Origin of the sequence: Pseudofrankia coriaricola (genome assembly GCF_001854805.1) — a bacterium.
In the GTDB taxonomy this organism is placed as follows: domain Bacteria; phylum Actinomycetota; class Actinomycetes; order Frankiales; family Frankiaceae; genus Pseudofrankia.
In genome coordinates this window covers 1-57,671 of the sequence record NZ_MBLO01000229.1, presented here as the reverse complement: position 1 = coordinate 57,671, position 57,671 = coordinate 1, and the positions used below count along the sequence as shown (strand labels likewise).

Sequence of the window (57,671 nt, the reverse complement as noted above, 5' to 3'; positions counted from 1 at the left end):
CAAGGTGTCCGGCTATCATCACGCCCGGCCGCAGCCCACCGAGGTCCGGAAACTGGTGCCCAGCACCTACCGCGCCGACGGGATGATGCTGCTGTGCGATGCCGCCGACCGGTCGCTGATGTCGGTCGTGTTGGAGGTCCAGCGCGCCTGGGACCCGGGCAAGCGCTGGACCCTGAAGACCTACGTCGCGCACCTGGAGGCCGAGCTGGAGGTCAACGCTGCGCTGCTGGTCTACTGCCCGAGCGCGGCGGTTGCCCGCCGCTACCGGGAAATGTTCGAGTCGGAGGGCGTCAGCCTGCATCTGCGCCCGCTCGTCTTCACGCCGGGGGACGTGCCGCTGGTCGTCGACGTCGAGCGGGCGCGGGTCGAGCCGGCGTTGGCGATGTTCTCCGTGCTCTGCCACGGTGGGGACGCCGGCATCGAGGCGTCCTTTCCCGCGCTGACGGAGGCACTGCGAGCGCTCGGTCCGAGGAAGGGTCCCTTATATCATGAGATCGTGCTGGCTGGGTTGCCAGCGGCGCTCTGGGATCGTTGGGAGACGCATATGAATAGCGCCCTTGGTCGTCCATACCGCAGCAAGCTGCTCGGCGAGACCGCCGCCCGCGCCCACGCCGAGAGTGCGGCGCGAATGTTGCTGACCGCACTCGATGCCCGTGGGGTGCACGTCACTGAAGATGTCCGCGATCGGATCCGGTCCTGCACGGACCTGGACCAGTTCGACACCTGGTTGCGCCGCGCGGTCACCGCCACCACCATCGACGACGTCATCCACGAATAGCCCAGGTACGGCCGGCAAGAATGCACACGGCCGCATAAACCGCGTCGGCGGCCCGACCGGCCGAGGTCAACGTGACCGGGTTCCTTGATCCCTGCGGATTTTTTGCGAGCTCACCGAAGCCGGGGCGCGCAGGGACCGAAGCACAACGGGGCAGCGGGAGAGGGCAATGGATGAGTCGTGTTTCCGCGCCGCCGCGGACGGGAGCCGGCGGGGAGGACGACCGCCGGCCGCGCGGCAGCGCTGGACTCGCCGCGACCCGGACTGCCTCCTACCCCACGCAGCCCCCGCTCTCCGGGCTGACCTCCTCCACCGCAGGCGCCCCTCGCGTCGGGAACGCCGCCGGGCGCGCCCGCGTCACCAGCGGACGACGAGCCTTTCCGCCAGGTTCACCAGGCCGAGCAGGAACAGGGCCACGAAGGCCGAGACGAAGATGGCGCCCTACATCTGCACGAGGTTCATGTACGTGGTGGCCTGGACGACGACCGCGCCGAGGCCCTTGTTGGTGCCGGTGAACTCGGAGACGATCGCGCCGATCATGGCCATCATGACGGCGATCTTCGCGCCGGCGAACAGATGGCCGAGGCTGCCGGGGACGCGCAGGGTGAAACTGTCTGCAACGACGAGATGATCCGAGAGACGAGAGAGCGGCCCTCCGTCGATTACATGTAATCTGCCCCCGGATCAGAGGCCACCGCGTCCAGCCAGGCAGGAGCGCGCCGTCCGGCGGTCGGTCGCCGTCCGGGGATCGGTCGCCGTCCGCCTCGGCCCACCGCCACGGCCGCCTGCCTCATGACTCTCCGCCACCCGTGCGCCCCTCGCGTCGTACGTCCCTCGCGCGACGGTGGACACCATGGGGCCGTCACCTGGCGTTTTGTCCGTGGCGGACTGGGGACGGGCAGGGGTTGTCGGTCTCAAGCCGGTCCGGCCCGAGACCGCTCCGGGTCACGAGTGAGAGGGCAGCCGAGATGAAGCAGGACCAGCTTGTGTCCGCGATCCGCGTCACCGGCGGATTCGAGTCCGCGCGGCAGGCGGAGACGGCGATGCGCGCCACCCTTACCGTGCTCGGCGAACGGATCTCCGGCGGAGAGACGCGGAACCTCGCCTCCCAGCTGCCGGCGGCGTTCGCCGAGGCGCTGCCACCCAGGGGCGGCGGCGAGCGGTTCGACGTCCAGGAGTTCTATCGCCGGGTCGCCCAGCTCGAAGGCGACGCCTGCACGGAGCCCAAGGCCCGCCGCCATGCCCGCGCCGTCGTCGCGGCGCTCAAGGCCAGCGTCTCGCCGTCGGAGTTCGAGGATGTCGCCGGCCAACTGCCCGCCGACTACGCCGATCTCCTCAGCCGCGAGTCGGTCATCCACTATTAACGGCACCTTCGCACGGCAGATGCCTCGCGGTGGGACATCCCCCGTCGGGCCGAAAATTTCCCGAGATACCCTCCCGAGAGGGTCACTCGACCGCGACCTGCGGCGCAATAGCGGACGAAGCAGCCGTTCCCCGGTGGAAATCGGTTTCGACGTAACACCAGAGTGACCCAGGCCACATTGTCGACGGCGCCGTCGGCTACACTCCCCGCTGCAGGGCAGCTGACTGTGCTCGGCTGGTTGCCCACCGCGCGGGATGATGGCGGAGGCTCGGATGCCGTCGATACTTCTCGTCCGAATGGCGGGCGCCATTCCGGATGCGGCCCCTCGCTGGCTGCTTGCCGCGGCGAGCGCCATCTGCGACCCCGCCGACGGGGCGCGTGCCGACGAGGCCAGGCCGTTCAGCGTCGGCCCGCTGGTGCCCGACGCCGGACCCAACGCCACCGGGCTCGGCGGCACCGGGCTCGGCGGGCGCGGCGATGCCGGCCTGGCCGGCGCGTGGGAGCCGTCCACGTGCGGCACGCCGGGCCGCGGCGGCGCCGTGACGACCTGGCGGCTGGGCTGGCTCGCGGACGACGCGCCGCTGCCCGGGTGGCAGCCGGACACGGTCCGGTTCGGCTCCCAGGTACTCCCGGTCGTCGGCGCCGACCTGCACCGGTACTCCTACGCCGAGCTCGCGCAGGGCCGGCCGGCCCGCGGCGCCCGGCTGACGATGAACACTCCGACGTTCTTCTCCCGGGACGGGCGCGACCTGCCGCTGCCCGACCCGGCACTGGCCATCGGCGGGCTGCTCGCCCGCTGGAACACCTATGCGCCCGGGCCGCTGCGGATCGGCGCCGACGACGCGCGGGCCCTCGTCGAGGCGGTCTTCCTCGACGGCGTCTGGGGCGCGAGCTCCGAGGTCGAGCTCGGCCACGGGCTGCGCCAGGTGGGATTCGTCGGGCAGGCCGACCTGCGCCTGCTCGCGGCCACGTCCGACTACACCGCGACGATGTTCGCCGCGCTCGCCCGGTTCGCCGCGTTCGCCGGCGTAGGAGAGCGCACCGCCCACGGCTTCGGCGCGGTGGACGTCGACGTTGTCGATGTCGTCGACGTCGTGCGCGCGCCGCGGCAGATGGCGCCGGTCGCCGTCCCACCGAGCCGGCGCTCGGGCCGCGCCCCGGTCTCCTCCCCCGCCGCCAGGACCGTCAGGCGGTAACCGGCCACCCCGGTATCCGGGATGGTGAGGTGCCTGACGTCGGCCGCGAGGTACCGCAATGCACTCGCGGCAGCCGGCTGCCCTACGTGCCCAGGGGAGTTTAGGACGGGTTCTCGGAGTCCGCGGTGGCCGTCTGCGCGGCGGCCGGCGAGGCCATGGCCGTGGCCATCGGAGTCGAGCTCCCCTCTCTGGGCTCACCGGTCCCAGCCCGGTGATCAAACCGAAGGCGGTCGTCGCGCCCGCGAGCAACGCACAGCTCAGGCCGACCAGCGTCGTCGGAAGCACAACGACGCTCAGCCCGAGCCCGACCGCGGCGCCGGCGGCCAGCGCCGCCAGTGCCGGGATCTGGTTGCGGGCAGGCTGCGAGCCAATGACCAGCCGGCTCTCGAACGCCAGCGACGCCAGCAACGCGCAGGCAAAGCCGAGCAGGACCAGGGTCGTCGTGAGAGGACTAGCGGCGCGCGACGGGACGGTGGTCGGGGATGGCGGCATCAGCGACGTCGGTGTCGTCGAACAGCCGCAGGCGGTGGGCGACGGCGGCGGCCTCACCGCGGCTGGTGACACCCAGTTTGCCGAGGATGTTCGAGACGTGGGTGCTCGCGGTCTTGCGGCTGATGAACAGCGCCGCGGCGATCTGCGGGTTGGTGCTGCCGGCGGCGACGAGGCGCAGCACGTCCAGCTCCCGCGCGGTCAGGCCGAGCGGCGGGCCGTCCGCGGTGGCGGCCTCGCACTCGTCCTCGGCCGGTGCCTGCCCGCTTTCCGGGCCGGGCAGCGCCAGGCGGCCCTGCGCGGCGAGCAGGCGCAGGTCACGGCGCAGCAGGTGCGCGCCGAGCGCGGCCGCGGCGGCCGCGGCGGCGCGCAGCTCGTCGCCGGCCGCCGCCCGGTCGCCGACGGCGAGCAGCGTCTCCGCCCGCCGGTAGCGCGCCCGGGCCGCCTGATAGGGGACGCCGAGCGCGGACCAGGCCTTCGCCGCGCTCGCCCACGGCTCCGGGTCCGGCCGGCCCTCGGCCCTGGCCAGCTCCCCGGCGATCACCGCGCGGCAGGCCTCGCCGGACACGGCCCGCTCGAACGGCATCTCGGCCGCGAGCGCGGCGACCCTGCCGGCCGCCTCGAGGGCGTGGCGCAGGTCGTCCTGGGCGCGCAGGGCTCTGGCGACGCCCGCCGCCTCGGCGGTGGCACCCATGGCGGTCGCGAGCAACGGCGCGGCGTAGCGGACCACGTCGGTGAAGTCGAACGCCTCGACGGCGCGCACGGCCGCCAGGGCGTCGGCGACGCCGTCGGTCAGCGCGCCCGGCTCGCCGCGGCGCAGGTCCAGGTCGATGCGCAGCCGCAGCAGCGGCATCGTGTATTGACTGCCGAGATAACGGTAGGCGAGCGTGCCCTCGGCGGCGGCCAGTGCGGTCCCCGCCTCGTCGAGCTGGCCGCGGGCGAGCGCCAGGTCTCCCCGCAGCTGCTCCAGGAACAGCGCGTGGATCCCCATCGGGGCGAGCTCCGTCGTCTCGGCGAGCAGCTTCTCGGCCTCCTCCCAGCGGCCCGCGCCCAACAGTGCCTCGATCACATTGCCGGCGAGGAGCAGACCGTGGGTGCGTTCCTGGCCGAGCCGGCGGGCCAGCCGCAGGCCCTCATGCCCCGCGGCGATCGCCTCGTCGAACCGGCAGCCGCCGAGCCAGGTGTCGGACTCGTTGGTGTAGCTGGACAGCAGCAGGTCGTCGTCGCCCAGCTCGTGGGCGATCGCCCGGCCCAGGCGCGCGTCCTCCGGCAGGGTCCAGGCGCTGGCGAGGCAGGCGGTGCTCATCAGCGCCGTCCCCTCCACCCGGCGCGCGCCGGTGGCACGGGCGACCGCCAGCGCCTCCTCGATCGCCTGCAGCGCCGCGGCGCGCCGCGGGACCATCGACAGCGCCTTGCCCAGCGAGACGAGCACCTTCGCCCGCGTCGGCGTGGGCGGCTCGGCGGGCATCAGCCGGACGGCCTCCTGTGCCTCCTCGACCCCGTCCGAATGGCCGAGCATGCGCAGCAGGAAGCTCTGCTCCGTCAGTGCCAGAGCCAGGCGCACCGGGTCCCCGAGAAGGGCGGCCTCGGTGCGAGCCCGGTTCGCGAGGTCCAGCCCGCGGCGCAGCTCGCCGGCCATCTTCGCCGCCGTGATCGCGGCCTCCAGGACCCCCAGATGGTCGAGGCCCGCCCGGTCCGCCGCGTCGGGCACCTCGTCCCAGCTGGCGAGCGCCCGCTCGTAGTGCCGCAGCGCCTCGGCGAAGGCATAGGCGCAGGCCGCGGCGCGGGCGGCGGTCAGCAGGGCCGGCAGCGCCCTGGGATGCTCGCAGGCCGCGTACCAGTGGTAGGCGACCGCCGCCGCGGCCCGCGCGCCGCCGCCGACCAGGCCGGGGTCGGCCTCCAGCGCTTGCGCGTAGCGCCGGTGCAGGTGGGACAGCTCTCCGGGCAGCGCCTCGTGGCGCAGGGCGCCGCGGGTCAGCGCGTGGCGGAAGCAGTAGGCGTCGTCCGCCGGGGCGACCATCAGCACACCGGTGGCTACGGCCGCGCGCAGCGCATCCCACAGCTGCTCCTCGGGCAGGCCCAGGACGGCGGCGAGAAGCTGGTGCTCGACCCGCTGGCCGCCGGCGGCCGCGACCCGCAGCAGGTGGCGCGTCGCTGCCGGCAGCGCCTCGATCCGGGCGAGCAGCGCGTCGCGCAGCGTCGGGCTGATCGTGTCGACCCCGCCCGCGCCGGCGGCGCAGACCAGCTCCTCGACGAAGAACGCGTTGCCGTCCGAGCGGGCCATGACGGCGTCGACGAGGTCGTCCGGAGGCGCCTCGCCGAGGACGGCCGCGACCAACTCGGCCACCTCGGCCCTGCCGAACCGGGCGAGCTCGATCCGCTCGACCCAGCGCAGCCGCTCCGAGCCGGACATCCAGCGCAGTCGCTCGGACTCGGCCAGGAACGTCCGCAACGGGTGGCCCGGCCCGACGCCGTCGGCCCGGTAGGTCAGGACCAGCGTCGCCCGGCAGCCGCGCAGGTTGCGCAGCAGGAACGCGGCCAGCGCCCGGGTCGAATGGTCCGCCCAGTGCAGGTCCTCGATGACGAACAGCACCGGCTGCTCGGCCGACAGTGCCTCGACGACACCGAGCACAAGGTCGAACAGCCGGCCTATGCCGTTGCCTATGCCGTTCCCCTGGGCGTCGTCACCCGCGGCCGCGGGGATGGCCGCGGGGCCCGCGACCTCGGGCAGAAGGCGGGCCAGCTCGTCGCGGCGCCCGCCCGCGAGCCGCGCGAGCGCCTCCGGGCCGATCCGGCGGGCAAGCCCGCGTAACGCCTCGATGACCGGGGCCAGCGGCAGCCCGTCGCCCTCGAGCTCGACGCAGCCGCCGGCGAGCACGGTGTGCCCCGCCGCGGCCGCCCGGGCGGCAACCTCCTCGACCAGCCGCGTCTTGCCGACGCCGGCCTCGCCGCCGATGATGACGCCCGCGCCGTCGCCGTCGGCCGCGCGCCGCAGCGCGCCCTCAAGCCGGGCGAGCTCGGCCGCGCGGCCGACGAACACCGAGCTGGCGAGTTGCGTCATGACTCCTAGTCTGGCTGACAGCTGCGACAACTCCACCCGGTTTTCGGCCACCGGCCGGCAGTCCTCATCACTTTCAGCATTACTTTCAGCGCCGCCGGCCGCTCGACGCCCGCCGCCGGGCGCCGCGGCCTTCGGCCGGCTCGTCGGGGTAGACGTCCTCCGGGTCGAGCGCCAGCCGCCCGCTCGCCGGTGTCTCGTCGGCGCTCGCCCGCGCCGCCCGGGCTGACCGGGCCGCCGCCGCGTCCCGCCGTAGCTGGTCTCCGTGCTCGCCCGCCGCCGCCGCGGCTATCTGCCAGGACAACATCGTCTGTCACGTCCTCTCGCGCCCCTCGGCGCGTGTCCCCGTCTTCGTGTGCCGCTTTCTACGATCACCGTCGGACGGGGGTGAGGGCATCGGGCAGGTGCCCGATTCCCGCCCGGGCCGACCGCCCTACCCGTGGGCGCGGCTGTCGGATAGCGGACAGGGCCCAGGCCCACGGGACGCGCGCCGGCCGCGCCCGCGCCGACCGGCCGAGGGTGCCGCGCAACTGACCTGCGCGAATGGTGACGTCGAGCATCCAGGTGGCGCGGCCGTGTGTTCCCGGCCCGACGCGATGTCACCCGGCGTACATGTCAAGGCCGGCATGTCGCTACCTCCGGGGTCAGGAGGGCCCACGCGGTACCCCTAAGGTGGACGGGACGGACAGCCGACAGACCGCGAGGTGGGCGGATGATAGAGGCGCGCAGCCTGACAAAGCGGTATGGCAGCAAGACAGCTGTGGACGACCTCACGTTCAGCGTCCAGCCGGGTGTGGTCACCGGGTTCCTGGGCCCGAACGGCGCTGGGAAGTCCACTACGATGCGGGTGGCCATCGGGCTCGACCGGCCAACCAAGGGCAAGATCACCGTGAACGGCCGCGCCTACCGGGACTTCTCCGCCCCGCTGTGCGAGGTCGGCGTGCTGCTCGAGGCGAAGGCCGTGCACACCGGCCGGTCGGCCTACAAGCACCTGCTCGCGGTCGCGCAGACGCAGGGCATCCCCCGCCGGCGGGTCGACGAGGTGCTGGGCCTGGTGGGCCTGTCCGACGTGGCGGGCAAGCGGGTCGGCGGCTTCTCGCTCGGCATGGGGCAGCGCCTCGGGATCGCGTCGGCGATGCTCGGCGACCCGGGGGTGCTCATCCTCGACGAGCCGGTCAACGGGCTTGACCCCGAGGGCATCCGCTGGATCCGCACCCTGCTCCAGACGCTCGCCGCCGAGGGCCGGACCATCTTCGTCTCGTCGCACCTGATGAGCGAGATGGCGCTGACCGCCACCCACCTCATCGTCGTCGGGCGCGGCAAGCTGATCGCGAACATGTCGGTCGAGGACTTCATCCGGTCCGCCTCCGGCGACCTGGTGCACGTGCGCTCCCCCGAGGCCAACCGGCTCGCCGAGGTGCTCGACCGCGAGAACGCGAAGACCACGCCCACCGGGCTGGACACGCTGGCGGTCAACGGCCTGACCGCGCAGCGGATCGGTGACCTGGCGTTCGAGGCGGGCGTCCCGCTGCACGAGCTCACCCCGCGGCAGGTGTCGCTGGAAGACGCGTTCATGGACATCACCCGTGACGCCGTCGAGTACAACCACGGCCAGCCGCAGCAGGCACGCGTCCCGGCCTCCGCGACCGCTGCCGGCGGCTCCGTAGACGACGGCTCCGTCGGGGCCGGCGCGACCACCGCGAGGGGGCGGGCATGACCACCACACCACTCGGGTCCGGCGAGACCCTCCAACCGCGGATAGCGGCGCCGGCACCCGTTCGGCAGCCGGCCGCGTTCCACACGACCGCGAAGGTCACGATCTCCCGGGTCCTGCGCTCCGAGTGGACGAAGCTCACGTCGCTGCGCTCCACGATGTGGACGATGCTCGCGGCGCTCGTCGTCACGGTCGGCTTCGGTTGCCTCATTCCCGCGATCACCGTCAGCGAGTGGCACAACTCGACTCCGCAGGAGCGGGCCGAGAACTTCACCGAGCCGGTGATGACGAGCCTCGCCGGCGGATACTTCTCCCAGATCGCCATCGGCGTCCTCGGCGTGCTGCTGATCACCGGCGAGTACTCGACCGGGATGATCCGCACGTCGCTCGGCGCGGTCCCGCACCGGCTGCCGGTGCTGTTCGCGAAGGCCGCCGTGTTCGGCGTGGCCAGCTTCGCGCTGTCCCTGGTCTCGATCCTCACCGCGTTCTTCTGCGGGCAGGCGATCCTCCATCAGATCGGCCTCGGCGTCTCGATCGGCGACCCGCACGTCGTGCGGGTGCTGCTCGGCGGGGCGTTCTTCGTCACCACCATCGGCCTGCTCGGGCTCGCGCTCGGAACCCTGATCCGCAGCACCGGCGGCTCGATCGCCGCCCTGCTCGGCCTGATCTTCGTGGTGCCGATCATCACCGGCCTGCTGCCCGGCGACTGGGGCAGCATCCACAAGTTCGTGCCCGACGGCGGCGGTGAGGCGCTGGTGACCGTCGTCCGCGACTCGGACGTGATGACGCCGCTGGGCGGCCTGGTCGTCCTGCTCGCCTGGATCGTCGTCGGCCTCGGCGCGGCCGCCTACACGATGGTCCGCCGGGACGCCTGAGCCTGGGGCCGCCGTCCGGCGCCGCCCACCCGGCGGCGCCGGGCCGGCTCCTGGGTGGGCACCACAACCGGAGGGCCTGCCGGGCGCGGCGTCGGGAGCATCCGAGCGAGGCCGATGACGCCGACCACGACCAGCACGGCCGCGGCCGTGATCCCGACGACCTGGTGGGGCGCGGTCGGCGCCGGGACGCCGTAGACGAGCACGGCGAGCAGGTATGACACAACCGGGTTGGTGATGTTCATGCCGGTCACCGCGCCGGCGAACGGCCCGGAGGCGTAGGCCGTCTGGCTGAGCGTCATGCTCGTGATCATCGCCACGATCAGCGCGTAGACGTACCACGAGGTCGCCAGCGCGACGAAGCCGTGGTCGACGGCGAGCCCGACGGTGCGCTTGATGAGCACCGCGTTGAGCGCGTAGAAGAACCCACCGGCGATGCCGAACATCGGCGCCCGCAGCGACGGGGGCTGGCCGAGGGACACCATCGTGATCGTGACGGCGACCGCGACCGTGACCACGATGGCGGCGATGAGACGCGCGTCGTCCACATGCACGACCGCGGGCGGCTTGCCGCGCACCGTCAGCAGGACGGCGAGCCCCGCGGACACCGCACCGGCGGCCCACCAGGCCCCGTGCGGCAGCGGGCGGCCCGAGCCGACCCGGGACAGCGGCAGCGCGAACAGCAGCTGCGCCACGATGAGCGGCTGCACGACCGCCACCGAGCCCAGATAGAGCGCTCCCGCCTGGACGACGAAGCCTCCGAGGTTGGCCAGCCAGCCGGCGAACCACAGCGGGTCACGCATCAGGGCCAGCATCAGGCCGTGCCCGGGGACGACCCTGTCGAGCGCGGGCGAGCCACGGCGGCTCGCCCGCATCGCGGCCCGTTGCTGCAGGACAGCCGACCACGCCCACAGGAACGCGGCGAGGAGGCTGAGCGCGACGACGATCAGCACGGTGGGCGGGACGCCCCGGCGGCGGTGAACACGCCGTCAGCGCCTCGCATGGGCCTCACGATAGCGGCGGAACCGGTCGCCTGTTAGCCCGTCCGGACGTCGCGAACATGAAGGCCAGCGGGCGCATTGCGGAACGGGCATCTCCCCCACCGATTGCCCCTTCCCCACCGATCGGCGATGCAGGGGGTCGACGCCTGCCAGGACGTCCCGCCTTGTCAGGCTCGGCCGCCAATCGGCGGGACCCCGCGGAGGGGTCGGTGCAGAGGAGGCTGTCGGCGGCGAGGCGCGCGGGCGGTGGCGCCGGGTTGGGCACCGGGGTCACGGCGTCTGGTCGGGTGCCTGGTGGGTGCGGTGGGCGTGGTGGCCTGCGCTCGAGGATGGGGCGCAGGGCGACAGCGGCGACGACGGGCGCGGCGGCGACCAGCAGGAACGCGCGCGACCAGCCGGTCCCCGTGACGAGCAGGCCGACAAGCGGCGGGGTCGCGGCGGCGGCGACGAAGTTCAGCGTGTTCTCCGCGGCCATCGCGGTCGCCGCCCGGCCGGGTGGCGCGAGCTCGCCGGCCGCGGTGAACGCCAGCCCGTTCCAGCAGACGGTCAGGGCCGTGACGAGCACCAGCACCGCCACGAGCAGGCCCACGGGCGCCGTGGCGGTCGCCGCGGCGGCGGCCACCATCCCCGCCGCGGCGGCGACGGCGAGCACCCGCAGTGGGCGCAGCCTGGCCCCCACCCGGTCGCTCCAGGCGCCGACCAGGATGCGCGCGAGCGCGCCCGCCGCCTGCGCGACGGTCAGCACGACGGCCGCGCGCTGGGCGCTCATCCCCCGGCCGTCGTGCAGCACCTCCACCAGGAACGCGACCATGGTGAACTGCGGCACGACCAGCAGCCCCGCGGCCACGCTCAGCCGCCACAGCCGCCGGTCACGCAGTACGTCCCGGGTCGACGCCGCCCTTCCGCCTGTGAGGTCCGGCCCCACCGGCCCCGCGGACACCGCCGGCCCCGCGGCCGCGGGCCGGGGGGCGGCCGCGCGCACGGCCTCCGGTGGTTCCCGGATGAACGCGAGCACCGCGATGCCCGCGGCCAGGCAGCAGGCCGCGAGGGCGTAGAAGGCGGCGGCGACGCCGAACCGGCCGGTCACCGCCGGCAGCCCGGCGGCGGCGAGCCCCGAGCCGGCCGGTACGGCGCACTGGCGGATCCCCATCGCGACGCCCCGGCGCGCGCCGGGGAACCAGGTCAGCACGGCCCGGCCGCTCGCCGTCGTGACGCTGGCCCCGGCCGCCCCGGCCAGCGCCAGCAGCACCGCCCGGGTGGCAAGATCGTGGCCGAGCCCGGCGCCGAACAGGCACGCCGCCGCACCGGCGAGCCCGGCCGTCATCGCCGGGCACTCCCCGTACCGGTCGACCACCGGCCCCCAGGCGAGCAGCGTCAGCAGGATGCCGGCAGTCGGGCAGGCCAGCAGCAGTCCCAGCCCCCCGAGCGTCAGCCCGTGCTCGGCCCGCAGCGCCGGCCCGATCCCGGCGAGCCCCTGGAAGTACGCACTGGTGGTCGCCTGCGCCACGGTCCCGACCGCGAGCACCACCCATCGGTAGCCCGCACCCATGCTTCTCACACCCTGATACTACTATCTCATATTCTGAGATATGAGAGGGTCCGGCGGCCCGCGCCGGGCACGCGGGCTGGCGGGCCGCGGCCGCCGGCCGGCGCTCAGTCGTGGATCTGCTGAGCCAGGTAGTTCTCGGTTCCGATCTGCGCGATCAGGTCGTGCTGGGCGTCGAGCCAGTCGATGTGCTCCTCCTCGTCATGCAGGATCCGCTCGAGCAGCAGCGCGGAACCGATGTCGCCGCGCTCTCGGCACAGCGCGATGCCGGGGCGCAGCACGTCGACCGACCGCTCCTCGTGATTGCGGTCGAGGGTGAGCTGCTCGGGCACGTCCTCGCCGATGGCCAGCGTGTGCAGTCGCTGGAGGTTGGGGTGCCCACCGAGGTAGAGCACCCGCTCGATGAGCTCGTCGGCGTGCTTCATCTCGTCGATCGACTCGTGGTAGGAATGCTCGGAAAGCCGCTTGTACCCCCAGTTACGCTGCATACGCGAATGCAGGAAGTATTGGTTCACCGCCGTCAACTCGTCGGTGAGCACCGCGTTCAACAGCTCGATGATCTCCGTGTCCCCGCGCATGTTCATGCACCTTCCGCCATCACCCCGCCGTCGCGGGCGGGCAGGTTATCCGAGGGCGGAGCACTTGTCCGGCCACGATCCGTGACCAGCGAAGACGACGCGCGACCGCCGCCAGTTCCACCCAACAGACAGCAAACCACAGAAATGACACAGGTGGTATGGGCGGGCATTACAGCCACCAAGGCGGCATTATTCAGGCCCGCCTAACCTTCGCGGAGGTAAACCTCACTGAGGTAAACCTCACTTCTCGGTGAATTCGGCGTGCCCGAACGGCGCGGCCGAACGGGGCATGACCGTTCACCGCCCAACCCGGCGTCACTGCGCCGGGCTGCGTCAGGAGCGGGTGCGCAGGGCGCGCAGGAATAGGGCCAGGTTGGCGGGGCGCTCGGCCATCCGGCGAAGCAGATATGCATACCAGTCGGGGCCATAGGGCAGGTAGACCCGGACCTGGGCGCCGAGGCTCGCGAGCCTGAGCTGCTCGTGCGGTCGCACGCCGTGCAGCAGCTGGTACTCGAAGTCGTCCCGGTCCCGGTCGCGCGCGTCGGCGAGGCGGCCCGCGAGCGCCAACAGACGTGGGTCGTGGGTGGCGACCATCGGGTAGCCGTCGCCGGCCATCAGGATGCCCAGGCACCGGGCATAGGACGCGTCGACGTCGGCCCGGCGGGTGAAGGCGACGTCGCCCGCCGCGCGGTAGGCGCCCTTGCACAGCCGCACCCGCGAGCCGGCGACGGCCAGGCGGCGGCAGTCGGCCTCGGCGCGGCGCAGGTAGGACTGCAGCACCGCCCCGGTGGCCGGGAAGTCGCGGCGCAGGTCGGCGAGCACCGCCAGGCTCGCATCGACGCTGGTGTGGTCCTCGGCGTCGATGGTCACCGTGGCGCCCACGGCGGCCGCGCGGGCGCAGATCTCCGCGGCGTTCTCGTAACAGATCTTCAGGCCGCCGTAGGGCACCAGCCGGCCGAGCGCGGACAGCTTCACCGAGACGTCCAGCCCGGCGGCGAGCCCCGCGTCCTCCGCGAGGTCGAGCAGCGCGAGGTAGCCGTCGGTCGACTCGCGCGCGCTGGCGAGGTCGACGCCGCTCTCACCGAGCCGGTCGACGGTGGCGGCGATCCCGTCGGCGGCGAGCCCGCGGACCGCGTCGAGGGCGTCGACCGGCCGCTCACCGGCGACGAACCGGTCGACCACGCGGCGGGTCGGCCTGGTGGCGACCACGAGCTCCCGCGCCCTGGCGCTGCGGGACGCGGCGAGCAGCACCCCACGGATCATCCGACGCCTCCTCGCGGTCGTGGCGCGGGCCGCGCCGTACCGGCGTGGGCGTCGTCACTGGCGGTGTCCCCACCGGCACGGCTCCAGCCTCAGCCACCCAGCCGGCCCTGTCCATTCGGCATCGTCGCGAGCCGCGCCGGTGCGCGACAGGGGGACCACGCCACGATCCCGACATGCCGCCGCACAGCCACCGGATACACCTGCGTGGTCGCTAAGTTGCTTTCCGTGAAAGAGCGGACACCCCATGCACGGCACCGGCGGCTCGGCCACCGGATCGCCGCCTTCGTCACGGCCACGGCCGCCGCCGCGTCCTGCGGCGCGGTCCTCGGCCAGGCCACCCCCGCCGTGGCCGGCGGCGACCCGACCCGCGACTGCCTGCCAGGCGCCAGGGCCAACATCCCGTCCAACCACGACTACCCGGTCTCGGCGGCACACCTGGCCGGCGGCTACTACGCCCAGGCCGGCCTGTTCTGGCCGCCGGCGACGGCCGCCGTCTGCAAGACCGCGCCCGACCTGCGCCAGCCGCTGATCAGGATCGGCCAGGGCGGCTGCGACGCCAGCGCCCTGCCGTTCCTGATCCCCGACGCCTCCCCCGCCGCCTACACCGACATCACGCCGCCCACCTGGGGCACGTTCCTGCCCGCGGGCTGGTACTACCTGGGCGAGCCGACCACCCCGGGCTGGGCCACGGTCTGCTGGTACGTGCTCAAGCCGAAGGTGACGGCGTAGCCCAGCCAGGCCGCATCGCACGCAGGGCGCCGGAAGTTCCCCGACATCCGCGCGCAGCATGCCTGTTACGAGTTGGCCCGAACGGCGCGCTGGTCGGGTAAGAACGGACGCATGGTCAGCTCATCGCCGCCGCGCACCGGCAGCCTGTTCGCCGGCATCCGGGCAGCGCTGCCGACGCTCATCCCGAGCGAGCGGCGCGTCGCGGAGGTATGCCTACTGCGCTCGGACGACGTGGTCGAGTGGTCTGCCGCGCAGCTGGCGGCGGCGGCCGACGTGTCGGCGGCGACGGTGGTGCGCGCCTGCCAGTCGATGGGCTTCCGCGGCTTCCAACAGCTGCGGGTGGCGTTCGCCAGGGAAGCCGGCGTCTTCGCCCGCGATGCCGAGGACGCTGGCGCTGGCGCGCCCGGTGGCGGTCGCCGCGGCCTACGCGAGCCGCGCGCCGGCGACCCGCCGGAGCTGATCGTCGACACGGTCTTCCAGGCGGCCGCCGCCGTGCTCGCGGACTCGTTGGCCGGCCTCGGCCGGGCCCAGCTCGCCACCGCGGTCGACCTGCTCATCGGCGCGCGACGGCTGCTCCTCGTCGGCAACGGCGGTTCGTCGCCGGTCGCCCAGGACGCGGCGCTGCGGTTCCTGGCGGCCGGCCGGGCGGTCGAGGCCCCGGCGGACGCGCTCGTGCAGCAGCTGGCGGCGAACGGGCTGTCCGCCGGCGACGTCTGCCTGCTGGTCACCGGCAGTGGCGTGAACGACCTGACGATCCGGGTGGCCGAGATCGCGCGCGGCCGCGGCGCGTCGATCGTCGCCATCACCAGCTACGCCGGTGGCCCGCTGCCAGCACTCGCCGACGCGCTCCTCGTCGTGGGCTCGCCGCACTGGCCGCTGGGCAGCGACACGATCGGCAGCCGGGTACCGTCGCTGCTGTTGATCACCGCGCTGCAGCAGGCGGTCATGCTGCGCGGCGAGGACGCGCCAGGCACGTCGCTCGCGCACCAGCTCGAGCAGCAGCGGGAACTGCTCGACAGCATGATCGTCAGCCCGGACCGGGCAGACCGGGCGGACTAGGCGGACCGGGCGGCGCCCGCCCGTGAGACGGCGCTCACAGACCCGCCATCTGCGGATTCCCGCGTCCCCGGCGACATGGACAGCGTTGCCCTAGCCGTCCGTGTGGCTTCGTTGGGAGTACCTGGACCGTTCACCTGGATCTCGGACTCTGAGCTTGTAACAGCGATCCATGGATCTCCGATTCATGGAACGTTCGTACATAGCCAGGGATCTCCACCAGTTCCGTCGACGGGCATGGGCCGCGTCCAGCGCCCTTCCGGCGGAGCCGGCGGAGGTGCCACGTCACACAGGAGCACGGTTGTGGCAAGGATCCGTATCGAGGGCCTGAGCAAGGTGTTCGGCGCCACCCGCGCGGTGGACGACGTCTCCCTCGACGTCGCCGACGGTGACTTCCTCGTCCTGCTCGGCCCGAGCGGCTGCGGCAAGACGACCCTGCTGCGCATGATCGCCGGCCTGATCCAGCCGAGCACGGGGCGGATCCTCGTCGAGGACCGCGACATCACCTACCTGCCGCCGCGCGAGCGCGACGTGGCGATGGTGTTCCAGAGCTACGCCCTGTACCCGCACCTGAGCGTCGAGCGCAACATCGGCTTCCCGCTGCGCGCCGCCCGCCGCCCGAAGGCCGAGATCGCGGCCCGGGTCCGCGAGGTCGCCGCCCAGCTGGAGCTCGACGGGCTGCTCGGCCGCCGCCCGCGCGAGCTCTCTGGTGGGCAGCGCCAGCGGGTGGCGCTCGGCCGGGCGCTGGTCCGCGACCCGCGGGCCTTCCTGATGGACGAGCCGCTGTCGAACCTGGACGCCAAGCTGCGCACGGCCACCCGCACCGAGCTCACCGCCCTGCACCGCAGGCTCGGCTCGACGTTCGTCTACGTCACGCACGACCAGGTCGAGGCGATGACGATGGCGACCAGGATCGCACTGCTCGACGGTGGCCGCGTCGAGCAGGTCGGCACGCCGACCGAGGTCTACGACCAGCCCGCCTCGGTGTTCGTCGCCGGCTTCCTCGGTGCGCCGCCGATGAACCTGCTGCCGGCGACGGCGGCCGGGCGCGGCGGCCAGGTCGTCGTGACCGCGGATGGCGTCGAGATCCCGCTGTGGCCCGGCGGAGCCGACCCGACCGAGGTCACCCTCGGCATCCGGCCGGAGCACCTGCGGATGCTGCCGGCCGGCGCTCCGGCGCCGGTGGGCTCCGCGCGACTGGCCGGCACGGTGACCGGCGTCGAGAACCTCGGCAGCGAGGAGGTCGGCTGGCTCGCCGTCGGCGCCGCGAGCGCTGCCAGCACCGATCGCAAGGGCGGCACAGGCGGCGACGCGGCGAGTGCCGCGGTCGCGGTGCGCGGGCCGCGGCCGCTCGGCCTCGCGATCGGCGACCGGGTCGCCCTGACCGTCGCCCCCGAGCACGTCCACCTGTTCAGCCGGGACTCCGGCCGTCGGCTCGCCTGGCGGCCGGACGCGAAGGTGCCGCACCCGTCCCGACCGGTCGAGCTGACCACCAGCGGCGCCTGACACCCGACAGCGGCTCCGGAGCCGGCGCCTGACGCCCGCCGGCTCCCGTCCCACGTCCACGCACCGGCGGCCCGTGCCTGGGCCGCGCGGCTGCCAGGCGTGCCCGCGGTCCCCGGGCACGCGGAACGCACAGAGTTACGGAACGCACAAAGTTAGGAGCCCTGACGTGGCACGTCCACGCCTCGCGCGCGCGGCCGTCGGCATCGCGCTGCTCTCGACGCTGGTGGCAGCATGCGCCACCGGCGGATCCACCTCGCCCACGTCCGCCGACGCCTCATCGGCCGCCGCGGCGACGATTCCCGAGCTGAAGCCCGACCAGAAGGTGACGATCACCTTCGAGAGCTACAACCTCTCCAACACCGGCACCTGGAAGCCGGTGATCGAGGGGCTGCTCGCGGACTTCGCCAAGCAGCACCCGAACATCACGGTCAAGGCGCAGCCGCCGCAGAACGCGACCGCCGGTGACTTCACCAGTTCCATCAAGACCCAGGCGCTGGCCGGCAACCCGCCGGACGTCGCCCAGATCACTTTCAACGCGCTCGACTTTGCCGCGACCGCGCTCGCCGCCAAGCCGATCGACACCCTCGTCGGCAAGGACGCCGTGACGGCCAACTTCGCCGGTGCCCACCCGTTCGCCGCGGCAGCGACGACGCTCGGCGACCTGAACGGCCACACCTACACGATGCCGTACGTGTTCTCGACGCCGGTGCTGTGGATCAACTCGACGCTGTTCAGGGCGGCGGGCCTCGACCCGGCGAACCCGCCGAAGACCTGGGACGAGGTCAAGACCGCCGCCACGGCCATCAAGCAGAAGGCCGGCAAGGACGGCGTCTACATCGACTGCACCACCAAGGGCTCGGGTGACTGGTGCTTCCAGAGCCTGGTCCGCTCCAACGGCGGCCAGGTCATCTCGACCGACCGCAAGAAGCTGACCTTCGCCGACGAGCCCGCGGTCGGCGCGGTCTCGATGGCCGCCGACCTGTACAAGGCCGGCCTCTCCCCGAACTTCTCCCAGGCGCAGGCCCTCGACGCATTCTCCAAGGGCAACATCGGCATGATCCTGGAGACATCCGCCCTGCAGGGCCTGTTCATCGGCGGCGCGCAGTCGGGCGGCTGGGAGCTGACCGCCGCCACGGAGCCGGGCTTCGGCGCCAAGCCGCCGGTCCCGACCAACTCCGGGTCCGGGCTGTCGATCTTCTCGAACGACCCGGCCAAGCAGCGCGCCGGCTGGGAGCTGATCAAGTACCTGACCGGCGACCACGCCTACACCGAGATCTCCTCGAAGATCGGCTACCTGCCGCTGCGTACCGGCCTGGTCGACGACCCGGCCTTCCTGAAGCCGTGGGCGGACCAGCACCCGCTGATCAAGCCGAACCTCGATCAGCTGACCCGCCTGCAGCCATGGGTGTCCTTCCCGGGCAACGGGTACCAGCAGATCACCGACCTGATGATGTCCGCCGCCGAGGGCGCCATCTACCAGGGCAAGGACCCGCGGACAGCGATGGCCGACGCGCAGAAGCAGGCGACCGACCTGCTGCCGAAGGCCTGACGACCCGCGCGCCGTGGGCCGACGAACCCGGCCCCGATGGCCAGATCCGCGTCGTCTGCCGGCCGCGTCCGGGCCCACCGCTGGGCGCGGCCGGCCGGCGCCGGCCCGGACGGAGGGCGCGCGAGGTGGGAACCCTCTGCCCACCCAACCACCCACCCGCCCGGGCGGCGGCCGGCACCGGCGGCTGACTTCTACGAAACAGCGACCGCCCGCCAGCGCGGGCCTCTGGAACGCTGAGGACCATGACTCTCGAACTTGATGCGATCCCCGATCTCGACAATCCGGCGGACGCCGACCGGGTGCTCAGACTGCCCGGAGCGCTGAACCTGCGCGACGTCGGCGGCTACCCGGCCGCAGGCGAGCGCCGGGTCCGCCGCCGTACGCTGCTGCGCTCCGCCGCGATGCACGGCCTCGGCGACGAGGCCCGCGCGACGCTCGCGCAGATCCAGGTGCGCACGGTCGTCGACCTGCGCGAGGACACGGAGGTCGCGCACGAGCCGAACGCGCTCGGCCGGCTGCCGATCACCACGGTCCGGATGCCGCTGTACTCCAGCGGCTCGCCGCTGCCGGCGACGGACGCCGCCACGGATGCGGGGACGGGCGAGGCGGGCGAGAACGCGCCGGGCACGGGCGCGGCGGCGGCCGAGGGGGTGCGGGCCGCGCAGGCGGCCGGCCTGGAGATGGACCTCGGCGCGATCTATACCTTCATCCTCGACAACAAGGGTGACAGGCTCACCGCCGCCGTGCTGGCGCTGGCCGAGCCGAAAGCGCTGCCGGCGATCGTGCACTGCAGCGCCGGCAAGGACCGGACCGGTCTGACGATCATGCTGGTGCTGGACCTGCTCGGTGTCCCGGACGAGGTGATCGTGAGGGACTACGCGCTCACCGCCGAGCTCCTGCACGACGAGGCGATCGCCGCCCTGCGCAGGCTCACCGCGGTCACCAGCGGCGCAGGGGACGCGCGCAAGCTGCCGGCCAACCTCATGGAGGCCCCACCGGAACTGATCCGCGCGGCACTGGACCGGGTTCGGGCGAGCCACGGCGGCGCCCGCGGCTACCTGCTCGCCCACGGCGCGACGGCCGAGCAGCTCGACGCGCTGACCGAAGCCCTGCTCGTCGCCGACGATCCCGCCTAGGCCTCCGAGGGCGCGCGGCTTCGCCATCGTCGCGCCCCCTTTGGCCAGCCCCCGCCTAGAGACTAGGAGCCCACCGTGCGCCTCATCACCGACACCCCGACTCCGACGCACACCGTCATCCAGTTCTCGGACACCCACATCGTCCCCGAGGGCGAGCTCTACCACGGGATGTTCGACACGCTGCCCAACGTCGCCGCCGCCTTCGACCAGATCGAGGAGTCGGGCCTCGACGTCGCGGCGCTGCTGCTGACCGGTGACCTGGCCGACGCCGGCGACCTGGCCTCCTACCAGCGGCTGCGCGCCTACGTCGAGAAGCGCGCCGGCGCGCTCGGCCTGCCCGTGCTGTACATGATGGGCAACCACGACAGCCGCGGGCCGTTCCGCGAGGGCCTGCTCGGTGCCGAGCCGACCACCGAGCCGTGCGACTACGTCCACTGGGCCGGCGACCTGCGCATCATCGCGCTCGACTCGACGGAGCCCGGCGAGGTCCTCGGCGAGCTCACCGACGCCCAGCTGGACTGGCTGGCCGCCGAGCTCGCCACCCCGGCGCCCGCCGGCACGATCCTCGCGCTGCATCACCCGCCGGTGCCGTCGCCGATCGGGATGCTCAACACGATGGTGCTGGTCGAGCCGGAGCGGCTCGCCAAGGTCATCACCGGGACCGACGTGCGGATCGTGCTGGCCGGACACGCGCACCACGCCTCGGCCGGGATGCTCGGCGGCGTGCCGGTCCTGGTCGCGGGCGCCGTCGCCTACGCGGCGCGCACGCTCGGCCCGGCCGGCGGCTACGCCGGGGTGACCGGCGGCCTGTTCACCCGGATCGACGTCTACCCGGGTCAGGCCGTCGCCACGGTCATCCCGGTGACGGTCGGCGACAGGATCTACGAGCTGAAGCCGGAGACGCTGGCCCGCTATGCCGCCGAGTTCAACGCCGAGGCCGAGACCGCGGCGCGTGACCTCGAGAAGCTCACCCAGGCGTAGGCCGATGTTCGTCGAGCTCGCCGCCCCCGCGACGCTCCTCGCCGACGAGGGCCGGGCCGCCGTCCAGGCGGCCCGGCCCTCGCTGGCCCGGCGCCTGCTCGCGGCCACCCCGCCCTACCTGTACCTGCTGCCCGCCCTCGCCTGCCTGGTGTTGTGGACGTACAAGCCGCTGGTCGAGGCGGTGCAGCTGTCGTTCTACGACTGGAACCTGCTGCCGACCTCGCCGATGACCTACGTGGGCCTCGACAAGTACCGCCAGGTGTTCACCCAGCCGAGCCTGCGCAACGCGGCCGTCAACACCGTGGTCTACGTCGTCCTGCTGCTGCCGTTCTCGGTGGTGCTGCCAACCGTCATCGCACTGGTCACCCGCCGGCTCGGCGGGCGCTCGCGCGACGTCTACCGGGCGCTGGTCTTCACCCCGATACTCGTCGCGCCGGTCGCGGCGGCGACGGTGTGGCGCTGGCTGCTGGACCCGACCGGACTGTCCAACCAGGTGCTCGGCGCCTTCGGCCTGGCGCCGCACAACTGGCTGCGCGAGGAGTCGACGGCGCTGCTGGCCATCCTCGCGATCACCGCGTGGTCGATGTGCGGCTTCGCGATGCTCATCGTCTCGGCGGGCCTGACCGGCATCAGTGGCGACTACGCGGAGGCCGCCGCGATCGACGGCGCCAACGGCTGGCAGATCCTGCGCTGGGTCACGCTGCCGCTGCTGCGCACGACGTTGCTGTTCCTGGTGCTGACGACCGTGCTGCTGTCCGGGCAGTGGTCGTTCCCGCTGCTGGACACCCTCACCCAGGGCGGCCCGGCGGACAGCTCGACGAACGTCTACTACCTGCTCTGGGAACTCGGCTTCCGCAACTTCGACTCCGGCCTCGCCTCGGCGGCCGGGATCGTGTTCTTCGTCGTGTTCGGCCTGATCGCCGCCGTGCTGGTCAAGCTCGCCGACCGCTTCAGCTTCCACGACAACTGATCCATTTTCCGCCGGCCGCCAGACCACCGCGGGAGACGACCACAAGGAGCGCGCGACCATGAGCACCATCTCGGCCGAGGCCGGCGGGGCGCGGCAGCCCGGCGGCGATACCGGCGCCGCAAGCGCCGCCAGCGGCGGCGCGACGGAGGGCGGGCCCGTCGTCCGCGCGGCGTCGACACCGGGGAGGGCCTGGGCCGCCACGGCCGGCCGGCACGCGGTGATGGTCGTGCTGAGCCTGGCCAGCGTCTTCCCGATCTACTGGATGTACGCCGGGTCGGTCCGCCGGCCAGCCGACATCCTCAGCCAGAACCCGCTGCCGTGGCCGCTGTCCCTGCGCAACTACAGCCACGTCCTGGACACCCTCGACGTCCCGGTGCTGCTGTTCAACACGCTCGTCATCGCGGCCGGGTCGACCGTCGGCCAGCTGCTGGTGTGTCTGCTGGCCGCCTACGCGTTCGGGGTCTGGGACTTCCGCGGCAAGAACATCCTGTTCCTGCTGTTCGTCGCCGCCTGGCTGGTCCCGCTCCAGGTGACGATGATCTCCAATTACCTGGTACTCAACAAGCTGGGCCTGCTGAACACGCTGGCAGGCGTCGTGGTGCCGAGCCTGTGTTCGACGGCCGCGATACTCGCGGTGCTGATGCTGCGCCAGCACATGCAGGCATTCCCTCGCGAGCTGCTCGATGCCGCCCGCATCGACGGACGAGGGTCTTGGACGACGCTGTGGACGGTGGTTGTCCCGAACATCCGCCCCGTGCTCGCGTCCCTGGGGATCCTGCTGTTCATCACCGCCTGGAACGAGTACTTCTGGCCCGCGCTGGTGCTGCAGCGCGCGAACTCGGTGATCCAGCTCGGGATCCGCGGCTACCTGACCCAGGAGGGCAGCGACTGGGGCGCCATCATGGCCGCCTCCGGCCTCGCCTGTCTACCGATCTTCGCTCTCTACGTGGTGCTGCAGCGCCAGGTCATCGACGCCTTCGTCCGCTCCGGCCTGCGCTGAGGCCTGGGCAGGGCACCGTTTTGCGACATCAAGGTCGGCCTGGTGACATCAAGGTCGGCCTTGCGACGCCGAGATCGGCCTTGTGACACCACGAGGGCCGCCCGCCGGCATCGTCACGGCAGAGCCGGGCGCCGTCAGGCTCGGATGAGCAGTACGACGGCGGCGAGGACGAAACCGAGAATGATCGCGGCGGCGCCGACGGGCCAGCGGGGCTCGCGCAGCCCGCCGAGGTAGTCGTCGATCGAGTAACGGCCGGGGCCGGTCAGAGCGAGGGACGCGCCGGTCACGGCGAGGAGGACCTCGTACTCGATGCCGTCCGACCCGTACAGGCTGCCGTGCCAGACGACCGCCATCGCGTTGATCATGATGCCGAGGATGGCGGCGCCGGCGAGCGGGGTGAGGAACCCCAGCGCGAGGCCGGCCCCGCCCAGGGCCTCGGTCAGCCCGGCGATGACCGCGCACACCCGGGCCGCCGGGTAGCCGAGCCGGCCGAACGACGCCGCGGTGGCGTCCAGGCCGCCACCGCCGAACCACCCGAACAGCTTCTGCGTGCCGTGACCGAACATGATCACGCCAATGGTGGCGCGGAGCAGGAGCAGGCCGACGTCGCGCCCGGACGCCGTCGGCATCGCCCGTACTCCTGGCCACGCCCCTACCGGCCGCTTCCCCACGGCCGGCCTGGTCCGCGCCGCCGGGGCGCGCCGCCGATCGTCACCCGACGTGGTCACCGGAGCCTCCGTGGACCAGGACCGCTCCGCGCTCGGCTGCCAACACCATCACAGCATGCATCCGAACCATCACTCAAGGCGTGGTCGCCGGGTGCCACCACCTCGCGAAGGTGAGCCCGGAGAAGGCTGGACGATCGCGCGGGTCGACGAGGCCGCCTATCGCCACGTGGGGTGAGTTCACCTGCCCCCGGCATCCACGGCCAGGAATCTTGGCTTCCATCGAGGGCGGGCGCGGAGAACCTTCACCGCCGCCACGGCACCCATTGGCCCATTCCCACCGCTACCCACTCCACAACGGGAGGCCGCGAATACCGCTATTCGTTACCGTGGCATGTCCGGCCGATCTCGCGCATCACTTTCCCTAACGGCCGGCGGGCCGACCGTCGTGTTCTCGGCGCGGCCGAACGACGCCAGACGGTGACGCTGTGTGGCCGTTCACGCGGGGTACCCGGTGCGCTCCGGCAGTGACCGGTTGGCGGTGCGGTGAGGCGGTAGGCTCGGAGAAAGTCCTGGAACAGCCGAGGATCTCCGAACAGCCAGGACCACGACAGCCAGGATGACGGTTAGCGGGATCACGGTCATCAGATCAGCCGTGAGGTGGCCCGGGGTCATCGGGCGGAGCGGGCGAGGAGAGGGTCGGAGCACGGTGGCTACGCTGGGCGGACCACTGAACGTCGATCATGAGGCGTTGGCGGTCCGGACGCTCGGGCCGTGCCGGGTGACATCCCCGCTGCTCCCATTGCTCGGCGAACGGCCGACGACGGAGCACTACATCGACGAGGCCGACAAGGTCCTCTTCGACGACACATTGGCCATGGTGTCGGCACGAAAAGTGCCGATCGAGGAACTACCCAGCTTCGAGGCGGCCGGGCCCCGCCGGAAGATCTACTTCGACCCGGCGAAAACCCGTGTGGGCATCGTCACCTGCGGCGGTCTGTGCCCCGGCCTGAACAACGTCATCCGCGGCGTGGTGACCGAGCTCACCACGCATTACGGCGTGACCCGCATCTTCGGTTTCCGCAATGGCTACCAGGGGTTCATCGCCAGGTACGGGCACGACGTGCTCGACCTCACCCCGGAGAAGGTCGCGACGATCGGCGAGGACGGCGGCACGATTCTCGGCACCTCCCGCGGCCAGCAGGACCCGGAGGAGATCGTCGACTGCCTGTCCAGGATGAACATCAGCATTCTGTTCGTCATCGGCGGTGACGGGACGCTGCGCGGCGCCGGCGAGATAGCCCGGGTGGCGGCCGAGCGCGGCGAGAAGATCGCCGTCGTCGGCATCCCGAAGACCATCGACAACGACATCCCGTTCATCGACCAGAGCTTTGGTTTCCAGACCGCGTTCGCGAAGGCCTCCGAGTCGATCGCCGCGGCCCACGCGGAGGCGACCAGCGCGCCCGGCGGCATCGGGCTGGTCCGGCTGATGGGCCGCCATTCCGGGTTCATCGCCTGCTACGCGTCGCTGGCGAAGTCCGACGCCGACGTTGTGCTCATTCCCGAGGTCCCGTTCACGCTCGACGGCGAGGGCGGCCTGCTGAGCTACCTGCGCCGGCGGGTGGAGGAGACCGGCCACGCGGTCGTCGTCGCCGCCGAGGGCGCGGGCCAGGAGCTGTCCGCGGCGGAGAACGGCGGCCACCTCACCGGCACCGACGCGTCGGGCAACCGGAGGCTCCACGACGTCGGCCAGTTCCTCAGCCGCCGGATCACCGACCACTTCCAGTCCGTCGGTGTCGAGATGAACCTGAAGTACATCGACCCGAGCTACGTGATCCGCAGCGTGCCGGCGAACCCATACGACAGCGTGTACTGCATCCGGCTCGCGCACGCCGCCGTGCACGCGGCGATGGCGGGCCGCACCGAGATGGTCGTCGGCCGCTGGCGGCGCCGGTTCATCCACATCCCGCTCCCGCTGGCGATCGGCTACCGCAACCAGGTCGACCCGTCCGGCGACCTGTGGATGTCGGTCCTCGAAGCCACCGGCCAGCCGCCCCGCTTCCAATAGGGCGGTCCCGTGCCGGACGCTCCGCGCCCGACACCGGGCACCGCCTTCGGACGCTCCGCGCCCGACGGGTGGTTCCGGGCCGGCGTGCATGGCGGTGGCCCGGCTGATCCCGGGTCGGTGAGGTGGGTGCGTTGGCGCCAGCGCCGATGCGCCGTCACCCGTCGTGGTTGAGTCGAGCGGTCCTGTTGAGAGACATGCGCGGCTGTAACGGTCAACCGGCGAGGGGCCGGACTGGCCTCTGGCTTCAGGGAGAACAGGAGAGGCCATGCTGGAGATCGACATCTGGTCGGACGTCGCGTGCCCGTTCTGCTACATCGGCAAGCGGTCCTTCGAGGGGGCGCTGGCCACCTTCGAGCACGCCGACGAGGTCGAGGTCCGCTGGCACAGCTTCGAGCTCGACCCGGACGCGCCGGCGACGTTCCCCGGCGGTATCTACCAGCTCCTCGCCACCAAGTACAGCGTCTCCCTCGAGCAGGCGATCGCGATGAACGAGCGGGTCTCGGCGATGGGGGCGACCGTCGGCCTGACCTTCGACTTCGCCGCCCTCAAACCCACCAACACCTTCGCCGCGCACCGCATCCTGCGGTACGCCGCGACGGAGGACCTGCAGGCCGCGGCCGCTGAGGAGCTGTTCGCCGCCTACTTCACCAGGGGCGCCAACCTCGCCGACCCCGACGTGCTCGCCGACACGGTCGCCGTCCTCGGCCTCGGCCGCGCCCGGGTCCGCGAGGTCGCCGCAGGCGGCGAGTTCGCCGACGAGGTACGCGCTGACGAGGCTCGCGCCCGCCAGCTCGGCATCGGCGGCGTCCCCTACTTCCTCGTCCAGTCCAGGTACGCGATCAGCGGCGCCCAGCCCCGCGAGACCTTCGAGAAGGCCCTGGCCAAGGCCTGGGACCTGGTCACCGTCGACGCCGCGGCGGCCTCCTAGTCCTCGCGGCCGGCCGGCCGGTAGGGCGGGCGGGCGCCGGGCAGGGGGTCGAGGAGGCGGCCGTCGCCGGTCATGGCGCCGGCCTGCTTGATGGTGCGGAACACGGGCGAGATCTCCAGCGTCTGTACGCCGTCGAGCGCGCCGATGCGGCTGGTGGTGAAGGTGTAGAGGTCGCTCAGGTCACGGCAGACGACGACGGCCACCAGGTTGTGCGGGCCGGACAGCGCCGCCGCGAAGGCGACCTCCGGCAGATGCGCGAGTGCCTTCCCCGTGGCGTGCAGCCGCGATGGGCTGACCCGCATGTAGAGGCGCGCGAGCGCGGTGAAGCCAAGCCTGGACATCGACAGGTCCACGTCGAAGAACACCGTGCCGCTCTGAACCAGCGCGGCGAGCCGGCGGGTGGCGCGGCCCTCGCTGATCCCGGCCGCGGCGGCGAGCTCGGCGTAGCTGGCGCGGCCGTCACGGGCCAGGACCGCGGCGATCGCGTCGTCGGCGGGATCCAACGGCACAGTCCCGGCCGCCACTGGGGCTGCCTCGGCCGGCGCGGCGGCCTGGAGCTGGGCGGTCTCGTCGGTGGTGAGGTTGCCGACCAGCCCGCCCCAGTCGTCGGAGTGGTGGCCGACGAAGGCGTGCAGCAGGACGGACGCCTCGACGTTCAGGACGTGGGCCGCGCGTGGCAGCCGACGGGTCAGGAGTATGTCACGCTGCTCGGCGGACTGGGACCGGATCGAGAACGTCACCTCGGAGCCCGCCGCGGCGAGGACCACCCAGGCGATGTCGTCGCGCCGCGCCAGCGCGACGGCCAGCGCCTCGGAGCTGTCGGGCCGGCACTGCACCCGGACCATCCACGGGTGCTCGCCGGCCGTGACCGGGTTGACGATGCCGAAGATCCGGAGGATCCCGTCGCGCCGCAACGTCCGGTAACGCCGCGCGACCGTGCGTTCGGGCAGGCCGAGCACCGCGGCGACCCGCGCGAAGGGGGCCCTCGGCGCCAGCTGCAGGGCGCGGATGATCCGCAGATCGTCCGGGTCGGAAACCACGCGTTGAGCCCGCGCCCTGTCGGATTCCCGAATCACAGTGGCCATCACGGACCGGAATCTACACCGGGCCAGGCTGTGGGGCCGATCCTCGGATGGCGGTGGGCAGAGTGGTACCCGGCGCCGCGGGGCGGGTCCCGCCGCCCTGGTCGTCCCGGCCGCGCAGCGCGCCCGGCCGCGGGACATGGGAGGCTCGATGGAACGCAAGTGGTGGACGCTGGTCGCGGTGCTGGCGGCGACGTTCATGCTGCTGCTCGATATCACGATCGTCGTGGTGGCGCTGCCCGACATCCAGCGGGAGCTGCACACCAGCTTCAGTGACGTGCAGTGGGTGGTCGACGCCTACGCCCTCACCCTCGCGGCGCTGCTGCTGACCTCCGGCTCGCTGGCCGACCGGTACGGCCGCCGGCGACTCTTCCTCATCGGGTTGGGGATCTTCACCGCCGGGTCCGCGCTGTGCGCGGCCGCGCAGACCCCGATGATGCTGATCGTCTCCCGCGCGCTGCAGGGCATCGGCGGGGCGATCATGTTCGCCACCTCGCTCGCGCTGCTCGCCATGAACTTCCACGGCCGGGAGCGCGGCGTCGCGTTCGGGGCGTGGGGCGCGGTCGCCGGCGTCTCGACGGCGCTCGGCCCCATCCTGGGCGGGCTGATCACCAGCGGGGTCAGCTGGCGCGGCATCTTCTGGGTGAACCTGCCGATCGGGGTGGCCGCCATCGCGATCACCCTGCGGAAGGTCGCCGAGTCGCGCGCCCCGCACGCCCACCGGCCGGACTGGGCCGGGTTCGCCACGCTCACGTCCGGGCTGGTCGCGCTCGTCTACGGGCTGATCCGAGCCAGCGAGGACGGCTGGGGCGACGGCGGCGTGATCATCTGTTTCGTCCTGGCGGCGCTGCTCCTCGCCGCGTTCGTCGTGGCCGAGACGCGGGTGGCGCACCCGATGTTCGACCTGTCGCTGCTGCGGATCCCGACGTTCCTCGGCGGCTCGGTCGCCGCGTTCGCGATGAACGGCTCGCTGTACGCGATGCTGCTCTACCTGACGGTCTACCTGCAGAACGACCTGGGCTACTCGGCGCTGCAGGCCGGCGTGCGCCTGCTGATCCTGTCCGCCACCGCGATGGTCGTCTCCACCGTCGCCGGCCGGCTCTCGACCCACGTGCCGGTCCGCTGGCTCATCGGTCCTGGCCTCCTGCTCGTCGGCGCCGGGCTGCTGCTGATGGCGGGGCTCAGCGCGGGCTCCGGCTGGACGCACCTCATTCCCGGTCTCGTCGTCGCCGGCGTCGGATCCGGGCTGGTGAACCCGCCCCTGGCCTCCACCGCGGTCGGCGTCGTGCACCCGTTCCGGTCCGGGATGGCATCGGGGGTGAACACCACGTTCCGGCAGGTCGGCATCGCGGTCGGCACCGCCGCCTACGGCTCGATCTTCACCGGCCGCCTCGCGCACGGCCTGAGCGGGCGCCTCGACGGCATCCCGGAGCTGGCCGGCCGCGACGGGCAGATCGCCGACGCGGTGCACGCCGGCGCCGCGGGCCAGGCGATCGGCGCCGCGCCGCCGGCGGCCCGCGGCCCGCTCACCGAGGCGATCCACGCCAGCTTCGCCGGCGCGCTGAACGACCTGTTCGTCACCGCCGGCATCCTCGGCCTCGTCGGCGGCGTCCTCGCCCTCGCGCTCATCCGCGGCAAGGACTTCGCCGCCGTCCCCCAGCAGGCCCCGCCGACGGACGCCCGCCCAGCCCCAGCCCAGACCGAGACCCCAGCCCAGACCGAGGCCCCGGTCGCGGCGACGCCCGAACCCGCCGCCCCCACGACGTAGTGCCGTGGCAGCGTAGATCCCGCCCTGCCCAGCAGCATTCATGATCACCGCCAACGTGTTGTCGCCGTCGCGATCTGGCCAGATTCGCGACTACGACGACACCTTGGCGGTGATCTACCAGTTGGGTCAGCGGGTGGTGGCGACCGTCGCGCCAGCGGAGCGGACGACGATGCGGATGCGGTCGGCGCGGAAGAGGTCGTGCGAGTACTCGAACGGCTCGCCCGCCGGGTCGTAGGTCGTGCGCTGCAAAGCGAGCAGCGCGGCCCCGGCGGGGGTGCGCAGCAGCGCGGCCTCCTCGTCGCCCGCGACGACGACCTCGATCTGTTCGACGGCCTCACCCGGGCGCACGCCGTACTCGTCGGCGAACAGCTCGTAAAGGGAGCCGGACAGCGACCGGTTGAACAGGCCGGGGAAGCGGTAGGCGGGGAAGCAGGCGTTCTCCAGGGAGATCGGCCCGCCGTCGGCGAGGCGGATCCGCACGATCCGCGCCACGGGATCGCCGGGGGCGAGCGCCAGCGCCGTCGCGACGACGACGTCGGCTGGCTCGAGACCGGCGCTCACCACCTGCGAGCCGGCGGTGAAGCCCTGGGCGCGCAACAGTTCGGGGACGCCGACGATCCGGGACAGGTCGCGTTCGACCTTGCGAGGCGCGACGAAGGTGCCGCCTCCGCGGCCGCGGACCCGCAGGATGACACCCTCCCGCTCCAGCGCCGTCAGCGCCTGGCGCAGGGTCGCGCGGCTGACGCCGAGCGCGGCGGCGAGGTCGCGCTCGCCGCCGAGGCGCTCCCCGGGGCCGCGTGTCCCGTCGGTTACCAGCTGGCGCAGCCGGCGCCGGGCGCCGGCCGCGGTCGGACCGAGCGAGCTGGACGGGTCGAGCGAGCCGGATTGGTCGAACTGGAGCACCACCGCTCCAGTCTGGCCGAAAGCCGGTGCCTGGCGAACCTGGCATGGTGTCTCGGTCCGACGCTCCAGCGGCCGGGTATCGGTCCAGGTCTGGCCGGCAAGGGCCTCGTCGCCCCAGGGTGGGCTCAGATCTCTTCCAGGGCGGCGGGCGACTCGGGAAGGATCTGGCCGCCGTCGACCACCAGGGACTGGCCGGTGATGTAGGCGGCCTCGTCGGTGGCGAGGAACAGGACGGCGTGGCCGATCTCCTCGACCTCGCCCAGCCGCCGCATCGGGATGGCCGCCTCCATCGAGCGCAGGTAGTCCTCGCCGAGGTCGGCAAGGCCCTCCGTGACGATGTTGCCGGGGAGGATCGCGTTGACAGTGACCCGGTGCGGGGCGAGCTCGATCGCGGCCGTCCGCATGAAGCCGAGGATGGCTGCCTTCGACGCGCCGTAGTGCGACCAGCCGGGATACCCGGTGTGCGGGCCGGTGATCGACGACGTGAGGATCACCCGGCCATGGCCGGACGCCTTCAGCGCCGTCAGGAACGCCTGGACGGTGAGGATCGCACCCTTGACGTTCGTGCCGAGCATCTCGTCGATGTCGCCCTCGGTCATCGTCGCGAGCGGGGCGCTCGGGAAGATACCGGCGTTGGCGCAGACGACGTCGACGCCGCCGTGGCGCTCCAGCACCTCGGCGGCCAGCCGCGCGGTGTCGGAGGCCGACGCCACGTCCGCGACGACGAAGGAGACCGTGCCGCCGGCTGCCTTGGCGAGTTCCGTCGCCGCCGCCTCGGCGACGCCGGCGTCGCGGCCGGTGATGACGACGTTCGCGCCGGCGCCAGCGAACACCCGGGCGATGCCTTTCCCGATTCCGCGGGTGCCGCCGGTGACGACGACCGTGCGACCGTCAACGGGCGTGAACATTGAGCCATTTCCTTCCAACGTGAACTGCTCGGCTGGAGGGCCAAAGGGTATGCGAAAATGATCTTTCTTCGCATACCCGGCGGCCGTCGTCTCTAGGATCACTGGACGATCCGGTGACGAGTGGGGGAAGGAAATGGCTTACCCGGCGGTCCCCTTTGGCAGCAGGGTTCCGGAGAGGTAGCGGTCGGCGAGGCCGAGGGTCGCGCGGGCGAACGCGGCGACGTCGTCGACGGCGTCGGCGTGCGGGTGGGTGCCCAGCCACGCGGTCAGCTGGAGCCGCCGCAGCAGGATGAATGTCGACACCATGTCCACGTCGTCAGCCGTCAGCGGGACGTGGCGGCGATAGGCTGCCAGCCAGGCGGCGACCAGGTCGGGCATCGCCGGATGGTGCTCGATGAACGACAGCGCCGCGGCGAGGTCGAAGAGGTACCAGCTGAAGCCGCAGTCGTCGAAGTCGATGACGGTGATCGCGTCGTCAGCGGTGACCATGAGGTTCGCCAGCCGCATGTCGGCATGGATCAGGCCATACCGGTCCGGGCCGGCGCCGAACTCCTCGACCAGTCCCTCGACGGTCACGGCGGCGCGGGTCATCAGCTCACGCTCGGCCGCGGGCGCGCCGGCCCGGGACGGCCGGGCGTCGCCACCGCCGGCGAGTGCCCAGGCCAGGCCGCTCCGCCAGTCGCCCCAGCGGCCGTCGGGGCCGATGGTCGTCGGCAGGCTCCACTCGAACCTGGCGAAGCCCGGCGGACGGCCCCAGCCGCGGGCATGCAGCTGCATCCGGCCGGCGATGTCGCCCAGGGTGGCGAAGGAGGAGACCAGTTCGGCGGTGTCGTCCGGCTCCGGCGCACGGCCGTCGACCCAGGCGAACAACACGGCCTGCCGGTCACCGACGCCCGGCGGCCGCACCGTGGTGAGCACCTCGCCGGCCCGGTTCGGGATCACCGGCGGGGTCGGCACGACCCCATCGGCACGCAGCGCCGCGACCCAGGCCAGCTCACCGTGGATCTCGGCCGGGCTGTGGTACCCGGGGCGGTGCAGCCGCAGCGCGAACCGCCGGCCGCTGGCCGGGTCCTCGACCCGGTAGGTGGCGTTCTCGGACAGGTTCAGCAGTGCGACCTCTGGCCGCGTGCCGAGGTCGTAGGCGGCCAGCACCTCCGGAAGCAGCGCGTCCAGCGCCCGCAGCTCGCCGGTGACGGCGACGTCCGCCGCCGCCGCGCCCCCGGCGGTTGCCGGTTCGGTCGTCGTCATCTACTCAGTCACCCGTCCACCACTGTCTCCGTTGGGCCTCCGCCCGAGCTCTCCGTCAGGAGGCTCCGCCCGCCGGGGCCCTCCCGCCTGGGTCTGGGCCTCCGCTCACGCGAGGCTTCGCCATCGTCCTTGTCGTGGCGCCCCGCCCTCGCGGGCGCCCGGCCCTCGCCGGGGCCGCCCCGGCAGGCTGCCTCAGCGGGTCACCGGGGCGGCGCCGGGGCCCGGTCGGGCGCCAGGTCCGCCCCGGACAGCGCGTCCTGATGCGCCAGCCGAACCGCCGTGGCGGTGCGTTCGAGCAGGTCGCCGGCCAGCTCGTCGGACAGGAGCAGGCCCGGCTTGAACTGCAGCACCCGCGGGTCGAGGGCGGAAAAGATCGCCCAGATGCCGTGCTCGTAGAGACGGCGGGAGACGAACCGGGCGCCCTGCGGGTGGTCGAAGCGCAGGCCGATGACCAGGCCATCCTGGCGGATCTCGACCAGCCAGTCCGGGTTGTCCGCGGCGATGGCGGTGAGGCCCTCGGCGAACGTCTTGATCAGCGTGTCGACCCGGTCCCGCGTCGCCGGCCGCTGGGTGATCTCCAGGGTGCGCAGGCCGACCACGCAGCCCAGGTCCGAGCCGCCGAACGTCGAGATGTGGGCGAAGCCGTCCTCCTCCAGCCAGCCCGCGGCGGCCGGGCCGAGGATCGTCGCCGACACTGGGTAGACGCCGCCGGAGAGGCCTTTGCCGGTCACCAGGATGTCGGGCGTGACGCCGTGCTTGGTGATGGCCCACAGCTCGCCGGTGCGGCCGAGGCCCGTCTGCACCTCGTCCGCGATGTAGAGCGTGCCGGCGGCGGCGCACAGCTTGGCGACCTCGGCGAGGTAGCCGGGCTCGGGCATCACGAACCCGGAGGTCGCGGGGATCGTCTCCAGCAGCACCGCGGCGACGTCGCCGCCGGCCAAGGCGGCCGCCATCGCGTCGAGGTCGTTGAACGGGACCCGGAGGAACTCGTCGGGGCGGCCGGCGAGGAAGCGCTCGGCGTAGCGGTCGTTGCCGGCGGCGACGGCGAGGCCGGTGTGGCCATGGAACGCGCCGACCGCCGAGATGATCTTAAGGCGGCCGGTGGCATAGCGGGCGGACTTCAACGCGAGGTCGACCGCCTCGCCGCCGCCGACGCCGAAGGTGACCTTGCCGTCCGGGATCGGCCCCGAGGTGACCAGCGCCTCGGCCAGCGCCGCCCGGCCGAGCGCGGCGAAGTGGTGGTTGCCGATGTCGAGATGCTCCAGCGCCGCGACGAGCGTCGCGATGACCTCGGGGTTGCGGTGGCCGAGGTTGTAGGTACCGCCGTTGAGATGGACGTCGACGAGGGTGTTGCCGTCGAGGTCGTGCAGCAGGTAGCCCTCGCGTTCCCCGATCACGAGCGGGGTGCCGGCGTCGGTCCAGAACCTCGTCTTGCTCGGGTTCCAGTAGCGCTCGCTCGTGGCGAGCACGTCGGCCTTCGGTGTCGCCAGCAGCCGGTCGACAAGATCGTCGCGGGCCGCGCCGGGAACGGCCGGAGCGGCGCCGCCGACGAGGTTGCCCGCGGGGTTACTGACCGGGTTGTCGGAGTCCACGGTGGTGCCCACGGCGAGGTCACGGTTGCCCACGGGTCGACCGTAGCGTGGCCCGAGGCCAGTGGTCTGGTAAAGGTACGTACCGTTTACGTTTCCGCCACGTTGTGGCCTGTTTCGGCGTGTGAAAAGGTCTGACCCCGCCTTGTGGCGCCCCCTGCGCAGGGGCCACGATCGCCCCGATACGCGCCAGCCGCCGCAGCGGCCGCGCACAGCGGGAGGTAGCCACAAGGTGAGCGTGCAGAGCGAGGCCGCGGTTCCAGTAGCCGCCAGCACCAGCAGCGTGCAGCGGCTCAGGCCGGGCACGATCGGCCTCTTCGGAGTCCTGTTCATGGTGACGGCCAACGCCGCACCGATCACCGCGATGACCGGCAACCTGCCGATCGCCGTCGGTTACGGCGACGGCATCCACGGCCCGGCGGCGTTCCTTGTCGCCACCATCATTCTGACGATCTTCTCCGTCGGCTACGTCGCGATGACGAAGCACATCACCGCGACGGGCGCGTTCTACGGCTTCATCTCCCAGGGACTCGGCCAGGCCGCCGGTATGGCCTCGGGCTTCCTCGCGACGATGTGCTACATCGTCTTCGAGGGCTCGCTGATCGGCATTCTCTCGTCGTTCGCGAAGACGACGATGGAGACGGTGTTCAGCGCGCCGTCGGTCTCCTGGGTCTGGTACGCACTGGTCAGCATCGCGGTCATCGCGGTGCTCGGCTACTTCAACATCGCGATCTCCGGCAAGATCCTTGGCGTCTTCCTCGTCACCGAGGTCATCCTGCTGCTGGTCATGTCGTTCGGCGTGCTCTTCACCGGCGGCGGCCCCGACGGCCTGCTCCCCGACGCCATCAACCCGGTCGGCGCGTTCAAGTCGGTGCCCACCAGCTCCGACGGCGCCATCGTCGGCGTCGCCGGCCTCGGCATCTTCTTCGCCCTGTGGTCCTGGGTCGGCTTCGAGACGACCGCGGTCTACGGCGAGGAGTCGAAGAACCCGAAGAAGATCGTCCCCCGGGCGACGATGATCGCGGTCATCGGGCTCGGCGTCTTTTACACGTTCGTCTCCTGGATGGCGGTCGCCTACTCCGGCAAGACCGGCGCCGTCGACGTCTCCCGCACGGACGCGTTCTCGCTGTTCTACACGCCCACCGGCGACCTGCTCGGCTCGTTCTTCGTCGACCTCTACAAGGTCATGACGGTGACCGGCTCGTTCGCCTGCGCGCTGGCGTTCCACAACGCCGCCTCGCGCTACCTGTACGCGATCGGCCGGGAGGGCCTGTCGAGCGGGCTGACGAAGACGCTCGGCGCGTCCCACAAGAAGCACGGCTCGCCGCACATCTCCTCGGTCGTCCAGACGGCGATCACCCTCGTCATCGTGCTGCTGTTCTTCTTCCTGCAGAAGCCGACCGACACGGTCTCCGACGTCCCGTACGTGTACCTGTACGGCCTGATGGCGATCCTCGGCACGATGGCACTGCTGTTCGTGCAGTCCATCTCGTCGATCGCCGTCATCGGCTACTTCCACGTCCGCAAGATGCACCCGGAGACGGCCTCCTGGTGGCGGACCCTTGTCGCGCCGGTCCTCGGCGCCGCGTTGCAGATCTACGTCATCGTCCTGCTGTTCCAGAACCTCGACTTCGCCGCCGGCGCCGCCTCCGACAGCCCGGTGTTCAAGGCGTCGCCGTACATCGCGCTCGGCGTGTTCGTGATCGGTCTCGCGGTGGCGCTCGGGATCCGGTTCAGGAACCCGGAGAAGTACGCGACGATCGGGCGGATGGTCATGGAGGAAAGCCACGAGCGGGCGCCCGAGGACGCCCTGCCACCGGCCGGAGCCATTCCCGCCCAGCCTGCTGGCGAGACGGCGACAACCGCATAACGGGAGGCCCACCCGCCGGCGAGTGGGCGGGCGGGCGCCGGCGATCCCACCGGATCATGGCTGGTCCCATGATCCGGTGGGATGTTCGGAGTTCCAGCGCCGAAGAGTCCACCAGATCACCGGGGCTCCGGCCCAGCCGGCCACCAGCAGTCTTCCGCCACCCGGTCGACGGCGCACAGGACGATGACGCAATGTCGTGATGACAAGGGAGGCGGCGGACGATGACGTTCCGGGCAACGGTGCGAGGTACCAGCTACGTCTTCCCCGACCTCGCGGCCCTGCTCGCGAAGGCGAACGAGGAGAAGTCCGGCGACCAGCTCGCCGGCGTTGCCGCCGTGTCCGCCACCGAGCGGGTCGCGGCGAAGCTCGCGCTCGCCGACGTGCGCTTGGGCGACATTCTCGCCACCCCGCTGCTCGACGACGCCGTCACCGAGCTGATCCTGCGCGAGCACGACGCGGCGGCGTTCGCCGACGCGGGGCTCGCGAGCCTCACGGTCGGGGAGTTCCGCGAGCTGGTCCTCTCCCCCGGCTTCGCCGACGCATGGTCGGCTGCGGGGCTCGCGGGCGCCATCACCCCGGAGATGGCGGCGGCCGTCGCGAAGCTCATGAGCGACAAGGACCTCATCGTCGGCGCGAAGCCGCTGCGCACCGTCACCCGCTGCCGCAACACGATGGGCGAGGCCGGGGTGCTCGGCGTGCGCGTTCAGCCGAACCATCCCACTGACGACGTCGAGGGAATTCTGCTCTCCGCCCTCGACGGCATTCTCTACGGATGCGGCGACGCCGTCCTCGGCGTCAATCCTGTGAACGAGTCCGTCGCCCGTGTCGGCGCGGTGCTGCACGGCCTGCAGAGCCTGATCCGCCAGCTCTCGCTGCCCACGCAGACCTGCGTGCTCGCCCACGTCACCACCCAGCTCGCAGCGCTCGCCGCCGGCGCGCCTGTCGACCTGCTGTTCCAGTCGATCGCCGGGACGGAGGCGGCGAACCGCTCGTTCGGGATCAGTCTGGAGATGCTCGCCGAAGGCCGGGACGCGGTGCTCGCGCACCACCGTGACCGGTCCGGCGAGTTCGTCGGTGACAACGTCATGTACTTCGAGACCGGGCAGGGCAGCGCCCTTTCCGCCGACGCCCACGGCGGTCTCGACCAGCTCACCGTCGAGGCCCGGGCGCACGGCGTCGCCCGCGCGTACCAGCCATTCCTGGTGAACTCCGTCGTCGGCTTCATCGGGCCTGAATACCTCGCCGACGCCCGCCAGATCACTCGCGCCGGCCTCGAGGACCATTTCATCGGCAAGCTGCTCGGCCTGCCGATGGGAATCGACGTCTGCTACACCAACCACGTCGACGCCGACCAGAACACCAACGACGACCTGCTCGTCCTGCTGGTCGCCGCCGGCTGCAACTTCGTGATGGGTGTTCCGGGCGCGGACGACGTCATGCTCTCCTACCAGTCGACGAGCTACCACGACGCGGCCGGCATGCGTGACCTGTTCGGCCTGTCCGCGACGCCGGAGTACACCACCTGGCTGCACGACCGCGGCCTGATCCGGGGTGGCCGCCTCGCCGACCCCGACCCGGATGTCGCCGCGGCGCTGCTGGCGGATCTCGACAGGGCCGTCCTCGACGTCCCCTCCCCCGCCCGCGCGCTGACCAGCGGCCGATGACCTCCATGCCCGAGCCCACAGCCGAGCCCATGCCGGAGCCCATGGTCGAACCCACGCCCGAGCCCCTGGCCGGCACCGGGCCGACGATCCCGGCCGGCGCCGGTTCCGCGGAACCGGCTGTCCCGGCCACGAGCCCCGGCCAGGGCGGCGCCTTCGAGCGCCGGGTGCGGGCCGTGACTCCGGCCAGGCTGTTCCTGGGCCGTTCCGGCACGTCGCTGCGCACCGCCGACCAGCTCGCCCTGCGCGCCGACCACGCCGCCGCCCAGGATGCCGTCCACGCCGCGCTCGACCTGGAGACAGGCCTGCTCGCCCCGCTGGGCGACCGGTTCGGCCTGTTCGCCGTCGGCTCGGCCGCTCCCGACCGGGCGACCTACCTGCGCCGGCCCGACCTCGGCCGGAGCCTCTCGGCCGAGGGCCGCGCTGAGGTAGCCCGCCGCTGCCCCCGTGGCGCCGACCTGCAGGTCGTCGTCGGCGACGGCCTGTCCGTCGCCGCCGTGGACGCTCAGGTCCCGGCCCTGTTGCCGGCCCTGCTCGATGCCGCTCGCGAGGCGGGCTGGAGCGTCGGCCAGGTCTTCGCCGTCCGCAACGCCCGCGTCGGTCTCCTCAACGAGATCGGCGAGCTTCTCGACCCCGCGGCCTCGGTCCTCCTCATCGGCGAACGCCCCGGCCTGGTCACCGCCGAGAGCCTGAGCGCCTACCTGGCCTGGCGCCCCCGCCCCGGCCACACCGACGCCGACCGCAACCTCATCTCCAACATCCACGCCCGCGGCGTCGACATCCCCCAGGCGGTGGCCCGCATCCTCGCTCTGGCCACCGCCATGCGGGCAGCGAACACCTCCGGCGTCCTGGTCAAGGAGGATCCCGCCGGACCGTCCGCCCTGACGAGCTGAGTACCGCCCGCCTGGAGCCCGGACGGCCTCGACGCTGGTGGCTGTGCGGGCTCGGCGGCGCCAGGTATCAGCGCTACGGGCGGCGCACTGTCCTCTCCGGCGTCTCGTTGACGGTCCGCGCGGGCCAGATCGCCGCGGTGGTCGGCGGCAACGGCTCGGGAAAGAGCACCTTCCTGCGGGTCTGCGCCGGGCTGGTCGGCGCGTCCGCGACGCCTACGTCGGCGTCCTCGCTAAAGATCGACACGGCGCGCGCCTCGGCTCGGCGGGGCGATGACGTCTTCGGCGCTGGTGGCGGTCAGCACCCGGTCGAGCCAGGTGTCCAGCAGGTCAAGATCGGTGCAGGAGCGGATCTTCTCCTGCGCCACATCCGGAACGGGAACACCGCGCTGGCTCAGGATCCTCAGCACAGCGTCCGCCTTGGCCTTGGCCATGCCCTCAGCCCGGCCCTCGGTCCGGCCCTCGGTCAGCCCCTCGGTCCGGCCCCTTGCCTCGATCTCTCTGAAGAGCTCGCTGCGGTACTCGGAGTCGACCACGGTCATATGTTCCTCCCATCGTGCCCGCGCTGCCTTCGACAACCCGGCGAACAACATGTCACAGATCCTGCGGGCCAGCTCCCAGTCAACCTCGTGCATCGCCTCGTACAACGCGGCGAACGAGGGTTCGAGCGTCGCCGGGTCGTCGCCGCCGTGGCAGACCAGCGACAGTGCGGCAAGCGCGATGTTCGCCCTCGCATATACGGCTTCCTCCACCAACGGCAGGTCGCCGGGGCTCAGCACATAGGGCCACAGCCGCACGCTGAACTTGTCCGCTCCGGACAGGCCGCGGTACTTCGCGGCGACCTCGATTTCCGGACAGAAGACCGCCAAAATCACGCCGACGCCCAGCTCCTTTTCAAGCGAGGCGGCGTAGATCTTCCAGCTCAACCACTTCTTTGGCACCCATCGAAGCTGCACCTCGATGACGACGGCGTACACCCGTTGACCAGCACACGTGAACACCAGCGTGTTGTCGGCGTGGTAGCTGGTCGGTACGAGCTTCTGGAAGACCGTGGGGCCCCGATGGGCGTCATCGTGCGCGGGAAGGCCGATACGGAACATCCGATCCAGCAACGTGGCCGTCGCGTCCGGAAAGGCTGCGAAGGCCGCAACCGCCGATTCATGCTCACCGCTTGGCATAGCTCGTCCATCCCTGTCGGGTCAGCCAGTGACTGACCCGACAGTATCGGACCAACCCAGAAAGGGCCAACGGGACATCGCGCGAGGCCTCATGAGCTCGCCACCAGCAGGATGGCGGTCCGCGAGGACGGGCTCACCGGTCAGTCTGCCGCCGCCGAGGTGGTGGTGGCCGTCGTGGTGACGAGTTCGAAGGCGCGCCACATGGCGGCGTAGCGGCCGGCGGCGCAGAGGAGCTCGTCGTGGGTGCCGGTCTCGGCGACCCGGCCGCGGTCGAGGACGACGATGCGGTCGGCGCCGCGGGCGGTCTGGAGGCGGTGGGCGATGAGGATCGTCGTGCGCGCCCGGGAAATGCGCTGCATCGCGGCACTCACCCGGGCCTCCGTCGCCAGGTCCAGGTTCGACGTCGCCTCGTCGAGCAGGAGGACCGCCGGGTCGACCAGCTCGGCGCGGGCCAGGGCGATGAGCTGGCGCTGGCCGGCGGACAGCGACCGGCCGCGTTCGGCCACCTCGTGCAGGTAGCCGCCGGGCAGGGCGGCGACGAAGTCGTGCGCGCCGACGGCCCGCGCCGCCGCCTCCACCTCGGCGTCCGTCGCGCCGGGACGGCCGTAGGCGATGTTGTCCCGGACGGTGCCGGTGAACAGGAACGCCTCCTGTGGCACGTAGCCGAGCTGCTGGCGGAACCCCGTGAGGTCGAAGGCTCGCAGGTCCTGGCCGTCGACGCGGACCGCGCCGGTGTCCGGGTCGTAGAACCGGGCCAGCAGCTTCATCACCGTCGACTTGCCCGCGCCGGTCTCCCCGACGAGCGCGACCGTCTCCCCGGCGCGCACCCGCAGGTCGACCCCGCGCAGCGCCTCCGGCGGCTTCGCCGCCCGCGCCGCCGCCGCGGCCGCCATCGTCCGCGGGTCCTTCCCCGCGACCGTGGTCCGGGCGTCGGCCCAGCCGCGGTCGCGGCCGCGGGCGGCGGCGAGCCCGGCCGCCACCGACGCCGACGCGGCGGACACCGGGCCGGCCGGGTAGGCGAACCGGACGTCGTCGAGCACCAGCTCGCCGCGCAGCCGGCCGGGGGCGAGCGGCTCGGCCGGCGGCGGGGTCAGTGTCTCCAGCCGCATCAGCTCGGCGATCCGCCCGACCGACACCCTGGTCTGCTGCCAGGCGTCGAACACCTGGGACAGCTGCTGGATCGGCGAGAAGAACATGTCGATGTAGAGCAGGAACGCGATGAGCGCGCCGGCGGTCAGCTGGCCGTGCGCGATGAGCGCCGAGCCCGCGCCGAGCACGATCGCGTCGGCGACCGCCGACAGGAACTGCACGAACGGGAAGTAGGTCGCGACCACCCGCTGCGCGGCGACCCGGGAGTCCAGGTAGGCCCGGCCGAGGCCGTGGAAGTGCTCGACGGTGCGGGCCTCGTGGACGAACGCCTGCGCCTCGCGCACCCCGGAGATGCTCTCCTGGAAGTCGGCGTTGACGATCGCGATCCGTTCCCGGGACAGCTCGTACAGCTTCGCCGCCCGGCTGCGGAACGGCACGGTCGCGATCACCAACGGGATCACCACGGTCAGCGTCAGCAGGCCGAGGTCGAGGTTGATCAGCAACAGCGCGACGCCGACGCCGACGAACGTCACGAACGCGACCAGGGCCGAGAGCAGGCCGTTCTCGATGAGCGACTCGAACTGGTCGACGTCGGTCGTCATCCTGGTCATGATCCGGCCGGACATCTCGCGTTCGTAGTAGTCCAGCGAGAGCCGCTGCAGCTGGGCGAAGATCCGGATCCGCAGCGAGAGCATGATGCGCTCGGCTACCCGCCCGGTCACGAACGTCTCGCCGACCTGGTTGACCCAGTCGACGAGTGTCAGCGCCAGGAACACCAGGGACGCCACCCACACCACGGCGGTCGTCCCGTCGGTGACGCCCCGGTCGATGCCGGTCTTCACGAGCGTCGGGCCGGCCAGCCCCACGGCCGCGTCGATGACGACCAGCAGCAGACCGACGGACAGCGGCCGGCGGAACCGGCGCAGCAGCCCAGGCAGGCTGAACCGCGGCTCGGGCCGGCTCTCCACGGCCAGGTCGATGTCCGCCTCGTCGCGCACCGGCGGCAGCGCGGCGACCCGTGCCAGCAGCTCCGGCGTGGGCGCCAGGTTCAGCCGCCACGTGCCGCCGCCGACCCCGCCGCCGCGCGAGGCGCCACCGCCGAGCCCGGCGCCGAGGCTGGCCACGCCCGCCGCCTGGGCATGCCCGCCGCCGGCGCGTTCCGCCGCCTGCCGAGCCCTGGCCGCGTCCCACGCCTCGGTCGTCGTGGCGGCCGGCCCGCCCGCCGCTTCGGCGATCTCGGCGAAGGCCTCAGCGCTGTCGCCGAGCTGGGCCGCGAGCGCCGGGTCGAGGCCCGAGAGCAGCGTGCGGTAGGTGGCGCTGCGCTCCGTCAGCTCCTCGTGGGTGCCCTGGTCGAGGACGCGGCCCTCGTCGAGGACGACGACCCGGTCGGCCAGGTGCAGCGTGGACACCCGGTGGGCGACCAGCAGCGTGGTCCGGCCGGGCAGGACGTCACGCAGCGCGTCGTGGATCACCTGCTCGGTGCGGGCGTCGACGGCGCTGGTCGCGTCGTCGAGGACGAGGACACGCGGGTCGGCGAGGATCGCGCGGGCGAGCGCGACCCGCTGGCGCTGCCCCCCGGACAGCGACAGCCCGCGCTCGCCGACGACGGTGTCGTAGCCGAGCGGCAGGCCGAGGATGAACTCGTGCGCGCCGGCGGCCCGCGCCGCCGCCTCGATCTCCTCCTGGGACGCCTCGGCACCGAGGCCGCCCGCGGCACTCACGGCACCCACGGCACCCACGCGGCCGTAGGCGATGTTGGCTCGGACGGTGTCGGAGAACAGGAAGCTCTCCTCGAAGGCGAACCCGACCTGCCGGCGCAGCGACGCGAGCCGCACGTCACGCAGATCGTGCCCGTCGACGGTCACCCGGCCGGAGCTCGGGTCGTGGAAGCGGCCGAGCAGGGCCGCCACCGTCGACTTGCCGCTACCGCTCGGGCCGATGATCGCCACCCGCTCGCCGGCGGCGATGCGCAGGTCGAAGCCGCGCAGCACCGGCACGCCGCCCGGGTAGGAGAACTCGACGTCCTCGAAGACGATCTCGCCACGGAGCCCGCCGTGCTCGGACAGGTCGACGGCGCCCGGCCGGTCGGCGATCGCGGGCGGCAGGTCAAGGAGCTGGAAGATCCTCTCACAGCCGGCGCGGGCCTGCTGGCCCATGGTGAGCACCCCGGCGAGCTGGCGGGCGGGGGCGGTGAACTGGGCGACGTAGGTGGAGAACGCGAGGAACGTGCCGATCGTGATCGAGCCGCGGACGGCTAGCCAGCCGCCCAGGGCGAGGATCGCGACCTGGGCGAGACCGGGGACCGCTTCCAGCAGCGGGCCGTAGCGGGAGCGCAGCCGCACCGCGCGCATCTTCGTGCCGTAGAGAGTGCCGGTCGCGTCGGCGAGCCGGCGCAGCTCTCGCTCCTCCTGTCCGAACGCCTTGACGACCCGGACGCCGTTCACGTCCTCGTCGACGATCTGCGCCACGTCGCCCTCGCGCTGCTGGGCGTCCCAGCTCGCCGGGAACACCCGGACACGCAGCCGGTAGGAGACGGCCACCAGCGCCGGCGCGACCACCAGGCCGACGACGGCCAGGCCTGGGGCCAGCACGAACATGACGGCCAGCGCGGCGACCATCATCAGCAGGTTGCCGGTGAGCAGCGGAAGGAACATCAGCAGCCCCTGCACCAGCGCCGAGTCCGAGTTGGCCCTGGCCACGAGCTGGCCGGTCGGCATCCGGCTCAGGTTGTCCTGGTCCATCGTCAGCAGGTGGTCGTGCATGGCGTTGCGCAGGTCGTACTGGACGAGCAGCGCCGCCCGGCCGCCGTGGTAGCGGCGCAGGTGGGCGAAGCCGAAGCTCGCCACCGCCGCCACCAACAGAAGCAGCAGCCACGGCCACAGCGCCGCGTCCCGCCGGATGATGACCCCGTCGACGATCTGGCGCCCGATCAGCGGGACGACGGCCTGCGCCCCGCTGCCGAACAGCGAGCCGAGCAGCGCCAGCACGACGGCGCCCCTGTGCCGCAGGAGGCACCCCGCCAGCCGCCGGATCCAGCCCTGACCGTCCGGGGGCGGGCCGTCCGAGGTCCGGGCGTCACGGCCGGGCGGGCTCGCCGCGGGGGCGTCGGGCGACGTGCGGTCGTTCGCGGGCAGCGGGAGGTGCGGGGGCATGGTCATCGGCGTTCCTTCGCGGCTGCCCGGCTGGCGAGATAGGCCGCGAGGTGATCGGCCAGGTAGCCGTTGACCGCCCCATCCAGCGAGGCGAGCGCCTGGGCCATCGCGGCGGGATCGGGCGCGCGGGCGGTGATCCGGTCGAGCCGGTCGAGCATCGCCCGCTCGGCCACGTCGAGCGCGGCCCGGCCCTGGTCGGTCAGCCGCAGCGCGGCGGCGCGCTGATCGTCGTCGACCGTCCCGCGGGTCAGCAGCCCGCGCTGGCGCAGCGACTCGACGGTCGCGCTGATGGCCGGCTTGCCGAGCGTGAGCCGGGTGGCGATCCGCGACGCCCGCTCGTCGCCGGCGGCGACGGCGGCCAGCACGCGGTACTGAGCCAGGCTCAGCTCGCCGGACGCCCGTTCGAGCACCCGGGCCACGCTGACGAGCGCACGGACGGCCTCGACGGGCATCCGGACCTCGGCGGACTCGACCACACCGGTAGGCGCGGCGGCTTCGGTGGGCGTCTCCATGCGCCCGACGCTACCAGTTTAGTTCGACTAACGAACCAAACGCGACCGACGGGCCCCTCCGGTTGGCTCATCCGCCCTCCCGAGGCGGGACGGCCGGGGTCCGGTTCACGCACCGATGGCGAGGAGCACCGGGAGCGCGCGCACGGGCTCGACGATGTCGACCATTCGTGCCGCAAGGGACATGGGGCCGCGCACAGCCGCCGGCGATGAAACTTCTTTGTGCGGCGGACCTTGTCCTGGAAACCGTGCGCGAAACCGGTGGCGCGGTGGGCCAAAACCGCCAGCCGCCTCGTCCGGATTCAGGGGTGGCGCCTCGAACTCGGGTCAGGTTTCATCAGTCGGGCGCGGCAGGGCATCGAACACGCAGGATAAACCGTCGACCCGCCGTCCCTCGGTCCCTCGGTCCGGGTTCGGTGGCCCGAACCCGGACCGCACAATCACCCGTCTTTCCGCGGGGCACAAGAAATCACCTTCCCGCTTCCCTCGCCGCGTTCAGAAAGCCCGCCGCAACTCCAAGCGCGAGGCCGAGCAAGAAAATTGGAATCCCCAGGGCGAAGCGGGTTTCAACCAGGAAGTAGAGGCCAGAAAATACGCAGACGCTGCCGATGAACCGCAATAGGAGCACTATAAGGCCCACATGGTCATCGTACCGGACCAGGACGATGCGAACCATAGCGCGTGGCCCCCAAGGCCACGATCGGAGCCGGAACCACGAACGGCGGCGGCTCCGCCGGGAACCCGAGGCGACGGACGCGACGGGTCTCCGCAGGTCCCCGTGACGCAGGGGCCGCGTCGTCTAGCGGTCGGCCTCAGCTGAAGCGAACAGACCGCGCAGCATCGTGAGTGTCACGTCATCGAGAGTGCGAACCACCGCCGCGGCCGCCAAACGAGGGGTCGCGCAAGACGCGGCGGTTCGCCGGTGGAATGCGGGGCGCCTGGAGCCGGAGACGGCGAAAGGCGGGTGGTTCGGAGAACCACCCGCCGACCGCCGACCGCCGGCCGTTCGGCCAAACCCGCCTGGCGACCGTGGCGGCGGTCGCCAGGCGGGAGATCAGTCCTGGCCGCCGAGCTTGTCGACGAGGTCCTGCGCCTTGTCGACGGTCGTGTCGATCTTGTCGCCGTGCTTGCCGCCGGTCCGGTCGTCGACGAAGTCCCCGGCCTTCTCCAGCCCGTCGTTGATCTGGTCGCCGTGCTCGTCGGCGAGGTCCTCCGCCTTCTCCTTGAGGTCGCCGGCCTTGCCCGCCAGATCCTTCAGGTTGTCGAACATCCGTGGACCTCTCCGCTGTCGTCGCCGCGGTCATCGTTGCCCCGCCGGGGATCCCGATCCTACGAACAGCCCGGCGGCGCGCCGCGCGCCTGCCCGCCGGTAGGCACGTTGGTGCCCGCCCACCAGGCCCGACCGGGCGCGTCGGAGAGAGCGGACCGGGCGTCAGCCGCCGAGGAGGGTGGCCAGCGCGCGGCCCGCGGGGCCGTTGTCGACGGTGACCCCGGAGAGGAGCTCGGTGCGGTAGACGAGCTGAGGCGCGGTGACCGGGACGGCGGCGAGGCCCGGGTGGCCGGAGACGGCCCAGGCGGGCAGGAGGGTGAGGCCTGCGCCGGCGGCCACCAGCGCGGCGAGCCCGGCCAGGTCCGTGCCGGTGTAGCGCGCGCAGTGCAGCAGGTTCTCGGCACTGGCGGCGCGGCGCACGTCGTCGGCGGGGGTGGCCGCCGCGGGAGCGTCCAACCAGCGGGCGTCGGCCAGGTCCGCCAGGCGCAGGCCGGGGCGGCCGGCGAGCGGATGGTCGGCGGGCAGGATGACGCTGACCGGCTCGGTGCCGGTCAGCGCCGACCGCAGCGGGCCGACGTCGGGCAGCCGCAGCGGGTCGCCGAGGACGGCGAGGCCGACCGCGAGGCCGAGCTCGCAGGCGCCGCGGGCGACCTCGGTCGCGACGTCGTCGCGGGCGGCGACCGAGATCGTGATGTCGAGGCGCGGCATCGTCGCGGTGATCTCGCCGAAGGCGGCCGCGAGCCGCGGCATGGCCAGCGGGCAGGCCGCGACCCGCAGATGGTCCGGCGGGCCGCCCGCGGCCCGTAGGACGTCCGCCCGGGCGGCGGAGGCTCGCAGCAGCAGCGGCTCGGCGTGCTCGAGCAGGCGGGCGCCGGCACCGGTGGGGGCAACGGGCCGGCGGGTCAGCAGCGGGATGCCGCCGAGCGAGGCCTCGAGCGCGGCGATCTGCTGGGAGATCGCGCTCTGGGTGTAGCCGAGCTCACGCGCCGCCGCGGAGAACGAGCCGGCGCGCGCCACCGCGGTGAACGTCCGCAGCAGCGTCAGGTCCATGCCACTCCTCCGTCCCGTCCGCCCGCGCCGCCAGTATCAGGGTTCCTTATCCATATACCAACAATTATCGTTGGACCTGAATCAGACAGCTGGTCACGATCGATACATGACCTCCGCCGCCCCGACCGCCGCCCCGACCGCCGCCCCGACCGTCGTTCTGGCCGCCACCCCGGCCGCCACTCAGGCCGTCGTCGCCGCCTCGGCCCGCGTCGCCCTCGTCGGTGACCGCTCGGCCGACGTCGCCGCGCACGGCCGCATCCCGACGATCATCCGCCAGCTGCGCGCCCGTGACGGGCTCGCCTTCGACGCCTACTGGGTCCCGACCACCGACACGGAGCGTCCCGGCACGCTCGACGGCTTCGACGCGATCTGGTTGGTGCCGGGCAGCCCGTACGCGAGCGAGGCGGGCGCCGTCGAGGCGGTCCGCTTCGCCCGCGAGGCCCGTGTGCCGTTCCTCGCCACCTGCGGCGGCTTCCAGCACGCGGTGCTGGAGTTCGCCCGCAACGTCTGCGGCCTCGGCCACGTAGCCCACGCCGAGGTGACGCCAGACGCCGCCGACCTGGTCATCGTGCCGCTGGCCTGCTCGCTGCGGGGGCATGAGGGCGGCGTGCGGATCGAGCGCGGCTCGCTGGCCGAGTGGGTGCTCGGCGTGGAGCGCAGCACGGAGCGCTACTACTGCTCCTACGGCGTCTCGGACGACTATCTCGACCGGCTGCGCGCCGGCGGCCTGCGTTTCACCGGTATCGACGACGACGGCGAGGTGCGCGTCCTGGAGCTCGCCGACCACCCGTTCTTCCTCGCGACCCTTTTCCAGCCGGAGCTGGCCGCCGACGCCGCCCGCGTCCACCCGGTGATCCGCGCCTTCGCGACCGCCGCGGTCTCGCGGGCCGCCGCCCGGCTGGCCAGCCGCCGCGCCGAGATCCCCACGATCAGCGGCTGAACTCGCCAGTGCCGGCACGGCCAGGTCACACGGTGGCTCGTCTGGAAGGGCGGCGAGAGGGCGGGAGGGAGCACGAGGTGCGGATCAGCGAACACATCCACGCGCTGAGCCGGGAGGGCGACCGGATGGCCGCCGCGGCGTCCGCCGCTGGGCTCGACGCCGAGGTGCCCCCGGCGCCAGGCTGGCGGGTGCGCGACCTGCTGGCCCACACCGGCCGCGTCCACCGCTGGGCGACGTCCTACCTGCGCACCGGCAACCCGTCACCCGCCCACATCGAGGGGGACGGCATGCCGGCCGAGCCGGACGACGCCCTGCTGGGCTGGTTCCGCTATGGGCACGCGGCGCTCGTCGACGCGCTCGACGGCGCCGGCCCCGGCCTGTCCTGCTGGACGCTGTGGCCGGCAGCGCCGTCACCGCTGGCTTTCTGGGCGCGCCGGCAGGCCCACGAGACGGCCGTGCACCGGGTCGACGCCGAGCTGGCGCTCGCAACCGCCAGGCGGGCGGGCGCGGAGGGTGCCGCGGGCGCCGAGCCGGTAGACGGGCCGTCCGTACCGCCGGGCTTCGGGGCGGACGGGATCGACGAGCTGCTGGCCGGGTTCTACGCCCGGCGGCACCGGGGACTGGTCTCGCCCCGGCCCGTCGCGCTGGCGGTGCGCTGCACGGACGCCGACGCGGGCTGGACGATCCGGATCGGGCCCGACACGCGCGAGGTGAGCCGCCAGCCCGCCGACGCCACCTCCCCCACCGCTGACGCCGGTGCCGACGCCGAGTGCACGATCCGTGGCGCCGCCTCCGATCTCTACCTGTTCCTGTGGAACCGCCGGGACACCGACCGGATCGAGGTCGTCGGCGACCGCTCCGTTCTCGCCCTCTGGCGTGACCGCGCCCGGATCACCTGACCGGGCTTGGGCTGGGGCGCACCTCACCTCCGACCGCTAGGCAGGGTTGAGCCGGAAGTAGCCGTCGAACGACCAGCGCTGCGGGCTGGCCGCGGCGATCTCGACGACCCGTTCCACCTCGAAGTCGACGAGACGCTGCGCGCCGGGCACCGCCGCGGCCCGCACGGGGTCCCAGTCGACCCGGGCGCGGCCGGTGAGGTGCAGGGTGTGGCCGTGGTTCCAGTCGAGGAAGAGCAGGCCGCAGCGCTGATCGAGGTCCAGGTTGCCCAGCGTCATGTACATCGAGTTGCCGCGGTAGTCGGGCCAGGTCAGCCTCCGGTCGTCGGCGACCGTGACGAAGCCCGGGTTCCCGCCCCGGTGTGAGGTGTCCGCGCCCAGGCCGGCGACCCGGGTCGCGACGAAGAACGTGTCGGCCTCGGCGAGCCAGCGCCGCTGGCTGGCGGTGAGCGCGGGGCTCACCGAGACGGGCCCGCGCGGCGCCGCGACGTCGTCCCGCGCGAGGTGACGGAGCTGGATGTACTTCGGACAGTTCGCGTAGACCTGCTCCGTGTGGACCATCAGCCGGCCTCCGTCCCGGCGGGCCTTCCCGTTGACCCGCATCCGTCTGCGGGTTGCCGGGTCGAGGGCGAGCAGGCCCACGTCCCGCTCGGTGGCGAAGGCGCCCACGAGCGGATCCCCGGCCGCGGGCAGGGCGTCGACGACGATGGTCTCCTCGTCCACCGCCGCGACGAAACCGGCCGTGCCGGTAAGCAGGCTGACCCAGACGGCGCCTGCCTCGTCAGCGGCTCCGAGCAGGAGCATCCGTTGCTGCCCGAGGAAGTCCGCGGCCACCGTCGGGATGGTGGCGCCGACGACGGCCGATCCGCGCGGGTCGGGGGGCAGGCCCACGCGTGCCTGGACCGCGCGTTCGCCCGAGTGGAGCATGACCGGCTCCTTCCGCCTGGTCGGGTTGGTTCGCCGCTGTTAGAAGAAGCCGCAGGTCGGCGCACCCTGGGTGGGCACGGGCGCGGCCTCGACACCGACCGGCGCGAAGATCTCCAGCCGGATGCCGTCGGGGTCGGCGAAGAAGACCCCGCCGGAGGAGGCGCCCTCGCCATGCGCGACGACGCCGTCATGGAAGGGCCGGGCGCCGATCTCGCGCAGCACCGCCTCCGCCTCGCGGACCGAGTCGAGGTCGGCGACCTGGAAGGACAGGTGGTGCAGCCCGGGCAGCCCCGTCGGAAACGCCCCCTCGCTCTGCTGCCACAAGGTGAGGACGAGCGTGCCGTCCCGGCCGAGGAACGCGAACCTGCGGTCGCCGTCGGCCTGCCCGCCCATCCGCTCGAGCCCGAGAACCCGCTGGTAGAAGGCGGTCGAGCGGGTCAGGTCGGTCACGTTCAGACCGACGTGGCCGGTCTGCGGCCCAGGGTTGCCCATGTATACCTCCGACGCGTTGATCGACCGTTCTCACGGCACCGCCGTGCTACCACCGTTAGAAGATGACCCAGTTTTCTAACGGCGTCAACCCGGAGGTAGCGTTAGATTGATGGAACAGGCCAGTCCCGCGCCCGGCGGCGCTCCGATGCTCGGCGAGCCGCCGGTGATCGAGCTGGGCAACACGACCTTCGCCGTGCGGGGCCGTCCACGCGACGGCCTGCGGACGGTGCCGGACCTGGTCGGCTGGCTGCGCGCGATCCGTCCACGGCTCCCGGTCGTCCTGGCCGACGAGGACCTGGTCGGCATCGGCGAGGACGACCTTCGGACAGCCCGCGAGCTACGCGACACGGTCCGGTCGCTGGCGGACGCGGCGGCGAACGGCCGCGAGCCTGATCCTGACGCGGTCGCGGCCCTCAACCGGCTCGCCCGACGAACCCCGTGGTGGCGCGAGCTGCGCGTAGACCCCGAGCCCCGGGTCGTGGCCAGCTGCGCGGGCCCATCCGTCGCGTTCGTGCTCACCGCGCTGGCCGACGAGGCGGTGGCACTGTTCGGCGGACCCGCCCGCGACGAGGTACGGGCCTGTCAGGGCCCGGGCTGCGTGCTCTACTTCGTCCACGGCGCGCCGCGGCGGGACTACTGCTCGGCCGGTTGCGGCAACCGGGCCCGAGCCGCCCGCCACTATGCCAAGGTCCGCCAGGCCACCTGACCGGACCTGCCAGGCCGACGGCCGGGCCGGACGTCGGACCGTTCCGTCATCCCCGGGCGGCCGGGGCGAGCTCGGTGAGGACCGAGCGCATGTACTCGAGGGCCTGGTGGTCGTCGAGGTCGGGCGTGGGCAGGTGGGCCCGGGATGGGGCCGCCCGGAGGGTGGTGGCGATGGTGTGGCGGGCGTCGGCGACCAGGGTGGCCCAGTAGGGCGCGGTGCGGTCGAGATGGCGCAGGACGCGGTCGGCGTCGGCCACGCGGTCGGCCTGGACCATCATGTTGACGAACTCGACGGCCGTGACGCAGATGCCCTGCATGTTGCCGGTGTCGAGCAGCTCGTCGATGTGAGCGCGCAGGATCGCGAAGGCCCGGGCCGTCTCGCCGCGGCGGAAGTAGGCGCGGGCTTCCACGCACCGGTTCGGTGAGTGGGTGCGTTCCGGCACCTCGACGGCGATAGCCGCGGCGAGCAGCGCCTCGGCGCGTTCCTGCCTGCGCTGGAGCAGGGCGGAGTAGCCGAGCAGCACGAGCGCCATGTTCAGGAGCGTCGGTGGACCGTCGGCGCCGTAGCGCTTCGCGAGCGCGTCGACGAACGCGTCACCGTCCTCGAACCGGCCGCCGAAGATCATCGACGCGCCGACGTCGAGCTCGAAGTGTTCGGCGAGGTCGTCCTCGCCGCGGGCCCGGAGCCGGGCGATCACCACCGGGGCAAGCTCCCCGAGCACGCGGAAGTCCTGGTGCACGGACGCCAGCGCGTGCCGCACGGCGACGTCGACGAACCCGTCGGCGACGACGACGGCGCGGTCAGCGCGGTCGACGTCAGCGGCGTCGACGTCAGCGGAGACGCCGTCAGCGGAGACGCCGGAGACGCCGGGTGCGGCGCCGGTGCCTCCCGGGCCGTACCGGGCGACCAGGCGCTCGAACGCGACCGGGTCCTGGGCGAGCTTGTGGCGCTGGCCGGCCCAGGTCAGTCCGAAGGCGACGAGGTCGGCGTCGTGCGACGGGGTCATGGCAAGCAGACGTTCGACCCAGTCCCCCAGCTCCGCCCGGTTGCGGCGCGGGATCTCGGTGACGAGGGGGCGGACGAGCGCGTGCGCGAGATGACGGTCCGCATGGCCGCCGGCCCAGTCGAACGCCGCCCGCAGGTTCGGCCAGAGGTCGTCCAGGTGCGTGGTGCCCGCCGCCTCGCCGCGACCGGTCAGCAGCCGGTGGATGACGCCCACCCGCTCGGCGCACCAGGCGGCGTGACGCGCGGCCATCAGGTCGGTCTCGCCGGCCTCGGCCAGTTTCTCGGCCGCGAACTGGCGGATCGGCTCGAGGAACCGGAAACGCCGGCCAGCCACACCCGGCTCGGCCACGACCATCGAACGGGCGACCAGGCCGGCCAGCAGTTCCTCGGCCGGGGCTGGGCCGGCCGTCAGGCGCTCCGCCGTCCCGGGGTCGGCCGTCACGGTCCGCGCCGTCTCGGGGTCGGCGGCGACGGCCTCGGCCGCGGCCAGGTCGAACGTGCCGACGAAGATGGCCAGGCGGCGCAGCAACAGCCGCTCGGCCGGGGCGAGCAGGTCGTACGACCACTGGACGGTCGCCCGCATCGCGCGGTGCCGGCGGGCGCTGGCACGCCCACCGCCGCCGACGGCGACGAGGAGTCGAAGCTGGTCGTCGAGCCGGTTCAGCAGCTCCGTCGGGGCGAGCGTCGTCGTCCGGGCGGCGGCGAGCTCGATGGCGAGCGGAACTCCCTCCAGACGCCGGCAGATCGCGGTGACCACACCGTCGGTGGCCGCCGGGCCGAAGCCCGGTGAGAGCGAGGCCGCGCGTTCCCGGAACAGTTCGACGCCAGGGCCGTCGGGTTCGAGCGGGCCGACGGGGACGATCTTCTCGTGGCCGTCGCGCAGGCCGAGGCGCTCCCGTGACGTCGCGAGCACCCGCGTGCCCGGGCAGCCGTCGGCGAGGGCCTGGGCGAGGGCCGCGGCGCCGTCGAGGACGTGCTCGCAGTTGTCCAGGACGACCAGGGCCCGGCGCGGGCGCAGGGCCGAGACGATGGCCTCTGTCAGCTCTCGCCCGGCCTTCTCCTTGACACCAAGGGTTCCGGCGACGGCACGCGGCACGTCGACGGACGAACCGACCTCGACCAGGTCGACGAGCCAGACGCCGTCCTCATCGTCCTCCCGGCTGGCCGCGGCGACCGCCAGCCTAGTCTTGCCGATGCCTCCCGGCCCGATCAGCGTGACCACCGGCCAGGCGGACAGGGCCAGGCGGACGGTCTCGAGGTCCTGGTCACGGCCGATCAGCCGACCGAGCCGAAGCGGGAGGTTCCCGGGGCGGCCGTCCTCGGCCGGAAGGCGTGGCCCCCCGGGGGACCCGCGCGCGATCAGCCGGTCGTCCTGGCCGAGGATCATCGCCTCGAGCTCGCGCAGCCTCGGACCCGGCTCGACACCGAGGTGCTCGACCAGGTGGCGGCGGGCGGTCCGGTAGGCGGCGAGCGCGTCGGTCTGCCGGCCGGCGCGGTACAGCGCCGTCATCAGCAGCGCCCAGAGCCCCTCACGGGTGGGGTGGCCGGCGGTCAGCTCGGTCAGTCGCCCGACCGACGCCACCGGGTCCGTCTCGACGCGGCCCGCGAGCTCCTGCTCCACGGTCGCGAGCCAGCGTTCCTCCAGCCCGTCCAGGACCGCGGCCAGCCCGGGGGCGACGTGCAGGCCGGCGAGCGGCGGGCCCGTCCACTCCGCGAGCGCCGCGGCGGCGTCACCGGCGTCGGCGTGCCGCTGGAAGCGGAGCGCGTCGACGGCGTCAGCCGGCAGGTCGAGACGGTAGGCCGCGCCGACGGTCGCGATCGTCCCGGCGCCGAGCGCCTGGCGCAGGCGGGTGATGTAGGAGTGCAGGGTCCTCTCGGCGGTACGCGGGCGGTCCGCGCCCCACATCAGGTCGACCAGCCGGGACACCGGTACCGCCGTCCCGGCCGAGAGAGCGAGCGCCGCGAGCAGCGTCTGGCACATCGGCGGCCCGACCGCCACCGGCTCGCCTCGGCCGGTCACGGCGCGGACCCCGCCGAGCAGGTGGACCCGCGCATCAGGCTGGCCTTCGTGGGCCTGGGCCGTCACCGTGCTCACCGCTCCTTCATGTGCGCCGCACCGTCTTCCTGTGCGCCGCACCGTCGTGGCGTACGCAGTGCTCGCCGACGCGGTGCCCACCGAGTCTTCCGCCCGCCAACGAGCTGGCCCCTTCAACCGTAGCTCAACAGATCTTCAACGATGGCTCGACGTCGACAGAGGACGGTCATAGGAGGGCACAGCCAGCCAAGTGCAGGAGGCGGACACCAATGACAGGGCCGACAGCGGCAAGGCTACGAACGAACGTGGTGACGCTGCCATTCCAGGCAACACGCCGCGACCCGCGGATGGACGCCCGGCCCGCCACATGGACCGAGGAGATCCAGACCGAGCCCATAGCGAGGGCGCACGAGACGCACCACGCCGTCGAGCGGCCAGCCGGAGCCGAGCGACTGGCCGAACCGGGACGAGCGGCCGAGCCTTGGTACACGGCCGAGTCGGTGCCGCGGCGTCCGGTGGCGCGCGAAGCCAGCGCGACGACCGTTCGGACACGGCTGTGGGGCGCGGCGCTGGTGGCCGGGTTCGCGGTGATCGCGGCGATCCAGCCAGGTCCGGAGGCACGGCCGCCGACGCAGCCGGCCTGGGCCGACGTCGCCGCCGCCGTCTCCCTGGGGCTGCTCGCGGTCGCGGTCACCGCCCTCCTGGCCGGACGGCGCTGGGGACTTGGCCCGGCCACCTACGGAGGCGCCGGCCTGGTCGCGCTCTGCGCGCTGTGCCCTGCCTGGCAACACCACCAGGTCGGCGGGTGGTGGGTCGCCCAGTCCCTGATCAGCACCGTCATGCTCGGCGGGTCGGTGGCCCTGCGCGCCCGCCCGGATGGGGCCGCCACGCGCCGGGTGTCCGTCGCCGGAGCCGGCCGGTGAAGGCGATCGTCCAGGAACGGTTCGGCGCGCCCGAGGTCCTGCGGCTCGCCGATGTCGACGTGCCGAGGGTTGGCCCCGACGACGTGCTGGTACGGGTACGTGCCGCGGCGCTCAACCCCTACGACTGGCACATGCTGCGGGGCGACCCGTACTTCGCGCGTCTGATGGGCGGCACGGGCCTGCGACGGCCGAAGTCCCGGGTTCCCGGGATCGACGCGGCCGGAGTCGTCGAGGTGGTGGGGGCGAACGTGCGCGACCTGCGGCCCGGTGACGAGGTGCTCGGTCTGTGCGCCGGCGCGCTCGCCGAGTATGCGCTGGCCGCGCCACGCGAGGCACTCGTGCCCAAGCCCGCGGGCCTCACCTTCGAGGAGGCGGCCGCCGTCCCGCTGGCCGCCCTGACGGCCCTGCAGGCGGTCCGCGACATCGCCCGGCTGCGGGCCGGGCAGCGCCTGCTCGTCAACGGCGCCGCGGGCGGCATCGGCACGTTCGCGGTCCAGATCGCGGCCGCGCTCGGCGCGGAGATCACCGGCGTGTGCAGCGGCCGCAACGCCGAGCTGGTGCGCTCCCTGGGAGCCGTACGTGCCATCGACTACACCGCCGAGGACTTCCTCGACCAGCCCGAACGCTACGACGCCATCCTGGACAACGTCGGCAACCGGCCGCTGCGTCGGCTGCGGCGCGTGCTGACGCCGACGGGAACGCTTGTCATCAACAGCGGTGGGAAACCCGGCAAGGTGTTCGGCGCCGTCACGAACTTCCCGCGCGGGTTCGCGCTCAACACGGTCGTCCGCCAGCGGATCCGACCGTTCATCTGGAAACCTCGACGAGCCGACCTGGAGGCCCTCACCGAGCTCATCGAGGGCGGGAAGCTCGCTCCGGTACTCGACCGTACCTACGCGCTCCCTGACGCCGCGGAAGCCCTGCGTCACGTCGAAGGCGGCCACACCCGGGGCAAGGTGGTCGTCACCATCGCGTGACCGGGGCCGTCCCGCGGACCGGTGCGATTCTCGCGTGATTCTCGTGCGGGTTCGGCCCGGCCGCGGGACACCCGCCGTCACCCGACACAGATCCGCGCCGCCCGCGCCGCCCGCGCCGCCCGCCGGGCACAATGTGGCCACCGGGCTCGACGCCGTGACCGCGATTGCCGGCGGCCGTACCGGCCCTCGACCTGGCGGGCTGAGCATGGCCCGACAGTTCCCGAGGCGGAGGTGGGACCGGGACGTCGACGCGAGTCCGGCCGCGCGAGAGGTCAGGCAATGCCCATGGCGACCGTTCCTGGACCGCGGGGCCGTCCCGCTCGAACCGAATGGGAATGCGCGTCCGGCGGGCCACGCGTCGCGTTGGCGCTCCCGGCACTGGTGGCCGTCGTGGTCCTGGCGGCCTGCGGCGCGGACACGGATACCGCGACGCCACCACCAGCCACGTCACCGAGCCAGGCCACACCGGCGGTGCGGCCGGCTGTCGCGGCGGCGCCGGATCTCGCCACGGTCATGTCCGTGAGCGCCGTCAACGACAGCGGTGCCATGGTGGTCGGACGCGCCGGCCCGGCCGGTGCCGAGTTCTACTACCTGGCCCACGGTGCCCGGCCGATCCCGCTGACGCACGACGGCGCGCCGATCGAGCCGAGCCTGCTGAACAACGCCGGCCAGGTCGTCGGGGTCGTGGCGGATCCGGCCGGGCATCAGCCCCCGAGCCTGGTGCGCTGGCAGGACGGGCACAGCACGGTCCTGCCGGTACACGGCGGCCAGGTCATCCCCGAGGACCTCAACGACCGCGGCCAGGTCACCGCCGTCGCCGTGGCCAGCCGGCCCGGCACCGCCCAGGGGACCGACCGCGCGACGACCGCCCGGGCCTACCTGACCGACGGGACCACGACCGTCGATCTCGGCGTGGACCCCGACCTCAACGAGCACAACCTCTATCTGAACGAGGCCGGGCAGGTCGTGGGACTGGCGTTCGAGGACTCCGGGACGAGCCCGCATGGCTTTCTCTGGGACCAGGGCAGGCTGACGACATTCGACACGGGGCCCACGACGCATCCCGTGGTCACGGGAATCAACGACGCGGGCCAGATCGCCGGGCTGGTGCTGGACGACCAGGACTCCCCGTCCGGCGCCCATCCCATCTTCCGACCGGCGTTCCGCTGGCAGTCCGGCACCATGACCGCGCTCGCCGCGGGCGCCGACGGCGTTGGACCGGTGAGAATCAACCATTCCGGCCAGGTCGCCGGAGTGGTCGCGGACCCGTCCGGCTCCTCCCGCGACGTCGTCGTGTGGTCCGCGACGGCGGACGCCAAGCCCACCCGGCTCGGAATCGCCGACGCCGACCTCGTCGTCGACATCGATGACCGCGGCGACGTTCTCGTGTCCGCCCTGACGGGTCCGACCGCCTCACCGGGCGGCTACCTGTGGCACGACGGCCGGATCGTCGTGCTCGGGACTCTCGGGGGCCTCGCCGTCGATCCGACGGGACTCGCGGCCGACGGGCTGGTCGCCGGCCAGTCGACCTCCGCCGACGGCACCTGGCACGCCGCTATCTGGCCACCCATCGGCTGACCCGAGCCCGCTAGAGCCGGAACTCGTCTGGGGGCTCGCGGCCGACGGGCTGGTCGCTGGCCGGTCGACCTCCGCCGATGGCACCTGGGACGCCGCGACCTGTCGACCCGCCAGTTGGGTAGAAGGGTGGATATGCGGAAGGCCCGTCGTCCGCGCCAGAGTGTTCTCTGGGGGACGACGGGCCTTCCGTCAATGATTGTTCGGCGGTGACCTACTCTCCCACCCGGCCTCCCGAGCAGTACCATCGGCGCTGGAGAACTTAGCTTCCGGGTTCGGAATGGGACCGGGCGTACCCTCTCCGCCAAAACCACCGAAACACTATCGAGTTATCGACACCACTCCCCCCACGGCGAGTGGGGGGTGGTCTGCCGTTCCTCGGGAACCGCACAGTGGACGCGTAGCATCTTTGTAGGACAAGCCCTCGGCCTATTAGTACCAGTCAGCTCCACACATTGCTGTGCTTCCACATCTGGCCTATCAACCCGATCATCTCTCGGGGGCCTTACCAGGTTAACCCTGTGGGAGACCTCATCTCGAAGCGAGCTTCCCGCTTAGATGCTTTCAGCGGTTATCCCTTCCGAA

At 72.7% G+C, this 57,671-nt stretch carries 46 protein-coding genes and 2 rRNA genes (1 of these 48 running past the window's edge); 25 read left to right on the top strand and 23 right to left on the bottom strand.

The window, feature by feature from the left end:
* On the top strand, window positions 1-778 hold the 3' portion of the coding sequence (locus BCD48_RS29060) for a hypothetical protein (protein ID WP_071051582.1). Its footprint begins 89 nt before the window's first position; only the last 778 of its 867 coding nucleotides appear in the window; the start codon falls outside the window, past its left edge; the stop codon is at window positions 776-778.
* A gap of 438 nt (window positions 779-1,216) precedes the next feature.
* Here the strand turns inward: BCD48_RS29060 and BCD48_RS54175 are convergent, their stop codons facing one another.
* Window positions 1,217-1,378, bottom strand: coding sequence for an ABC transporter permease subunit (locus BCD48_RS54175; protein WP_274536589.1), 162 nt, complete (start codon window positions 1,376-1,378; stop codon window positions 1,217-1,219).
* A 365-nt stretch (window positions 1,379-1,743) separates the two neighbouring features.
* On the opposite strand from BCD48_RS54175, the gene BCD48_RS29055 reads away from it, so the two are divergent.
* Together BCD48_RS29055 and cas6 are read left to right on the top strand one after the other, a co-directional pair.
* A complete protein-coding gene (locus tag BCD48_RS29055) occupies window positions 1,744-2,139 on the top strand; it encodes a DUF2267 domain-containing protein (RefSeq protein WP_071051581.1) in 396 nt (131 codons plus the stop codon).
* Between the two features lie 271 nt (window positions 2,140-2,410).
* Entirely contained in the window at window positions 2,411-3,334 is a 924-nt protein-coding gene (cas6, locus tag BCD48_RS29050; RefSeq protein WP_071051580.1) for a CRISPR system precrRNA processing endoribonuclease RAMP protein Cas6, read from the top strand.
* Window positions 3,335-3,785: 451 nt separating this feature from the next.
* Here cas6 and BCD48_RS55040 read toward each other — a convergent pair whose 3' ends face one another.
* Both BCD48_RS55040 and BCD48_RS29040 read right to left on the bottom strand, forming a co-directional pair.
* Complete coding sequence (locus tag BCD48_RS55040) at window positions 3,786-6,884, bottom strand: helix-turn-helix transcriptional regulator (protein ID WP_071051579.1); 3,099 nt, start codon at window positions 6,882-6,884, stop codon at window positions 3,786-3,788.
* 85 nt (window positions 6,885-6,969) lie between these two features.
* Complete coding sequence (locus BCD48_RS29040) at window positions 6,970-7,188, bottom strand: hypothetical protein (protein ID WP_071051578.1); 219 nt, start codon at window positions 7,186-7,188, stop codon at window positions 6,970-6,972.
* Window positions 7,189-7,593: 405 nt separating this feature from the next.
* Between BCD48_RS29040 and BCD48_RS29035 the strand changes: the two genes are divergently transcribed.
* Window positions 7,594-8,598, top strand: a complete 1,005-nt coding sequence (locus BCD48_RS29035; protein ID WP_071051577.1) for an ABC transporter ATP-binding protein — start codon at window positions 7,594-7,596, stop codon at window positions 8,596-8,598.
* Window positions 8,595-9,470 carry an ABC transporter permease gene (locus BCD48_RS29030; RefSeq protein ID WP_071051576.1) on the top strand — a complete coding sequence of 292 codons (876 nt, stop codon included), beginning with the start codon at window positions 8,595-8,597 and terminating at the stop codon, window positions 9,468-9,470. The genes BCD48_RS29035 and BCD48_RS29030 overlap by 4 nt, the downstream gene beginning before the upstream one ends.
* Here BCD48_RS29030 and BCD48_RS29025 read toward each other — a convergent pair.
* The 4 genes from BCD48_RS29025 to BCD48_RS29010 all read right to left on the bottom strand — a co-directional run bounded on the left by BCD48_RS29025 (window position 9,443) and on the right by BCD48_RS29010 (window position 13,855).
* Entirely contained in the window at window positions 9,443-10,420 is a 978-nt protein-coding gene (locus tag BCD48_RS29025; RefSeq protein ID WP_071051575.1) for a DMT family transporter, read from the bottom strand. The two genes, BCD48_RS29030 and BCD48_RS29025, sit on opposite strands and share 28 nt — an antisense overlap.
* Before the next feature lie 55 nt (window positions 10,421-10,475).
* Entirely contained in the window at window positions 10,476-12,017 is a 1,542-nt protein-coding gene (locus BCD48_RS29020) for an MFS transporter (RefSeq protein ID WP_071051574.1), read from the bottom strand.
* Between the two features lie 104 nt (window positions 12,018-12,121).
* Window positions 12,122-12,592, bottom strand: coding sequence for a bacterioferritin (gene bfr / locus BCD48_RS29015; RefSeq protein ID WP_198543436.1), 471 nt, complete (start codon window positions 12,590-12,592; stop codon window positions 12,122-12,124).
* 333 nt (window positions 12,593-12,925) lie between these two features.
* Window positions 12,926-13,855, bottom strand: a complete 930-nt coding sequence (locus BCD48_RS29010; RefSeq protein WP_071051572.1) for a proline dehydrogenase family protein — start codon at window positions 13,853-13,855, stop codon at window positions 12,926-12,928.
* 225 nt (window positions 13,856-14,080) lie between these two features.
* Here BCD48_RS29010 and BCD48_RS29005 point away from each other — a divergent pair, with 225 nt between their 5' ends.
* The 8 genes from BCD48_RS29005 (at window position 14,081) to BCD48_RS28970 (ending at window position 22,782) form a co-directional block, all read left to right on the top strand.
* The gene (locus BCD48_RS29005; RefSeq protein ID WP_083419361.1) at window positions 14,081-14,584 is read left to right on the top strand and encodes a hypothetical protein; all 504 of its coding nucleotides are present in this window, start codon (window positions 14,081-14,083) and stop codon (window positions 14,582-14,584) included.
* 111 nt (window positions 14,585-14,695) lie between these two features.
* Window positions 14,696-15,643 (top strand): MurR/RpiR family transcriptional regulator, encoded by a 948-nt coding sequence (locus tag BCD48_RS29000; protein WP_071051571.1) that lies wholly within the window; start codon window positions 14,696-14,698, stop codon window positions 15,641-15,643.
* Between the two features lie 300 nt (window positions 15,644-15,943).
* Window positions 15,944-17,146 carry an ABC transporter ATP-binding protein gene (locus tag BCD48_RS28995; protein ID WP_071051570.1) on the top strand — a complete coding sequence of 401 codons (1,203 nt, stop codon included), beginning with the start codon at window positions 15,944-15,946 and terminating at the stop codon, window positions 17,144-17,146.
* A 166-nt stretch (window positions 17,147-17,312) separates the two neighbouring features.
* Window positions 17,313-18,695 (top strand): ABC transporter substrate-binding protein, encoded by a 1,383-nt coding sequence (locus BCD48_RS28990; RefSeq protein WP_071051569.1) that lies wholly within the window; start codon window positions 17,313-17,315, stop codon window positions 18,693-18,695.
* A gap of 242 nt (window positions 18,696-18,937) precedes the next feature.
* Window positions 18,938-19,831, top strand: a complete 894-nt coding sequence (locus BCD48_RS28985; protein ID WP_071051568.1) for a tyrosine-protein phosphatase — start codon at window positions 18,938-18,940, stop codon at window positions 19,829-19,831.
* Window positions 19,832-19,906: 75 nt separating this feature from the next.
* Window positions 19,907-20,812 (top strand): metallophosphoesterase, encoded by a 906-nt coding sequence (locus tag BCD48_RS28980; protein ID WP_071051567.1) that lies wholly within the window; start codon window positions 19,907-19,909, stop codon window positions 20,810-20,812.
* A gap of 4 nt (window positions 20,813-20,816) precedes the next feature.
* Window positions 20,817-21,782, top strand: a complete 966-nt coding sequence (locus BCD48_RS28975) for a carbohydrate ABC transporter permease (protein ID WP_071051566.1) — start codon at window positions 20,817-20,819, stop codon at window positions 21,780-21,782.
* Window positions 21,783-21,840: 58 nt separating this feature from the next.
* Complete coding sequence (locus tag BCD48_RS28970) at window positions 21,841-22,782, top strand: carbohydrate ABC transporter permease (protein WP_083419360.1); 942 nt, start codon at window positions 21,841-21,843, stop codon at window positions 22,780-22,782.
* A 134-nt stretch (window positions 22,783-22,916) separates the two neighbouring features.
* On the opposite strand, the gene BCD48_RS28965 is transcribed toward BCD48_RS28970, so the two are convergent.
* A complete protein-coding gene (locus tag BCD48_RS28965; protein WP_071051565.1) occupies window positions 22,917-23,411 on the bottom strand; it encodes a DoxX family protein in 495 nt (164 codons plus the stop codon).
* Between the two features lie 745 nt (window positions 23,412-24,156).
* On the opposite strand from BCD48_RS28965, the gene BCD48_RS28960 reads away from it, so the two are divergent.
* Both BCD48_RS28960 and BCD48_RS28955 read left to right on the top strand, forming a co-directional pair.
* Window positions 24,157-25,515: an ATP-dependent 6-phosphofructokinase gene (locus BCD48_RS28960; protein ID WP_198543435.1), complete on the top strand. Its 1,359-nt coding sequence runs from the start codon at window positions 24,157-24,159 to the stop codon at window positions 25,513-25,515.
* Between the two features lie 265 nt (window positions 25,516-25,780).
* Entirely contained in the window at window positions 25,781-26,443 is a 663-nt protein-coding gene (locus BCD48_RS28955) for a DsbA family oxidoreductase (RefSeq protein ID WP_071051564.1), read from the top strand.
* Here BCD48_RS28955 and BCD48_RS28950 read toward each other — a convergent pair.
* Window positions 26,440-27,483: an Lrp/AsnC family transcriptional regulator gene (locus BCD48_RS28950; RefSeq protein WP_241842064.1), complete on the bottom strand. Its 1,044-nt coding sequence runs from the start codon at window positions 27,481-27,483 to the stop codon at window positions 26,440-26,442. The two genes, BCD48_RS28955 and BCD48_RS28950, sit on opposite strands and share 4 nt — an antisense overlap.
* A 193-nt stretch (window positions 27,484-27,676) precedes the next feature.
* Between BCD48_RS28950 and BCD48_RS28945 the strand changes: the two genes are divergently transcribed.
* Entirely contained in the window at window positions 27,677-29,293 is a 1,617-nt protein-coding gene (locus tag BCD48_RS28945) for an MFS transporter (RefSeq protein ID WP_071051562.1), read from the top strand.
* Between the two features lie 126 nt (window positions 29,294-29,419).
* Here the strand turns inward: BCD48_RS28945 and BCD48_RS28940 are convergent, their stop codons facing one another.
* From BCD48_RS28940 to BCD48_RS28925, 4 genes are all read right to left on the bottom strand, one after another.
* Window positions 29,420-30,196: a GntR family transcriptional regulator gene (locus tag BCD48_RS28940; protein WP_116271704.1), complete on the bottom strand. Its 777-nt coding sequence runs from the start codon at window positions 30,194-30,196 to the stop codon at window positions 29,420-29,422.
* Window positions 30,197-30,321: 125 nt separating this feature from the next.
* Entirely contained in the window at window positions 30,322-31,104 is a 783-nt protein-coding gene (gene fabG / locus BCD48_RS28935; RefSeq protein WP_071051560.1) for a 3-oxoacyl-ACP reductase FabG, read from the bottom strand.
* A gap of 138 nt (window positions 31,105-31,242) precedes the next feature.
* The gene (locus BCD48_RS28930; RefSeq protein ID WP_071051559.1) at window positions 31,243-32,352 is read right to left on the bottom strand and encodes a phosphotransferase enzyme family protein; all 1,110 of its coding nucleotides are present in this window, start codon (window positions 32,350-32,352) and stop codon (window positions 31,243-31,245) included.
* Window positions 32,353-32,552: 200 nt separating this feature from the next.
* Window positions 32,553-33,977 (bottom strand): class-III pyridoxal-phosphate-dependent aminotransferase, encoded by a 1,425-nt coding sequence (locus BCD48_RS28925; RefSeq protein ID WP_116271703.1) that lies wholly within the window; start codon window positions 33,975-33,977, stop codon window positions 32,553-32,555.
* 196 nt (window positions 33,978-34,173) lie between these two features.
* On the opposite strand from BCD48_RS28925, the gene BCD48_RS28920 reads away from it, so the two are divergent.
* The 3 genes from BCD48_RS28920 (at window position 34,174) to eutC (ending at window position 38,365) form a co-directional block, all read left to right on the top strand.
* Entirely contained in the window at window positions 34,174-35,811 is a 1,638-nt protein-coding gene (locus BCD48_RS28920) for an APC family permease (protein WP_071051558.1), read from the top strand.
* 221 nt (window positions 35,812-36,032) lie between these two features.
* On the top strand, window positions 36,033-37,475 hold the full coding sequence (gene eutB / locus BCD48_RS28915; RefSeq protein WP_071051557.1) for an ethanolamine ammonia-lyase subunit EutB: 1,443 nt from the start codon (window positions 36,033-36,035) through the stop codon (window positions 37,473-37,475).
* A 5-nt stretch (window positions 37,476-37,480) separates the two neighbouring features.
* On the top strand, window positions 37,481-38,365 hold the full coding sequence (gene eutC, locus BCD48_RS28910) for an ethanolamine ammonia-lyase subunit EutC (RefSeq protein ID WP_241842063.1): 885 nt from the start codon (window positions 37,481-37,483) through the stop codon (window positions 38,363-38,365).
* A 230-nt stretch (window positions 38,366-38,595) separates the two neighbouring features.
* Here eutC and BCD48_RS54155 read toward each other — a convergent pair whose 3' ends face one another.
* The 5 genes from BCD48_RS54155 to BCD48_RS28880 all read right to left on the bottom strand — a co-directional run bounded on the left by BCD48_RS54155 (window position 38,596) and on the right by BCD48_RS28880 (window position 46,610).
* The gene (locus BCD48_RS54155) at window positions 38,596-39,462 is read right to left on the bottom strand and encodes a hypothetical protein (protein WP_241842061.1); all 867 of its coding nucleotides are present in this window, start codon (window positions 39,460-39,462) and stop codon (window positions 38,596-38,598) included.
* A 218-nt stretch (window positions 39,463-39,680) separates the two neighbouring features.
* A complete protein-coding gene (locus tag BCD48_RS28900) occupies window positions 39,681-43,787 on the bottom strand; it encodes an ABC transporter ATP-binding protein (protein ID WP_083419357.1) in 4,107 nt (1,368 codons plus the stop codon).
* Window positions 43,784-44,293: a MarR family winged helix-turn-helix transcriptional regulator gene (locus BCD48_RS28895; RefSeq protein ID WP_071051555.1), complete on the bottom strand. Its 510-nt coding sequence runs from the start codon at window positions 44,291-44,293 to the stop codon at window positions 43,784-43,786. The genes BCD48_RS28900 and BCD48_RS28895 overlap by 4 nt, the downstream gene beginning before the upstream one ends.
* A gap of 1,051 nt (window positions 44,294-45,344) precedes the next feature.
* A complete protein-coding gene (locus BCD48_RS28885) occupies window positions 45,345-45,560 on the bottom strand; it encodes an antitoxin (RefSeq protein WP_071051553.1) in 216 nt (71 codons plus the stop codon).
* 162 nt (window positions 45,561-45,722) lie between these two features.
* On the bottom strand, window positions 45,723-46,610 hold the full coding sequence (locus tag BCD48_RS28880) for a LysR family transcriptional regulator (RefSeq protein ID WP_071051552.1): 888 nt from the start codon (window positions 46,608-46,610) through the stop codon (window positions 45,723-45,725).
* A gap of 106 nt (window positions 46,611-46,716) precedes the next feature.
* Between BCD48_RS28880 and BCD48_RS28875 the strand changes: the two genes are divergently transcribed.
* Window positions 46,717-47,550, top strand: a complete 834-nt coding sequence (locus tag BCD48_RS28875; protein ID WP_241842060.1) for a CTP synthase C-terminal region-related (seleno)protein — start codon at window positions 46,717-46,719, stop codon at window positions 47,548-47,550.
* 77 nt (window positions 47,551-47,627) lie between these two features.
* On the top strand, window positions 47,628-48,449 hold the full coding sequence (locus BCD48_RS28870) for a maleylpyruvate isomerase family mycothiol-dependent enzyme (protein ID WP_071051551.1): 822 nt from the start codon (window positions 47,628-47,630) through the stop codon (window positions 48,447-48,449).
* 36 nt (window positions 48,450-48,485) lie between these two features.
* On the opposite strand, the gene BCD48_RS28865 is transcribed toward BCD48_RS28870, so the two are convergent.
* Entirely contained in the window at window positions 48,486-49,373 is an 888-nt protein-coding gene (locus BCD48_RS28865; RefSeq protein ID WP_071051550.1) for a pyridoxamine 5'-phosphate oxidase family protein, read from the bottom strand.
* Window positions 49,374-49,412: 39 nt separating this feature from the next.
* Window positions 49,413-49,865 (bottom strand): VOC family protein, encoded by a 453-nt coding sequence (locus tag BCD48_RS28860; protein ID WP_071051549.1) that lies wholly within the window; start codon window positions 49,863-49,865, stop codon window positions 49,413-49,415.
* A gap of 109 nt (window positions 49,866-49,974) precedes the next feature.
* Here BCD48_RS28860 and BCD48_RS28855 point away from each other — a divergent pair, with 109 nt between their 5' ends.
* On the top strand, window positions 49,975-50,571 hold the full coding sequence (locus BCD48_RS28855) for a CGNR zinc finger domain-containing protein (protein ID WP_116271702.1): 597 nt from the start codon (window positions 49,975-49,977) through the stop codon (window positions 50,569-50,571).
* Window positions 50,572-50,617: 46 nt separating this feature from the next.
* Here BCD48_RS28855 and BCD48_RS28850 read toward each other — a convergent pair whose 3' ends face one another.
* Entirely contained in the window at window positions 50,618-53,671 is a 3,054-nt protein-coding gene (locus BCD48_RS28850; RefSeq protein ID WP_071051548.1) for an AfsR/SARP family transcriptional regulator, read from the bottom strand.
* Window positions 53,672-53,919: 248 nt separating this feature from the next.
* Here BCD48_RS28850 and BCD48_RS28845 point away from each other — a divergent pair, with 248 nt between their 5' ends.
* From BCD48_RS28845 to BCD48_RS28835, 3 genes are all read left to right on the top strand, one after another.
* The gene (locus tag BCD48_RS28845) at window positions 53,920-54,534 is read left to right on the top strand and encodes a hypothetical protein (RefSeq protein ID WP_071051547.1); all 615 of its coding nucleotides are present in this window, start codon (window positions 53,920-53,922) and stop codon (window positions 54,532-54,534) included.
* Window positions 54,531-55,511: an NAD(P)-dependent alcohol dehydrogenase gene (locus tag BCD48_RS28840; protein WP_071051546.1), complete on the top strand. Its 981-nt coding sequence runs from the start codon at window positions 54,531-54,533 to the stop codon at window positions 55,509-55,511. The genes BCD48_RS28845 and BCD48_RS28840 overlap by 4 nt, the downstream gene beginning before the upstream one ends.
* 279 nt (window positions 55,512-55,790) lie before the next feature.
* The gene (locus tag BCD48_RS28835) at window positions 55,791-57,089 is read left to right on the top strand and encodes a hypothetical protein (protein WP_131804120.1); all 1,299 of its coding nucleotides are present in this window, start codon (window positions 55,791-55,793) and stop codon (window positions 57,087-57,089) included.
* A gap of 198 nt (window positions 57,090-57,287) precedes the next feature.
* Here the strand turns inward: BCD48_RS28835 and rrf are convergent.
* Together rrf and BCD48_RS28825 are read right to left on the bottom strand one after the other, a co-directional pair.
* Window positions 57,288-57,404, bottom strand: a 5S ribosomal RNA gene (rrf, locus tag BCD48_RS28830).
* A gap of 94 nt (window positions 57,405-57,498) precedes the next feature.
* Window positions 57,499-57,671, bottom strand: a 23S ribosomal RNA gene (locus tag BCD48_RS28825); the annotation flags it as partial.

Coding starts and splice junctions, on each gene's coding strand:
- BCD48_RS29055 (WP_071051581.1), top strand. CDS start 1,744: ATGAAGCAGGACCAGCTTGTGTCCGCGATCCGCGTCACCGGCGGATTC.
- cas6 (WP_071051580.1), top strand. CDS start 2,411: ATGCCGTCGATACTTCTCGTCCGAATGGCGGGCGCCATTCCGGATGCG.
- BCD48_RS55040 (WP_071051579.1), bottom strand. CDS start 6,884: ATGACGCAACTCGCCAGCTCGGTGTTCGTCGGCCGCGCGGCCGAGCTC.
- BCD48_RS29040 (WP_071051578.1), bottom strand. CDS start 7,188: ATGTTGTCCTGGCAGATAGCCGCGGCGGCGGCGGGCGAGCACGGAGAC.
- BCD48_RS29035 (WP_071051577.1), top strand. CDS start 7,594: ATGATAGAGGCGCGCAGCCTGACAAAGCGGTATGGCAGCAAGACAGCT.
- BCD48_RS29030 (WP_071051576.1), top strand. CDS start 8,595: ATGACCACCACACCACTCGGGTCCGGCGAGACCCTCCAACCGCGGATA.
- BCD48_RS29020 (WP_071051574.1), bottom strand. CDS start 12,017: ATGGGTGCGGGCTACCGATGGGTGGTGCTCGCGGTCGGGACCGTGGCG.
- bfr (WP_198543436.1), bottom strand. CDS start 12,592: ATGCGCGGGGACACGGAGATCATCGAGCTGTTGAACGCGGTGCTCACC.
- BCD48_RS29010 (WP_071051572.1), bottom strand. CDS start 13,855: ATGATCCGTGGGGTGCTGCTCGCCGCGTCCCGCAGCGCCAGGGCGCGG.
- BCD48_RS29000 (WP_071051571.1), top strand. CDS start 14,696: ATGGTCAGCTCATCGCCGCCGCGCACCGGCAGCCTGTTCGCCGGCATC.
- BCD48_RS28985 (WP_071051568.1), top strand. CDS start 18,938: ATGACTCTCGAACTTGATGCGATCCCCGATCTCGACAATCCGGCGGAC.
- BCD48_RS28975 (WP_071051566.1), top strand. CDS start 20,817: ATGTTCGTCGAGCTCGCCGCCCCCGCGACGCTCCTCGCCGACGAGGGC.
- BCD48_RS28970 (WP_083419360.1), top strand. CDS start 21,841: ATGAGCACCATCTCGGCCGAGGCCGGCGGGGCGCGGCAGCCCGGCGGC.
- BCD48_RS28965 (WP_071051565.1), bottom strand. CDS start 23,411: ATGCCGACGGCGTCCGGGCGCGACGTCGGCCTGCTCCTGCTCCGCGCC.
- BCD48_RS28955 (WP_071051564.1), top strand. CDS start 25,781: ATGCTGGAGATCGACATCTGGTCGGACGTCGCGTGCCCGTTCTGCTAC.
- BCD48_RS28945 (WP_071051562.1), top strand. CDS start 27,677: ATGGAACGCAAGTGGTGGACGCTGGTCGCGGTGCTGGCGGCGACGTTC.
- fabG (WP_071051560.1), bottom strand. CDS start 31,104: ATGTTCACGCCCGTTGACGGTCGCACGGTCGTCGTCACCGGCGGCACC.
- BCD48_RS28930 (WP_071051559.1), bottom strand. CDS start 32,352: ATGACGACGACCGAACCGGCAACCGCCGGGGGCGCGGCGGCGGCGGAC.
- eutB (WP_071051557.1), top strand. CDS start 36,033: ATGACGTTCCGGGCAACGGTGCGAGGTACCAGCTACGTCTTCCCCGAC.
- eutC (WP_241842063.1), top strand. CDS start 37,481: ATGCCCGAGCCCACAGCCGAGCCCATGCCGGAGCCCATGGTCGAACCC.
- BCD48_RS54155 (WP_241842061.1), bottom strand. CDS start 39,462: ATGTTCCGTATCGGCCTTCCCGCGCACGATGACGCCCATCGGGGCCCC.
- BCD48_RS28900 (WP_083419357.1), bottom strand. CDS start 43,787: ATGACCATGCCCCCGCACCTCCCGCTGCCCGCGAACGACCGCACGTCG.
- BCD48_RS28895 (WP_071051555.1), bottom strand. CDS start 44,293: ATGGAGACGCCCACCGAAGCCGCCGCGCCTACCGGTGTGGTCGAGTCC.
- BCD48_RS28885 (WP_071051553.1), bottom strand. CDS start 45,560: ATGTTCGACAACCTGAAGGATCTGGCGGGCAAGGCCGGCGACCTCAAG.
- BCD48_RS28880 (WP_071051552.1), bottom strand. CDS start 46,610: ATGGACCTGACGCTGCTGCGGACGTTCACCGCGGTGGCGCGCGCCGGC.
- BCD48_RS28875 (WP_241842060.1), top strand. CDS start 46,717: ATGACCTCCGCCGCCCCGACCGCCGCCCCGACCGCCGCCCCGACCGTC.
- BCD48_RS28865 (WP_071051550.1), bottom strand. CDS start 49,373: ATGCTCCACTCGGGCGAACGCGCGGTCCAGGCACGCGTGGGCCTGCCC.
- BCD48_RS28860 (WP_071051549.1), bottom strand. CDS start 49,865: ATGGGCAACCCTGGGCCGCAGACCGGCCACGTCGGTCTGAACGTGACC.
- BCD48_RS28855 (WP_116271702.1), top strand. CDS start 49,975: ATGGAACAGGCCAGTCCCGCGCCCGGCGGCGCTCCGATGCTCGGCGAG.
- BCD48_RS28835 (WP_131804120.1), top strand. CDS start 55,791: ATGCCCATGGCGACCGTTCCTGGACCGCGGGGCCGTCCCGCTCGAACC.